Here is a 54,467-nt window from a genome sequence, read left to right as displayed (position 1 = left end):
GCCGCCCTGCTTTTCCGTCATGCCCATGCCGAGGGTCATGCCGCGCTTGGTCCACCACGGCGCGAAGGTGGGATCGTAGGCGCGCGTTTCGATCACCGGCATCGTCTTCGCCAGAATGTCCGGCTGCGAGGCCAGCGCCGCGACCGAGGCGCGCGTCATCGTGATCGGGCAGAGATGGCCGGTCTCGACCTGCGCGGCGATGTAGAACCTTGCCGCGCGCACCACCTCGGCCGCCCCGCCGGCCGGCCTGCCGTCGGCGCTCCAGGTCGAATTGTGCACGCCGGCATGCGCGGAGTGCGCCATCAGCTCGTGATAGGCCGGGTGAAACTCGACCTCGTCGCGGCGATTGCCCCTGGCATCGAACAGCCGCAGTTTCGGCGTGTTCTCGTTGGCAACGCGGCCGCGCTCCGCCATGGCGGCGGATCCCCAATGCTTGCCGAAATCCGACAGCTCAGCCGTTGCCGCCGCCCCGCCATTGGCGGCAACCGCCGCGGCGAGCGGCGCATCCACCGTGAACAGGTCGATATTTTCGAACGGCGGCGACTGGTTGAAGACGTCGTGGGTGGCAAACGGAGCCTGCGTCATGGTCTCCTCGGCAACTGGTCTGCACGCATGCGGCCTGGACAACCGGCCTCTTCCGGCCGGGATCACGGGCCAGCCGCGGCGCAATGGAATCGGAGGATCATAAGCCTGCGAGCCGACGCGGGGCAGCGAAAAGTACACGTCCGCTGGATGCTTCCATGCTTTAGATGCTTGCGCGCTTGGGCGCATGGCGGCCGAGCCAGCGGTCGACCCAGTCATTGACGCGGGTCCGGTTCGCCTCCTTCCTGGGAGCCTGGACAGGAAAAATGTCGCCGCTGCTCAATTGCCGGTTATCGGGATAGGCCGCCAACTGCAGGTTGGACTCATGCGCGGCGCCGTCCACCGGCGAGATGTAGGCAAACCGGATCTCGATCTTGTGCTTGATGTCGGCGCCCTGCCACTTCGGATGATGGCGTGCCAGCAGCTCGGTAAGCTCGCACGGCAACAGATCGAAGGTCGAGCTTCGCGCCCCCTCGGTCTTCTCCATGTAGCATTGTTCCTTGACGCTGCTGACGCGCGCATCGATCGGCCGGAAGTTCAACCGCTTGTCGAGCTCGCTATAGACATAGAAGCTCGCGACGGCGACAGCGATCATAGCGTAGAGGCCAAGGCGCATGGTTGTGCTTCCGTCCTGTCGAACAGCGTCGGTCAAATCGAACGCGTCTTGTCCGCCTTGGTCTTGGAGGCGAGGACAGGAAACACGTCCCCGGCGCGCAGCGGCTTGCCGTTGGGGAAATAGGACATCTGCAGGCTCGACTGGTGGGTGGCCCCGTCGACCGGCGAGACATAGACGACCTTCACCTCGATCTTGTGCTTCACGTCATAGCCCTGCCACTTCGGATGCTCCTTGCGCAGCAGCTCGGCAATCTCGCAGCGAGTCAGATCGGAGGTCGACGTCGTCTTGGTGATGACCCCGCGCTCGACCTTTTCCAGATAGCATTGCTCGCTGACGCCGCTGATGCGGGCATCGACGCGCTGATAATTCGCGCTCTTGTCGTGTCGATCGTAGATCAAGACTCCGGCGACGCCGACGACGACAATTGCAATGGCTGCGAAACGCATGCTGCATGCTCCCGTGTTGCCCGCACTTCATACGGCCACAATTAAGGAGTGTTGAAAGTGCGCTCGGCTACTTTTGCGATGGCAAGCGTCGTCTTGCGAAAATGTTTCGGATTTGAGGAAAATCCTGCACTAGAGCTTCGCGCCAACCGGCGTCCATTTCGCTCGAAAACGCGCTACCGCGCCCGGACGATCGGGAAGTCGTAAGCTGGCCGGCCTGCCCCCGGCAGCGAAAAGTGCCACCATTCCTTGGCATAGTTCGCGAACGCTTGCCGGGCCATCGCCGCGACCAGCATGGCGCGCCAGCGCCTCTGCGCAGGCGTGATCGAGCCCGTCGCGGTGTGGGCCTTCAGGTCGGAACAATCGTAACCGGTGCCCATGTCGACGCTGCCCTCCGGAGCGCGCGTGGCGGCTGGCGCGGTGCAGTCGGCATAGTCCCTGGCCGGATCGAACTTGCGCGAATTGTCGGCGCCAAGATCGACCAGCGTGAGATCGACCGCGGCCCCTGTCGAATGGCCCGAATGGGTGGCGATGTAGCCGAGGCGGAACAGGTCCGCCTTCGAAAAGGCCGGGTTGTAGCGCCGCTCGGCGGCGGTCTCGGTGTCGTTCTTCGACCATGCCACCATGTCGGCGACGGCGCGAGCCGGCCGGTAGCAATCGAACATCTTCAGCGACAGTCTTTGCCGGGCCAGTTCCTGTTGCACGGCCTTGAGCCTAAGCCCGACCTCCCGCTTCACCACGCATTCCGCCGCGCCATAGCCCGCGATCGGCCGCCCCATGAAATTGTTCGCGCCGGCGTAGCGGATGTCCTGGATGATGGTCGGATCGATGTCGCGAAGGAACGCGAAGTCGCCGGGCAAGTTCTGAGCGAAGGCAGGCGAGATCGCCCCCGGGATCAATGCGATGGCCATCCATGCGATCACGACAATTTTCACGAGGTCTCGCTCCGGCGTCACGGCCGGGTATAGCCCGTCAGGAGGACGGCGTCGCTGCCGCTCCGCCTGTGCCCCGCCATCCACGTCTTGTTCCGGAAACCCCCGCAAAAGCAAGGCGCGGATGTCCCGCGGCGAGCCCCGGCAGGACCGCCGGGAAGGCGGCGATATCTTACTCGGGGAAAACTCCCGCGAGCCCTCTTCGCGCTTGCCCCACCGGCCATCCGCGCCTATAGCTCTCGCTTTAATGACCCCATCATTGAAATCGACTTTTGTCCTCGGTCACCGGCATCTGCTGGGCATCGAGGGCCTTTCCGCTGACGACATCACGGGCCTGCTCGACCTCTCCGAGGAGTATGTCGAGCTCAACCGCCAGGTCGACAAGAAGCGCGCCAGCCTGCGCGGCCGTACCCAGGTCAATCTGTTCTTCGAGGCCTCGACCCGGACCCAATCCTCGTTCGAGATCGCCGGAAAACGCCTGGGCGCCGACGTCATGAACATGTCGGTGTCGTCGATGTCGACCCGCAAGGGCGAGACCCTGATGGACACCGCGGTGACGCTGAACGCGATGCACCCGGACATCCTGGTGGTGCGCCACCACGCCTCCGGCGCGGTCGAGCTCCTGGCGCGCAAGGTTGACGGTTCCGTGATCAATGCCGGCGACGGCAGCCACGAGCACCCGACCCAGGCGCTGCTCGACGCGCTGACGATCCGCCGCAACAAGGGCCGGCTCGAGGGGCTGACGATCGCGATCTGCGGCGACGTGCTGCATTCGCGGGTGGCGCGCTCCAACATCTTCCTGCTCAACACGATGGGCGCACGCGTCCGCGTGGTGGCCCCCTCCACCCTGCTGCCGCCCGGCATCGAGCGGATGGGCGTCGAGGTCGCGCGCGACATGCGCGAGGGGCTGAACGGCGCCGACATCGTGATGATGCTGCGGCTGCAGCGCGAGCGCATGAACGGCTCCTTCGTGCCGTCGTCGGGCGAGTATTTCCACTATTTCGGCCTCGACCAGAAGAAGCTCGGCTATGCCAAGCCGGATGCGCTGGTGATGCATCCGGGCCCGATGAACCGCGGTGTCGAGATCGACACCTTCGTCGCCGACGGCGCGCAGTCGCTGATCCGTGAACAAGTTGAAATGGGTGTGGCAGTGCGTATGGCGGTGCTGGAAGCGCTCGCCCGCAACCTGCCAAACGCGTGAGACCGATGCTGACCGACCGCCGCCCCATCCTGCTCGCCAACGCCCGCGTCATCGATCCGTCGCGCGATTTCGACGGTCCGGGCGATGTCCTGATCGCCGACGGCGTCATCCGTGACGCCAAGCGCGGCATCGGCGCCGCCGGCGTCCCCGAAGGCACAGACATCGTCAATTGCGCCGGCAAGATCGTGGCCCCCGGCCTGATCGATATGCGCGCCTTTGTCGGCGAGCCCGGCGCCAGCCACCGCGAGACTTTCGCCTCCGCCAGCCAGGCCGCCGCGGCCGGCGGCATCACCACCATCATCTGCCAGCCCGACACCTCGCCGGTGATCGACAATTCGGCGACCGTCGACTTCGTGCTGCGCCGGGCCCGCGACACCGCGATCGTCAACATCCATCCGATGGCGGCGCTGACCAAGGGCATGCAGGGCCAGGAGATGACCGAGATCGGCCTGCTCAAGGCCGCCGGCGCCGTCGCCTTCACCGACGGCGACCGCAGCGTCACCAACGCCCAGGTGATGCGGCGCGCGCTGACCTATGCCCGCGATTTCGACGCGCTGATCGTGCATCACACCGAGGATCCGAATCTGGTGGGCGAAGGCGTGATGAACGAGGGCGAATTCGCCACAAGGCTCGGCCTCGCCGGCATTCCCACCGCGGCCGAGTCGATCATGCTCGAACGCGACATGCGGCTCGCAGGCTTGACCGGCGGGCGCTATCACGCAGCCTCGCTGACCTCGATCGAGTCGCTGGAGATCCTCAAGCGCGCCCGCGACGCCGGCCACAATGTCTCGGCCTCGGTCTCGATCAATCACGTGACGCTGAACGAGAACGACATCGGCCCCTACCGCACCTTCCTCAAGCTGGCCCCGCCGCTGCGCACCGAGGAGGACCGCAAGGCGCTGGTCGCGGCGCTGGCCTCCGGGCTGATCGACGTCGTGATGAGCGACCACAATCCGCAGGACGTCGAGGTCAAGCGGCTGCCGTTCGCGGAAGCGGCGAGCGGCGCAGTCGGCCTGCAGACCATGCTGCCGGCGGCGCTGCGGCTGATCCACAATGGCGAGATGGACTTCAAGACGCTGATCCGGGCGATGTCGACACGGCCGGCGGAGCTGCTCGGCCTGCCCGGCGGCACGCTGCGCGCGGGCGCGCCGGCCGACGTCATCGTGATCGACGCCGACACGCCCTGGGTCCTCGACCGCGACGATCTCAAATCACTGTGCAAGAACACGCCGTTCGACGACGCCCGCTTCTCGGGCCGCGTGACGCGGACGATCGTCGGCGGACGGACCGTTTACGAGCACGTCTGAAACTGGGGTGGAACTTAGCGCGACGCGAGTTGCGACATCGCTTCCATCGTTGTGCCAACGACGATGGCCGCGACGTAAACGACAAAGAAAAACTGCTCCAGCCGCCTGCGAACAGAAGCCATGATAAGCTCCCTCATTACCAAGGCCATGGTGCGGATTTATGGTTAATATTTCATTGACGGCACTGCCCCGTTCGGGCCGGACCGCTCCAGGGAACCACTGCGATGTCTGCTGATGGGCTGCTGCCGCTCGCCTTCCTGATCGGCTACCTGCTGGGCTCGATCCCGTTCGGCATGGTGCTGACCAGGATGGCCGGCACGCAGGATCTGCGCACGGTCGGCTCGGGCAATATCGGCGCCACCAATGTGCTGCGCACCGGCCGCAAGGGCCTCGCCGCGGCGACGCTGCTCGGCGACATGTTGAAGGGCACCGTCGCCGTCATCATCGCCGGCACCATCGACGGCCCGAACGCGGCGATGCTGGCGGCGCTGGGGGCTTTCCTCGGCCACCTCTTCCCGGTCTGGCTCAAGTTTCGCGGCGGCAAGGGTGTCGCGACCTATCTCGGCGTGCTGCTCGGCCTGTTCTGGCCGGCGGCGCTGATCTTCGCCGTGATCTGGCTCGGCACCGCCTACACCACGCGCTACTCGTCGCTGTCGGCGCTGATCGCCGCGTTCGTGACGCCGCTGTTCCTGTGGTGGTTCGGCCATAACGCGCTCGCCTCGCTGTTCGCCGTGCTGACGCTGCTGCTGTTCTACATGCACCGCGAGAACATCCAGCGCCTGCAGGCCGGTACCGAGGGCAAGATCGGCGAGCGGAAGTGACGTATGTCATTCCGGGGCATCGCGCAGCGATGAACCTCAGGTGCGCAGTTGCGCACCGGGGAATCCAGAAGTTGTGGGCCGAGATTCCGGGTTCGATGCGGCGCATCGCCCCGGAATGACCAAGCCTACCGCTTCAGCGCGTCCTCGACAAAGCTCGCGGCCGCCAGCGCTTTGGCATCATTGCCAAAACCCGCGATCACGGTCACGCCGACCGGCAATCCGCCCTCGGCGGTCAGCGTCGGCACATTGACGCAGGGCACGCCCAACAAGGTCCAGAGCCGGTTGTAACGGGGATCGCCGGTCGACGCCAAACCCTCGGGTGCCGCGCCCGGTGCCGACAGCGTCACGAGCACGTCGACCTCGGTGAGAACAGCAGCCAGCGCCTGCCGTGCGCGCAGCGTGACGTCCATCGCCGCGTCGTATTCCGCCGGCGTGCCACCCTTGCTCTCGTCGAGCCGGCCGCGCAGCAGCGGCGGCATCGCATCGTAGTTCTGGCCGTATTCCCAGGCGAACGACTGATGCGCCTCGAACTCCTGCACCACCGGATGGATCCGCCACGCCTCCGCGACGACCTCAGGCATCGCGAGTTCGCGCACGGTCGCACCGGCCTGCTCCGCCGCACGCGCGGCCTTCTGCAACGCCTCCGCGCCGGAAGGTTCAGGCGCGCCGGCGAAGGCCTGCGTGACGACGCCGATGCGCGGCGCGGAAACCTTCGACGGCACCACCAGCTCGGGCCGCTTCGTCATCGCAGCGAGCCCCAGCGCGACGTCGCGCACGCCGGCGCCGAACAGCCCGACGGTATCGAGCGTCCAGGAGAAGCATTTCACGCCGACGGTCGGCAGCAGCCGGTAGCTCGGCTTGATCGCGGCGACGCCGCAGAACGAGGCCGGTCGGATCACCGAGCCGCCGGTCTGCGTGCCGAGCGCGAGCGGGATCATCCCGGCGGCGACCGCGGCGGCCGAGCCCGACGACGATCCGCCCGGCGTGTGCGCGTGATTGTGCGGATTGAGCGTTGCGGTCGGATCGTTCGCCGCGAATGCCGTTGTCGTGGTCTTGCCGATGATGGTGGCGCCGGCCTGCTTCAGCGCCATCACGACCGGCGCGTCGGCGCGCGGCTGATGCCCGCGATAGATCGCGGCACCCATCTCGGTCGGGAGGTCAGCGGTATCGATGATGTCCTTGATACCGACCGCAATCCCGCGCAGCGGTCCGGAAGTTTGCGCACGCGCCTTCTCGTCGAGGCGGACGAAGGCGCCGATGGTCTTGTCCTGCGCCGCGATGGCGTCCCGCGTCTGCGCAATGGCGACATCGGTGGACAATTCGCCGGAGGCGATGCGGCGTTGGAGATCGGCAAGCGAAATCATCGGCGGATTCCTGTTTCTTGACGGTTTTTGGCGGCTTCTTGCCCAGCGCTTTTAGCGCGTCGCGCGCGGCTGCGCCAATGTCGCAGTTGATCACAATCTCAGGTTGGGCGAAGCAGCGCCCCGCATGCATGACCGCTCGCCCAGCCCTACAAGACTCACCGACACCGAACGGCTCAACCGCCTGCGGCTGATCCGCTCCGACAATGTCGGCCCGCGCGGTATTATGGCGCAAACGCCACAAGGCAATCATAGTTTAAGGCAACCCATTGGCCACTGTGCCAATGGTAGCCATGGAAAAAACTCCGCAGAAGCCGCGCGAGCCGCCGACTTACTGCCCCAAGTGTAATGGGCCGCTCCGTCTCTATCTCAAGCTAGACGGTTTAGAGGGACCGCCCGTCAGCGTCTATCGGTGCAGCCGATGTCAGGAAGTTGTTTGGAACGACTAAATCTCCTCTAATACCACCTGTTCCAGTTCCAGCGCTGCAACGCATGCAAGAAAGAAGATCGCCGTAAACGAACCGCGCTTTAGCTTCATGGTGATCCCGGCTTCAGTTTCATCCTTGAGACCGTGCTTCTTCAGCCGCTTGACCAATTCGGCATAGGTCACGTCGGCTTTCTTCATTTCCGCCTTGAGGAAGGCGCTGGCGCGCTCTCCCCATTCCTTTTCCGCCTTGGGTAGGACCATGGCATCTCCTATCGATTCCGTGAGCTAACAAATACGATAGACCGGCCTTGACTTCCGGTCAAACCCTTCATATCCGTTAGCTATCACATTCGATAGGATGCGGCGATGCGCGGCAGACCGACGAAAGACCCTCACACCCGACCGGCCATCAACACCCTTGAACGGCTCCATATGGAGCTGGGCGGACAGATACTCGCCAACCGGCAACAGCATGACGCCTTGGCTGAGCAGATGCGGCACGTCGAGGCCGTCATCAAGATGCTGGACCCCAGCTACAACCTGGGCCGGATCGCTGTGAAGCGGCGGAAGCCAAACCCGTGGTTCAAGCGCGGCACCCTCTATAGGCGGGCGCTGGACGTGCTCAGGACGGCCACGGAGCCGATGACCACCACGGAGCTGGCGAAGGCGGTTCTAGCTGCCCATGGCGTACAGGACGCGACCGGCGACGACGTACAGGGCATCGCGCTGGGTATCCAGCACAGTCTCAAGAACCATGAAGGGAAAGCGGTTGAGCGGGTTGGCGAGGCCAGTCCGGCTAGGTGGCAATTGGCGGTTTCGTTCGCAGATGCGAAATAGATCGCCTTACTGAGTGACGCCCGGCCATAGTGACGCGATCTGCGAGCAGGCGCTTTCGACTTCCTTCAACCTTTGCTTGATGGACTTGATACCGGGATAAACTTTGCCGCTGGCAAGATCGATGACCATGCAGTGCGCTGGTTGTGGCGAGCCATCCTTCCACAAGTGGTCTTTGCAGAAGGCATTCATCATTGCGGAGACGAGATTCGCTTGCTCTTCGTCCATCGGTTCGGTCTTAGGAAAGTGAAGCTTGACGCCTCCGACCAAATCCTCCCCGGTTTTTGTTTTCGAGTGAAGCGTGACCTCGGGCCGCACGGAGATTTCAACCCCGTTGAGGATCAGATGCGAAGCCCTCTGCGCACCCAGTTTTGCGGATGCTCCACCCAAATCAATATCGTCCAGCAATCCGTTGAACGTCTCGATGGCGTCGATGTTTCCTGCAATTCGGCGCGTTTCATAGACGTTGCCCGCGACCTTTTGACTCAGGGCAGCAACAGAATTGTCTAGAATTGCAAAGTCTGTCATTTCACTCGAAAGAAACCGCGCGATGGCTTCACCGGCTTCGCGATAGTATGCAGTGACGTAAGGGGGCGGAAACTTCGCGGTCCTTAGAATTTGATTTTGGCGGGGTGCTCGGCTCGTGACATACTGCGCCAGTTTGTTGACAGAGATTCGTGGTTCGTCTCTTTGCTTCGCCATATAGCCCCCAAGGAGAAAATGAATGGACGAATTTTTTGCCTCAAAGCCCGCAACCAATGACAGCTACCTGTGCGTCGGGCCTCTTACCAAATCGGAAGCCGCCGACGTCGCAGAAGCGGGAATCGGTAACGGCCTAGGATACTACCTATACGTGTCTGCAATTGACAGTAGGCCGGGTGCCGTAGAAGTACTGGCTCGTCTGGGCGGAGAGGATGCGGCGCGTCGCCTTTGTGATCTGCTGGGCCTCCGGGCCTATTCGCCGGTGTAGCGGAGACTGCGCCGCTCAATCTTCGATATGGCGTTGCCAGTAGCCCGTAAAGTCCGTGGACCTGCCCCGCTTCAGCGCCAGCGCTGCGATGCGGTTCACTTGATCCCCATTCGAGACCCGGCGATTGTCTTCACGCCATGAGGACTCCTGCGCGTAGCGGAGCAAGTACGCGCCAGCGATATGGTGGTGAATGCCGATCTCCGCACGACGCAGGCGGCTGAAATACTCCTCAGCCTGATTGGTGCAAGCGCCGTCGAGGCTGTACGCCTCCTGATGGTTGATGCGGCGCATCTCGAAACGCTCATGCAGACCATCCCAAGAGGCGGCTTCGTCAGCATTAACGACCGTCCCCTTCGCGATCCGGGCCTTGATAAATGCGGCGGCTTGGCTCTCGGAGCCGAACACGGCCGGGACGGAGTTGCCGCCGCGCTCGCGCACGATCACGACGACCTTGCGCTTGCCGTTCTGGTTACGGGCGAACCGGCGGTCAATGCGATCTTCTTTGAGGTTGGCGGGCTTGATGTAGCCACCGAAATAGCCGCCATCGACCTCAGCAACCTTGCCTTCGCCGCCGACGACGCGACCCTTCATTTCCTCAGCCATCGCCTCACGGAGCTTATGCAGGAGGACGAAGGCGGACTTGTAGGACAGACCCAGGTCACGGCTGAGCGCCAGCGCTGACTTGCCCTTCACCTCGTTGCAGAACACGGCAATGGCCGCCAGATAGCCGCGCAGGGGCAACTTGTGGCTGGCGAACAGCGTGCCGCTGGTGATGGTGAAGTCCTTCTTGCAACCTTTGCAGCGGAAGCGCAGGGAGCCATTCGGACGACGGGCTTCGTAAGCCTCTACGGAGCCGCAGGAGGGGCACACAGGAGCGCCAGCGGTCGAAGCCCAACGGATGGCCTTGAAGGCCGTCTCGGCTTCCGCGTCAGACATGCGGAAGACCTGAGCTAGGCTCAGGCTCTTTGCCGCTTTGCTGAGGAGGAAGTGCTGGGTCACAACCGTTACCTAACGAATACGATAGGTAACGAATATGATAGGTCGAGGCCAAGGTCAAGAAATCTATCGTTTTCGTTAGGTCACGAATTCGTTAGAATGGTGCGGCTGTATTATGTTATTGATTGGCCCTGTCTATTTGTTGTCGCTCCCAGAATTTTTGGCGTAGGCGCTCGAGATGGCTGATGTATTTCGATGCAGCCTCACTTCGCTCTGAGTTTATTAGGGCATTGAGCCGGAGACATGCATTCCGAGCAATCATGTAGTGCCGCAAATCTAATGCGTCGATGTTGGGGCGACGATCCTCCGGTATGTTTCTAAGGTCCTCTTCTCCCATAATGTTGGCGTCCGCCAAAATCGCATTAACCTCTGACCGCCATTGAGTGTTTGAAAGAACGTTGCGGACCTCATTTCTGTAGGCAATTGCCTTTTCACTCTCGGCTTTCATGGTCGCGCGGTCCAGATCATCTATGTCCGAAAACGCTGGCACCGGCGGGACCGCATTGAAAAGGATTGAGAGTGCCAGCGACTCCATCAGCGTCTCCATTGTCGCTGGTAAGTCTCGGTCATTGCCGAGCAGCTTTTGATTATTGCGGATTAGATTGCGTTCGATGGCGGCGATCTTAGAGACCCCATCACGCAGTTCTCCTAAGGCCTTCTCCGTGGTGTGCATTTGCACAATCTGGTTGGCATTAAATTGCCTTACCTCATCAAGAGCATTCCGAACGTCGCTATCGTCATAGGGCGCTGCTAGCTGTTGCGGCGCAACAGGCAGAAGGTCAAATCTAGCTTGCAATGCTTCAACCGCTTGGTGCGCGCTCTCATCTCTGATGTGGCGCTTGGTTTTGCCTAGCCATCCTGAGCGAAGGCCAAAATCCAAAAATAGAAGAGAGAAGATTGCTGTCCCGGTAAGGTTCAGCACCATTCTATTTTCGGCAAGCCCGTTAGCCCATTCTCTTAACGCGGGCCATTTTTCTGCAATCCAAGGCCAGAAAAGAGCTAGAAGCAGAAAGCCGCCAGCAACTGCCCAAAGCGCCGTTAAAATCTTTTTGCGGCCGCTGTCCACCATGGTTACGGCCGCCAAGGCAAATGCAATCGCGGTACCCCACAGGATGCCGAAAATTGCCAGATCATCTCCCTGCATGAATGCGCCCTCCCTAGGTACGGTACCCTAGGGGCGGGAGATTCTGAATAGGTGCAACCGCCCCGGGTCATCGCGGCCCGCTTGTGGCGTTTGCGCCATAATACCGGGCCCGCGCACCTTTGCATCGCTGCTCCGCCATTTTGGCGATGCGGCGCACGCGCTGGAGCGCCTGCCCGACCTCGCGCGCCGCGGCGGCGCCTCCGGCCCCGGGCGGATCTGCAGCGAGGCCGACGCCGCCGCCGAGCTCGCGGCCTGCCGCAAATTCGGCATCGATCTCGTCGCGCCGGAGGAAGCGCATTATCCGGCGCGGCTTGCCACCATCGACGACGCGCCGCCGCTTCTTGCCGTGCGCGGCGCGCGCGAGGTCCTGATGCGGCCGATGATCGCGATCGTCGGCTCGCGCAACGCCTCCGGCGCCGGGCTGAAATTTGCAGGCACCCTTGCGCGCGATCTCGGTGACGCCGGCTTTGTCGTGATCTCGGGCCTCGCCCGCGGCATCGATCAGGCAGCGCACCGCGCCACCGTTGCCAGCGGCACGGTCGCCGTGCTGGCCGGCGGCCACGACAGGATCTACCCGCCGGAGCACGAGGATCTGCTGGCCGCCCTCCTCGAGCGCGGCGCGGCGATCTCGGAGATGCCGCTCGGCCACGTGCCGCGGGCGCGCGACTTTCCCCGTCGCAACCGTTTGATCTCGGGCGCCTCGCTCGGCGTCGTGATCGTCGAGGCCGCGCATCGCTCGGGCTCGCTGATCACTGCGCGGATGGCGGCCGAACAGGGCCGCGAGGTGTTCGCGGTGCCAGGCTCGCCGATCGATCCGCGCGCCGCCGGCGCCAACGATCTGATCAAGCAAGGCGCCACCTTGGTCACCGAAGCCGCCGACGTCATCAGCGCGGTGACGCCGATCATGGAGCGGCCGGTGATGCTTGGCGCGCGCGAGGACGACGAGCCGCTGGACTTTGCCACTGATAGCGGCGATCGCGCCCGCATCATCGACCTGCTCGGGCCGAGCCCGATCAGCATCGACGATCTGATCCGGATGGCCGACGTGTCGCCGGCCGTTGTCCGCGCCGTGCTGCTCGAGCTCGAGCTCGCCGGCAGGCTCGAACGCCACGGTGGCGGACTGGTGTCGATGATCTAGCACGGGCTTGCGCCGACCTCCCCGTCATTGCGAGGAGCGACAGCGACGAAGCAATCCATCTCCCCGCTCGCGGCGCGATGGATTGCTTCGCTTCGCTCGCAATGACGCGGATGGAACTGGGTGCTTAACCATCGCTGTTGCGCGCATCGAAGTCGTTTCGTGCGCCTTCGATCTCCGGCAGATGCGCGAACGCCCACTGGCCGAGCGCCTTCACGGGTGCCGCCAGTCCGCGGCCGAGATCCGTCAGCTCATAGTCGACCCGCGGCGGGATGGTCGGAAACACCGTACGCGTCACCAGGCCGTCGCGCTCCAGCCCGCGCAGCGTGAGCGTCAACATCCGCTGCGAGATGCCATTGATCATGCGCTTCAACTCGTTGAAGCGCTTCGGCCCGTCGATCAGCATCATGATCACGAACACGCTCCATTTGTCGCCGACCCGCGCCAGCACGGAGGCGACCGCGCGGCAATCGCTGTGGTCGGGGCTGGGCCGCGGCGGCGGAGCAGTCACATCGATGTTCTCGGGTCTCATTTCTGTGCTCGGGTTTCAAAAATGTGCGTTCTTGCGGAGATTTAGGGCGGTCACTCATATAGCGCCAGTTACAAACCTATACCAAAGGTGACCCCAGCCATGAAACTTCTGCACATCGATTCCTCGGTCCTCGGCCCCCACTCCGTCAGCCGCCAGGTCTCGGCCGCTGCCGTCGCGCGGCTGCGCCAGGCCAATCCGGGCCTCGTCGTCAGCTACCGCGACCTCAGCCAGACGCCGCTCGCCCACCTCTCCGGCCTGCACCTCGCCGCCAGCCAGGGCGCGGCGCCGGACCCGTCGGTACGCGACGACATCGCGACCGGCCAGGCGGTGCTGGACGAGTTCCTCGCCGCCGACATCGTCGTGATCGGCGCGCCCATGTACAATTTCACGATTCCGAGCCAGCTCAAGGCCTGGATCGACCGCATCCTGGTCGCGGGCAAGACGTTCAAGTATGGCGCCGGCGGCGTCGAGGGACTGGCCGGCAACAAGCGCGTCATCATCGCGATCTCGCGCGGCGGCTATTACGGCGCCGACACGCCGATGGCCGCGCTCGAGCACCTCGAGACCTACCTGCGCGGCGTGTTCGGCTTCATCGGCGTCAGGAATGTCGAGTTCATCCCCGCCGACGGCATCCAGGTCGGCCCAGAGCATCGCGAAAAGGCTGTTGCGGGCGCGCTGCAGGCCGCCGGTAGCCTGAACGCAGCCTGATGTGATTCAAAGCGCCTGCCGTCGCTTGGCGGCGGCAGGCCGTTCAGGTGGAGGAACTCAGAACCAGACGCCCTGAATGCCGAGGATGACGGCGACCAGCGAAATCAACAGGCCGATGCCGGAGAACAGCGCGACCGTCACGAACTGCGTCGTATCTGAACTTTCGGATGCGGGCGAAACCGGGATCGACGTCGAAATGCGGGCTGCTTTCGGCATGGCGGCACTCCAAATGATTCCGTGGTGAAAAATTCCCCGCCCAATCAGGAGTCCGGGCAGTACGCCAAAGGTTCAATGCGCGCGATGATAGTCGCAAGCGAAACCGGCCGGTATGAAACGCTTCACACCGGCCGTTCGTTACAATGAGAAACAAACCAGAGCGTTTTCGAGCGAAGTGGATATCGGTTCGCGTGAAGAAAACGCGTCAGAATAAAACCAGAGCCCCGTTCCGATTTAATCGAAACGGAAAGGCCCTATCCGCGATAGATCGGTGCGCCCGCCGGTGATGCCGTTGCACCGCCATCGATGAACAGCTCCTGCCCCTGCACATGCGCGGCGTCGTCCGACGCGAGAAACAACACGGTCTTCGAAATGTGATCGGGCTCGCCGATCCGCCCGAGCGGCGTGGTCTTGCCGATCCGCTGCTCGAAGATCTTCTCGGCCTCGGGCGTCGCGATCGCCGCGCCCCAGATCGGCGTACGCACGGCACCCGGCGCCACCACGTTGACGCGGATGTTGCGCGGCGAGAATTCTGACGCCATCACCCGCGCCATCGCGCGCACGCCGGCCTTGCTCGCGGCATAGGCCGAGTAGCCGGGATTGCCCAGCACGGAAATCACCGAGCCGTTGAGAATGATCGATGCGCCGTCGTTGAGATACGGCGCGACCGCCTGCACCGTGAAGAACACACCGGTGAGATTGGTCCGGATCACATTCTCGAATGCGGCCAGCGTGGTGCCGCCCACCGGCGTCTGGCCGGGAATGCCGGCGTTGGCGAACAGCACGTCATACTTGCCGAACTTCTCGGCGCCCTGCTTCACCGCGGCTTCCAGCGCCGCGACGTCGGTGGCATCGGCCGCCACCGCGAGCGCGTTCGGCCCGAGCTCCCTGGATGCCGCCGCAAGCGTCTCCTTGTTGCGCCCGGTGATGACGACCTTGGCGCCCTCCGCCACGAACAGCTTCGCTGTCGCGAGCCCGATGCCGCTGTTGCCGCCGGTGATCAACGCCGTCTTGTTCGCCAGTCTCATGTCCGCCTCCAGTTGGTTGCATTATTAAACTTCGTTGCTTAGCTAGGGCATACGGTTTAATATTGCAACCACACAAGGTCGTGATGGCCCAAATCCCTGGAGACGGTCGGTGAAACGAACCAGCCTTGCCGGCGACAGCTGTCCCGTCGCGCGCGCGCTCGACGTGTTCGGCGACTGGTGGTCGCTCCTGATCATCCGCGACGCCAGCCTCGGCCGGCGCCGCTTCGGCGAATTCCAGGCGAGCCTCGGGCTTGCCAAGAACATCCTTGCCACCCGGCTGCGCGCGCTGGTCGAGCGCGGCATCCTGAAGACGGTCCCCGCCTCCGACGGCAGCGCCTATCAGGAATATGTCCTGACGCCAAAGGGCCACGGCATCTTTCCGATCCTGGTCGCGCTGCGGCAATGGACCGAGGAATTCGACGAGCATCCGGACGAGATCGCGACCATCCTGGTCGACCGCGACAAGGGCAAGCCGGTGAAGAAGCTCGCGCTCTATTCGCAGGACGGACGCGTGCTTGGCGCGGCCGACACCGCGCTGAAGCCGCGGCCTGCAGCAAAGCGCGCGCGGCGCCTCGTCAGTGCGTAGGATCGGTGTTGCTGGTACGACACGACGGGCAACTCACCAAAAACTTGTCAATCCTCGCCCGCGAAAATATTTCGCTTTATCCGAATACGCCTCGCGTCGCGAGGATGCGGATGTATGACTCACATACGACGACCCATATTGGGTGTCGTCCCTGCGAAAGCAGGGACCCATAACCACAAATGCTGGTTGTTGAACGATGCTGAGACGACGAGTCCCATTCACAACACCCGCTGCGGCGTATGGGTCCCGGCCTTCGCCGGGACGACGGCGGTGGATGTGGCGCGAGCTAGCGTTCTTCCTTTCTCCAGGAAGCGTCGCAAATCACGCCTTCTGTTTCGCCGCGGCCCTCGATTCAAGCACGGCCGTCTCTGGAATACTGGATCACCTGCCTTCGCCTTCGCGGGTGATGACACCGCGCCGTTTGACATCATGAATCGAGAACCATCCCCACCGTCGTCCTGGCGAAAGCCCATAGGCGCTAAAATAGGATTTGCGCCTTGGATTCGCTTGTGATTCCAAGATGGAATGGCACACGAATCGCTTGTGAACAAAGATTGGGCGCGCGTTGTCGCCCGACTTGGCGGAGCCGAGGCTCTGAACATTAGCGCGCGCAAGACGAAGGCGTTTGTCCGTCCGCGGGAGATCAGCAATGCGGTCGACTTGCTGCGCCTGATCTTGGCTTATTGCCTTGGTGAGAAAGGGCTGCGGTTGACGGCGGCATGGGCCACGTCGGTTGGGCTTGTCGATATCTCCAACGTGGCTCTGTTGTATCGCTTACGTCAGTGCGGAGATTGGCTGGCAATCTTGGTCGAGCAGGCGCTTGCCGCCGCGGCGCCGAAGGCGAGCCGCGGTCGTCTGATCCGTATTGTTGACGCCACGACGGTCCCCAAGGCTGGGACGAGCGGCAGGAACAAGAACGCAGTGTGGCGTATCCATAGCGCGTTCGATCTTCCGCAGGAGCGCTTTGGTCACTTCGAACTGACCGATCAGCGAGCGGGCGAGACGCTGGATCGGATACCGGCGGTTGCCGGTGAGATCCGTCTTGCCGATCGCGCCTATCTGCAACCGGAGCGCATGGCGCATCTCGTCGATGCCGATGCGGACTTCGTGATCCGGGCCGGCTGGAAGAGCGCGCGCTGGCTCGATGCCGAAGGTAATCTTGTTGACCTCACTGCCGAACTGCGCAACGCCTCGGCGCGTGGCCTGATCGATCGGCCGATTTGGATAAAGCGCAAGTCAGGTGCGCCGCCGCTCGCAGTGCGTCTGGTTGCCGCGAAGAAGCCGGCGCAAGCTGCTGCGGCTGCGCGACGCAAGGCGCGCCGGACTGCACAAAAGGGAGGTCATCAGCTCTCCAGGCAAACACTTGACGCCGCAGATTGGGTGATCCTGGTGACCTCACTCAGGCCAGAGGACTTCACGACTGCAGATATCCTCGCCCTCTATCGGCTGCGATGGCGCATTGAGCTCGGCTTCAAGCGGCTGAAAAGCCTGATTGGCCTGAAGGGACCTCCCGGAACCGACGAGCGGTCCGCCAGACCCCATATCCTCGCTCATCTGCTGATCATTCTATTGCTCGAGCCGCTCGTCGACGAACTCGAAGACTCTCCCCGCTTGGCCGACGCCGCCTGACCCACCCAGTGACGTGGCGTCTGCTGCGCCAGCTCGTAGCTTCGCTACGGCAAGCGATCATTCCACAGCCCGCAATCGCTCTACTCTGCAGAGCCAGTCACGCTCTCCGGCGACATCTACGCGAGCCACCCAGACATAAGCGCCACTATCAGACTATGATCAAACTATCTTAGCGCCTATGGGCGAAAGCCAGGACCCATTACCCCAAATCTCAATTGATGCGCGACGTTGGGGCCACAATCTCGTTCATGGTGGTTATGGGTTCTGGCTTTCGCCAGGACGACGAATGGAGAGAGCTCCGCTCATAGGCGCCCTGCTTCCCGTAACGCCCCTCACGACAGCTTCCTCCGGCTGCGCGAGCGCAACTGCTCGTCGGCCTCCAGACGGGCCATCGCGAATAGGCGCTCGAGGACTTCGAATTTGTGGCGCTGGGCGAGTTTGGCGAGTTCGGTCGCCGCCGCTGCGATCAGGACCAGGGCGTCGTTCGGGCCGCCCTCCCCAGTCGTCTCGTCGCCCGCCGGTCGCCGCCGCCGGACGCCTTGCGCTTCCGGCCGCCCCCTGTGCTGCTCAAAAGGCCTAATCCGATTCCTACCCTATATATATAAAGAGATACGCCCTTTCCGGCCGCAACTCTAGGACGCATTTTGCAACCCCTGGGATAGAAACTCCACAGCTTGGCGCCTCCCTTCAATATCTGGCGATTTGACAGGGACCGCCCCAGCACCCATGTTCGCCCCGACACGGCGGGCCGCGAGTCTAGCGGAATCCGTCTTCAAGTTTTCCCGTAAGCTATTGGAATGACATGAATATCGTCATTGTGGAGTCGCCGGCCAAGGCCAAGACGATCAACAAATATCTGGGGTCCTCCTATGAGGTCCTGGCGTCGTTCGGCCATGTTCGCGACCTCCCGGCCAAGAATGGTTCCGTCGATCCCGACGCCAATTTCCAGATGATCTGGGAGGTCGATGCCAAGGCCGCGAGCCGGCTCAACGATATCGCCAAGGCGCTCAAGGGGGCCGACCGTCTGATCCTCGCAACCGACCCTGATCGCGAGGGCGAGGCGATCTCCTGGCACGTGCTGGAGGTGATGAAGGAGAAGCGCGCGCTGAAGGACCAGAAGGTCGAGCGCGTGGTGTTCAACGCCATCACCAAGCAGGCCGTCTCCGAGGCGATGAAGGCGCCGCGCCAGATCGATGGCGCGCTGGTCGACGCCTATATGGCGCGTCGTGCGCTGGACTATCTGGTCGGCTTCACCCTCTCCCCGGTGCTGTGGCGCAAGCTACCCGGCGCCCGCTCCGCCGGCCGTGTGCAGTCGGTCGCGCTGCGGCTGGTCTGCGACCGCGAGCTCGAGATCGAGAAGTTCGTGCCTAAGGAGTACTGGTCGCTGGTCGCGACGCTGCTGACGCCGCGCGGCGACGCTTTCGAGGCGCGGCTGGTCGGCGCCGACGGCAAGAAGATCGCACGGCTCGACATCGGCTCCGGCGCGGAAGCCGAGGATTTCAAGAAGGCGATCGAGGCCGCGCTGTTCAAGGTCGCGACCGTCGAGGCCAAGCCGGCGCGGCGCAATCCGCAGGCACCCTTCACCACCTCGACCCTGCAGCAGGAAGCGAGCCGCAAGCTCGGCTTCGCGCCGGCACACACCATGCGCATCGCGCAGCGGCTCTATGAGGGCATCGACATCGGCGGCGAGACCACCGGCCTCATCACCTATATGCGAACCGACGGCGTGCAGATCGCCCCCGAAGCGATCACGCAGGCGCGCAAGGTGATCGGCGAGGACTATGGCAACGCCTACGTGCCGGACGCCCCACGCCAGTACCAGGCCAAGGCCAAGAACGCGCAGGAAGCCCACGAAGCGATCCGCCCGACCGATCTGTCGCGTCGCCCGGCCACCATCGGCCGAAGACTCGATGCCGATCAGGCGCGGCTTTATGAATTGATCTGGAAGCGCACCATTGCGAGCCAGATGGAGTCGGCCGAACTCGAGCGCACCACCGTCGACATCGAGGCCAAGGCCGGCTCCCGCGTGCTGGAATTGCGCGCCTCCGGCCAGGTCATCAAGTTCGACGGCTTCCTCGCGCTCTATCAGGAAAGCCGCGACGACGAGGAGGACGAGGATTCGCGCCGCCTGCCCGCGATGAGCGAGGGCGAGGCGGTGAAGCGCCAGAGCCTCGCCGTCACCCAGCATTTCACCGAGCCGCCGCCGCGCTTCTCGGAAGCCTCGCTGGTGAAGCGGATGGAGGAGCTCGGCATCGGCCGCCCCTCGACCTACGCCTCGATCCTGCAGGTCCTGAAGGACCGCGGCTATGTCAAGCTCGAGAAGAAGCGGCTGCACGGCGAAGACAAGGGCCGCGTCGTGGTCGCGTTCCTGGAGAACTTCTTCTCGCGCTACGTCGAATATGACTTCACTGCCGATCTCGAGGAGCAGCTCGACCGCATCTCCAACAACGAGATCGCCTGGCAGCAGGTGCTGCAGGACTTCTGGCGCGGCTTCATCGGCGCGGTCAACGACATCAAGGACCTCCGGGTCGCCGAGGTGCTCGACGCGCTCGACGAGATGCTCGGCCCGCACATCTATCCGCCGCGCGCGGATGGCGGCGACGTCAGGCAATGCCCGACCTGCGGCACCGGCCGGCTCAACCTCAAGGCCGGCAAGTTCGGCGCCTTCGTCGGCTGCTCGAACTATCCGGAATGCCGCTACACCCGTCCGCTCGCGGCCGACAGCGCCGAGAGCGCCGACCGCGTGCTCGGCACCGATCCCGACACTGGCTTCGATGTCACGGTGAAGGCCGGCCGCTTCGGCCCCTACATCCAGCTCGGCGAGCAGAAGGATTACGCCGAGGGCGAGAAGCCGAAGCGCGCGGGCATTCCGAAGGGCACCTCGCCCGCCGATGTCGATCTCGAACTGGCGCTGAAGCTGTTGTCGCTGCCGCGCGAGATCGGGAAGCATCCGGAAACCGGACAGCCGATCACCGCCGGCCTCGGCCGGTTCGGGCCGTTCGTCAAGCACGAGAAGACCTATGCCAGCCTCGAGGCCGGCGACGAGGTCTTCGACATCGGGTTGAACCGCGCCGTCACGCTGATCGCGGAGAAGATCGCGAAGGGCCCGAGCGGCCGCCGTTTCGGCGCCGATCCCGGCAAGCCGCTCGGCGATCACCCGACGCTCGGCGCGGTCGCGCTGAAGAACGGCCGCTACGGTGCCTATGTCGCGGCCGGCGGCGTCAACGCGACGATCCCGAGCGACCGCGCGCCCGACCAGATCACGCTCGCCGAGGCGATCGCGCTGATCGACGAGCGCGCGGCCAAGGGCGGCGGCAAGAAGGCCAAGAAGGCGAAGGCGGAAAAGCCCGCCAAGGCCACGAAGGCCAAGGCAGCAAAGGCTGAAGATGCCGACGGTGACGCCGACGCCAAGCCCGCCAAGAAGGCTGCGTCGAAAAAAGCCGCGGCGAAGCCGAAGACGGATGCGACCAGCAAGGCGCGCGCGCCGGTCGCCTCCGGTGCCAAGACGTCGCCTGCAAAATCATCGGCACCAGCGAAAGCGCCCGCGAAGAAGAGCGCCGGCAAGGCACGAGGATAAGTGAAACGAAAACCCGACCATGGCTTTCCGGGCCGGGATGCCATCGTCGCCTTCATCCGCGCCAATCCAGGCAAGGTCGGCACCCGCGAGATCGCGCGCGAGTTCGGCCTGAAGAACGCCGACCGCGTCGAGCTGAAGCGGATCCTCCGCGAGCTCGCCGACGATGGCACGATTGCCAAGCGCGGCCGCAAGATCCACGAGCCGGCGGCGCTGCCGCCGACCCTGCTCGCCGACATCACCGGCCGCGACAGCGACGGCGAGCTGATCGCCACGCCCGCCGAGTGGGACTCGGACGAGAACGGCACCGCCCCGAAAATCCGTATCGAGACGCCGCGGCCGCCGAAGCCCGGCACCACCGCCGGCGTCGGCGACCGCGCGCTGCTGCGCGTCGAAGTCACGGACGAGCAAGACGGCACACCCTATCGCGGCCGCGTCATCAAGGTGATCGATCACGGGCGCACCCGGATCCTCGGCATCTTCCGTCGCAATCCCGATGGCGGCGGGCGCCTGATCCCGGTCGACAAGAAGCAGGCCGGCCGCGAGCTCAACATCGCCAAGGCCGACAGCGGCGGCGCCGAAGACGGCGATCTCATCAGCGTCGACCTGATCCGCACCCGCGGCTACGGCCTCGCCTCCGCCCGCGTCAAGGAGCGGCTCGGTTCGATCGCCAGTGAGAAGGCGATCAGCCTGATCGCGATCAACACCCACGATATCCCGCAGGTGTTCTCCACTTCTGCGCTGCGCGAAGCTGAAGACGCCAAGCCCGCAACCTTGCAGGGCCGCGAGGACTGGCGTGACGTGCCGCTCGTCACCATCGATCCGCCGGATGCCAAGGATCACGACGACGCGGTGCATGCGGAAGTCGATCCCGATCCGAACAACAAGGGCGGCTTCATCGTCCATGTCGCGATCGCCGACGTCGCCTTCTATGTGCGGCCCGGCTCGGCGCTCGACCGCGACGCGCTGCAGCGCGGCAACTCGGTGTATTTCCCTGATCGCGTCGTGCCGATGCTGCCCGAGCGCATCTCCAACGATCTCTGTTCGCTGGTGCCGGGCGAGCCGCGCGGCGCGCTCGCGGTGCGCATGGTGATCGGCGCCGACGGCCGCAAGCGCTCGCATACCTTCCACCGCGTGCTGATGCGCTCGGCCGCAAAGCTCCATTACGCGCAGGCACAGGCTGCGATCGACGGCAGGCCCGATGACACCACCGGCCCCATCCTCGATCCGATCCTGAAGCCGCTGTGGTCGGCCTACGAGCTGGTCAAGCTTGCACGCAACGAGCGCGACCCGCTCGATCTCGATCTGCCCGAGCGCAAGATCCTGCTGAAAGCCGACGGCACCGTCGATCGCGTGATCGTGCCGCAGCGGCTCGACGCGCACCGGCTGATCGAGGAGTTCATGATCCTCGCCAACGTCGCCGCGGCCGAGATGCTGGAGAAGAAGGCGCTGCCGCTGATCTACCGCGTGCACGACGAGCCAAGCCAGGAGAAGGTGCACAACCTGCAGGAATTCCTCAAGACGCTCGACCTGCCCTTCACCAAGCAGGGCGCGCTGCGTCCCACGCAATTCAACCGCGTGCTGGCGCAGGTTGCCGGCGAGGACTACGAGCCGCTGGTCAACGAGGTGGTGCTGCGTTCGCAGGCGCAGGCCGAATACTCCGCCGAGAACTACGGCCATTTCGGCTTGAACCTGCGTCGCTACGCGCACTTCACCTCGCCGATCCGCCGCTATGCCGATCTGATCGTGCATCGCGCGCTGATCCGCGCGCTCGGGCTTGGCGAAGGCGCGTTGCCGACCGATGAGACCGTGGAGACGCTCGCCGAGATCGCCGCGCAGATTTCCGTCACCGAGCGCCGCGCGATGAAGGCGGAGCGTGAGACCACCGACCGCCTGATCGCGCATTTCCTTGCCGATAAGGTCGGCGCCTCGTTCCAGGGCCGCATTTCCGGCGTGACGCGATCCGGCCTGTTCGTGAAGCTCGACGACACCGGCGCCGACGGTCTGATCCCGATCCGCACCATCGGCAGCGAATATTTCAATTACGACGAAACCCGCCACGCGCTGATCGGCACGCGCAGCAACACCATGTATCGGCTCGGCGACGTCGTCGATGTGCGTCTGGTGGAGGCCGCGCCGATAGCGGGCGCGCTGCGGTTTGAGTTATTATCCGATGGTCAGGCAATTCCGCGCGGCAGAAAACGCGACAGCGTAACGGCCGAGCGCCGTGCCGCCGGATTTGGCAATGGACCGAAAGGATCAGGCAAGAAGGCGCACAAGGAGCGGAAATCGCGCAAGAAGGATCGCAAGCCGGCGCAGCAGAAGTCCGGCAAATCGAAGCGAGGCAAGTCATGGATGTGACACCGCCGACGGTGGTCTGGACTCGCGAGGCGGCCGAGCCCGAGAAGCGCGACGTGTGGAGCGCGATGAAGCGCGGGTTCCGCAGCCGTTGTCCGCGCTGCGGAAAAGGCAGACTGTTCCGCAAGTTTCTCAAATGCGACGGCCATTGCCCGGTCTGCGACCTCGACTTCACGCCGCATCGCGCCGACGATCTGCCTGCCTATCTCGTCATCGTTATCGTCGGCCATATCGTGGTACCGATGGCGCTGTGGATCGAGACTAATTATTCGCCGCCGGTGTGGCTGCAACTTGCGATCTATCTGCCGTTCACGCTGTTCGCATCGCTGGCGCTGTTGCAGCCGGTGAAGGGAGCCGTGATCGGCTTGCAATGGGCCCTGCGCATGCATGGCTTTGACGAGAATCCCCCTAGCGACATCCCGCCGGTCTAGCTAAACCGGGCCGCAAGAAGAAATGAAAGGGATGAAATGACTGAAGCTGCCGCGCCCGCCGCTGTCGTCCACCAGGGCGAAAAAGAAGCCGACCATCATGCGTATTTCCGGCCGAAGGATGCGGCGACGCTGATCCTGATCGATCGCTCCGGCGCCAAGCCGAAGGTGCTGGTCGGCAAGCGTCACGACAAGGTCGTGTTCATGCCCGGCAAATTCGTTTTCCCCGGCGGCCGCGTCGACAAGGCCGACAACCGCGTGCCGGTCGCAGCGCCGATCACGCCGGAGCTCGAAGCCAATCTGTTGAAGGGCAGCCCGAAGATCACGCCCGGCCGCGCGCGTGCGCTTGCCAACGCCGCGATCCGCGAGGCCTGCGAAGAGACCGGGCTCTGCCTCGGCCGCAAGGTCGAGAAGCGGCACAAGCTCGACGGGCCCTGGGCACCGTTCGCCGACGCTGGTCTCTTGCCCGATCCATCCGGCCTGTTCCTGATCGCGCGCGCGATCACCCCGCCCGGCCGCGTCCGCCGCTTCGACACGCGCTTCTTCACTGCCGACGCGTCGACCATCGCGCATCGTGTCGAGGGCGTGGTGCATGCCGATGCCGAGCTGGTCGAGCTGGTCTGGGTCGAGATCGGCTCCGAGCCGCTCGCCGACGCGCATGCCATGACCAAGAACGTGCTCGCCGAGCTCGACCGCCGTCTCGCCACCGGCCCGCTCCGCCACGACGCGCCGGTGCCGTTCTTCCATTTCTACGGCGGCAAGATGCAGAAGGACGTGCTGGGGGTGTAGTATGATCCTCGTCATTCCGAGGCGATGCGCAGCATCGAACCCGGAATCCCGAGATTGCGGCGCGAGATTCCGGGTTCATCGCTGCGCGATGCCCCGGAATGACACTGTCGAGAGAGCGGCCAAAAACAAAATAATCTTCCCGATGGCGCGCCGCGAAACGCCTCCCTATCTGTTCCGCTAACGACATCAAGGACGGAACGGGGCAATGGCGAAGCGTCAACTCAAGCTCGGCGCGTTCATGCGGCCGATCAGCATTCACACCGGTGCCTGGCGCTATCCCGGGGCCTGGCCCGACGCCAATTTCAACTTCGACCACATCAAGACGCTGATCCGCAAGCTCGAGGCCGGCAAGTTCGACGCCTTCTTCATGGCCGACCATCTGGCCGTGCTGAACATGCCGATCAACGCGCTGAAGCGCAGCCACACCGTGACCTCGTTCGAGCCATTCACCCTGCTGTCGGCACTCGCCGCCGTCACCGAGAATATCGGCCTGATCGCGACCGGCTCGACCACTTTCGACGAGCCCTATCACGTCGCGCGGCGCTTCGCCTCGCTCGACCACATCTCCGGCGGCCGCGCCGGCTGGAATATCGTCACCACGTCCAATCCGGACGCGGCGCTGAATTTCGGGCTCGACGACCATATGGAGCACGCCGAGCGCTACAGGCGCGCCCGCGAGTTCTACGATGTCGTCACCGGCCTGTGGGATTCCTTCGCCGATGACGCGTTCGTGCGCGACGTCGAGTCCGGACTGTTCGTCGATCCCGACAAGATGCATGTGCTCAATCACAAGGGCAAATATCTCTCGGTCCGCGGTCCGCTGAACATCGCCCGCCCCGTGCAGGGCTGGCCTGTCATCGTGCAGGCCGGTGCTTCCGATGACGGCAGGCAGCTTGCGGCCGAGACCGCGGAAGCCGTGTTCACCGGCGGCGGCAGCCTGGCCGACGGACAGAAGCTCTATGCCGACATCAAGGGCCGCATGGAGAAGATCGGCCGCGATCCCGAGCATCTGAAGATCCTGCCCGGCGCCTTCGTCGTGGTCGGTGACAGCGTCGAGGAAGCAAAAGAGAAGCGCGCGCTGCTCGACAGCCGCGTGCATTACGACAGCGCGATCGCCTCGCTGTCGGTGATCCTCGGCACCGATGCATCCGGCTTCGATCCCGACGGACAGTTGCCGCCGATCCCCGAAACCAATGCAAGCAAAAGCGGCCGGCAGCGCCTCGTCGATGTCGCGGCGCGCGACAAGCTCACCGTGCGCCAGCTCGCGCAGCGCGTCGGCGGCTATGGCGGGCTCGCCTTCGTCGGCACGCCGCAGACCATCGCCGACCAGATGGAGGAATGGCTGACCGGCCGGGGCAGCGACGGCTTCAACATCATGTTCCCCTATCTGCCGCAGGGCCTGTTCGAGTTCGTCGACAAGGTGGTGCCGGAACTGCAAAAGCGCGGGATTTTCCGCACTGAGTACGAAGGTCGGACCCTGCGCGAGAATTTGGGCCTGCCGCGGCCGAAAAATCAGTTCTTCGAGGGGTAATAGGCCCGGAATCGGGGTGATCTTGGCTCAGAAATCCTTGACTTTGGGCTGTTTCTGGCTAGTTTCCGGGCCAAACGCGGGCCGATTTGGCCGGCTCCCGAATTCCCCCGATTTTCGAGGTTTTGCACATGGCCAAGGCGGTCACCATCAAGGTCAAGCTCGTGTCGACGGCCGACACCGGCTTCTATTACGTTGCCAAGAAGAATTCGCGCACCATGACCGACAAGCTGGTCAAGAAGAAGTACGACCCGGTCGCGCGCAAGCACGTCGAGTTCAAGGAAGCCAAGATCAAGTAAGATCGGCTGCTTCCGACGTTTCAAACGGGGCCCTCGCGGCCCCGTTTTTGCTTTCTAGGCTTGCGTCATCCCTCATGATTCCCGGAGCAGTCCCGGGCGCAGGGCTCAGATGATCGCAACCTTGGACGAGGGAAACGTCGGCGGTTACTCGGTCGCTTACGGCCGCGAGGACATCTACTTTCCGGTCTATGTCACGGCAGCCCTCGCCGCGATCTTCCTGACCGCGACCTGGATCACGGGCGCGATCTATTGGCTGGCGCCGGCAGCGGCAGCGGGCGGCTTCACCTATTACAACATCCCCCTGCTGGAGGCTGGTCGTCCGACGATCGGGGCCAACCAGTACGGCATCTTCATCCAGGCCTTCGGGCTGATCCGCTGGCGCGCCATCACGCGCATCGACCTCGTCGAGATCGCCGAGCGCGCGATGACGGTTCACGAGTTGCAGATCGCGCTTAACGGACCGCTCGGCAGCGCGCTGGTGGCCGATTGGCGCAAGCGGCCGGCCTACCGGCTGTTGATGCGCCTGCCGTGGCGCATGGACCATCGTGGCGTAGTCCGCGTCAATCTGGAGCCATTCGACCGGACGCCCGACGAGATCCACCGGACGTTCCTCAGGATGTGGCGTTACTACCGGAGCTAACCCTTGAACGCCTCGTCACGCAGATGCGCGTCTGCGATCTCTGCATCCGGATTGTGTGTGATCGTCATGAACCAAATGAGGCTGAAGAACAGCGACCACGCTGTGTTCCAATAGAACCAGTTCATCGGATCACCTCGAACAGCTTAGATCCGCGCCAGCGGGCGAAGATCGCCAGCTGCGCGGAATGCCGCCAAAGTCTACTGCACGACCTCGCCGTGCAGTGCCAAATCCAACCCTTCGCGCTCGATGTCCCGCGTCACGCGAAGCCCGACGAAGAGATTGATCACGAACAGGATGATCAGGCTCACCACGGCATCATACACGAAAACCGTCGCAACGCCGATGCATTGATTGAGGAACTGCCCGGGATTTCCTTCCAGAACACCTGCCGTTCCGCCATACTGCTCGACCGCGAACACCCCGGTCAGCAGCGCCCCGACGATGCCGCCAAGGGCATGGACACCGAAGCAGTCCAGCGCATCATCGTAGCTGAACATGCGCTTCAAGCCGGTGCATCCCCAGTAGCAGCAGACGCCGGCGGCGATGCCGATCGCGAAAGCGCCGACCGGCCCGACGAAGCCGGAGGCCGGCGTGATCGCGACGAGGCCCGCCACGGCACCCGAGCAGATGCCGACCACGGTCGGCTTGCCCTTCAACGCCCATTCCACCAGCATCCAGGTGAAGCCTGCCACAGCCGTTGCGATCTGGGTCACCAGCATGGCCATACCCGCCTGCATTCCGGCCGTGACGGCGGAGCCGGCATTGAAGCCGAACCAGCCGACCCACAGCAGCGAGGCGCCGATGAAGGTCAGCACCATGTTGTGCGCCGGTCCGGTCTCGCTACGCTTTCCGAGCATGATCGCGCACATCAGGCCGGCTACGCCGGCATTGATGTGCACAACGGTGCCGCCGGCGAAATCGAGAACCTTGACATACGCAGCGTCGTTACCCGCCGAGAAGATTCCGTCAGGGCCCCAGACCCAGTGCGCGATCGGCGCATAGACGAAGATCGCCCACAGCCCGATGAACCAGAGCATCGCGGAGAACTTCATCCGCTCGGCAAAAGCGCCGGCGATCAGCGCCGGCGTGATGATGGCGAACGTCATCTGGAAGCAGATGTAAACGGACTCGGGGATCGTCGCGGCGAGTGGATTGGGATTGCCGATGCCCCCCTTGCCGATGTCGCTCAGGATGTCCTTGAGGAACAGGCGATCGAGGCCGCCGATGAACGGCGTGCCGGCACGAAACGCCAGGCTGTAGGTGAGGACGGCAAACAGGATCGTGACCAGGCAGGTGACCGCGAAACTGGTCATCACGGTGTCGCCGACATTCTTCTTGCGCACCATGCCGCCATAGAACAGTCCGAGCCCCGGGATCGTCATCATCAGGACGAGCGCGACTGACGTGAGCATCCAGGCGGTGTCGCCGGAATTCGGCGTGCACTTCTCGAGAATCTTGCCGCCACAGGCCGGCGGCGCCGCCGCATCCTCGGCCAGCGCGAGCTCGCTGAACAGCAGGCAAAGGAACGCCACGCCCAACAAGGCAACCACGATTCTCACGAGCTTCTGGCGCGTATGTGTCGCAGACTCCATATCGACCTCCCATCACAAGAGAAATGCTGGCGTTCGGAATGGGCGCAGCGCGTTCGCAGCGTGAGCGCCGAAGGACAGCGCGCGTCCGGCTATCGGGATGTCTCGAAGTGCCGCGGTGCGGGTGGCCGGATGCAGCGAAGTCGCAGCGGCATCAGGCCCGACGCAGGGCACAAGGGCCTCCTGCTCGGCGGCGCGGCAAAGGCCGTGGTGCGCGGATGGCTGGAGAATGACGGCGACTAGCCCCATCGCGGCCAGCCCTTCCCAAAGTCCCCAGGCCGGAACCCTCAGCGAGGGTTTCCGGCACGATTTCTAGCCAAATTGAAACAAGATTCGTGCCACCACTGCGCGCCGCGTAACACTTTGAAAACGCTATCGCTTCGATCCGCGACCGGAACAGCATCGCGCTCCATTGCACGCTCTTGCGGCAAGTGGCCGGTCAAAAACTAGGCAGCATCTGGCGACTGCCCTCGCAAGGAGCAGCCGCCAGCTTCGCAGGGATTCTGCTAAGCGGCCTTCAGCAGCGGCGGCTGCGCCGGCCGGATCAGCGCGAAGGCGAGCTGGATGATGCCGCCGGCAAGGCCCAGCGCGACGCCGATGCGCCAGGCCATGGTGTAGGAGCCGAGCGAGTCGTAGATCAGCCCTCCTCCGTAAGCGCCGAGGAAGCTGCCGACCTGGTGGCTCATGAAGGCGAGGCCCTGGATCATCGCCTGCCAGCGCAAGCCGAACATCTCGGCCACCGCGCCCGCGACCAGCGGACCGACGCCCATCCAGAGGAAGCCCATGATGGCGCCGAACAGCAGCGTCGAGCCCGGCGTTGCCGGCAGCATGAAGTACCAGGCAAGCGCCAGCGAGCGCAGAATATAGATCGCGCCGAGCAGCGCCAGCTTGTTCCAGCGCTGGCCGGCCCAGCCGAAGAACAGCGAGCCGAGCACATTGAAGCCGCCGATCATGCCGAGCGTCTGCGCGCTCAGCATCGGATCGAGCCCGCAGATCGCGAGATACGACGGCAGATGCGTGGTGAGGAAGACGAGCTGCATGCCGCAGACCATGTAGGCGCAGGTCATCACCACGAAGGGTGCGTTGCCGAACGCGGTCTTCGCCGCCGTCGCCGCGGTGGCGTTGCCGATGTCGTCGCCAGCAGGCTTCGGCAGCGGAATCTTGTCGACGCGCCCGGCGTACAACGCCGCCGGGATCATGAAGATCGAGAGAATGACAAAGCCGGCAAGTCCGACGCGCCAACCGAAACCCTCATTGAGCATCTGGCCGATCGGCGCCGACAGCAGCGCGCCGAGCGAGCCCGCGGCGGAGACCATGCCGAGCACTGTCGAGCGTACCGTCTCCGGCACCGCGCGCGCCGAGACCGACATTGCGATCGCATTCGCGGTGCAGGCGAGCGAAAGGCCGATCAGGACACCGGCGCCGATCATGATGGCAACGAGCCCATGCGCCGTCGTCATCAGCACGAGGCCCGCGATGTAGGCCAGCGCGCCGACCAGCATGATCGGGCGGAAGCCGTAACGCACCGTCATCGCGCCGGCGACCGGCTGCAGAAAACCCCAGGCGAGGTTCTGCACCGCGAGCGCCAGCGTGAAGTGGGATATCGAGATGCCGATGTCGTGCGTCAGCGGCTGCATGAAGATGCCGAGGCTCTGCCGCAGCCCCATGCTCAGCGTGAGCATGATGGAGGCGCCGATCAGGATGGGAAGGGTGGGACGCAGGACCTGCAACAGGGGCATTGTTCTTGTTCTCCCATAACGGCACGGCACGCGTGCCATGGCCTGCGATTCATGCATGTTTTGGTTACACAGACCTGTGTACTTAGGCTATACAGGGGGCTGACTGTCAAGCGAAGAGGATCACGGCTGGCGCATGGCTTCCCCGCCTCCCAAACAGACCATGAAGGAGCGGATCCTCGAGACCGCCGACAAGCTCTTCTACCTGCAGGGCATTCGCGCCATCGGCGTCGACACCATCGCGGCCGAGATCGGCATCAGCAAGCGCACGCTCTACAACCACTTCCCGTCGAAGGACGCGCTGATAGAAGCCTATCTGCAACGCCGCTTCGTGCAGCCGCGTCCCTCCGACAAGCCGCCGGCCGAGCAGATTCTCGCAACCTTCGATTCGCTGGAGCGGCGCTTCTCGGCGAAGGACTTTCGCGGCTGCCCGTTCGTGAACGCGGTGGCCGAGCTCGGGCCGGAGGACGAGGATCGCACCTTCAGGAACATCGCAATCGCCTTCAAGGAAAGCCGCCGGCTCTGGTTTCGCGATCTGCTGCGGCGGCTCGGCGTCGCCGATGCCGAGGGACTTGCGACCCAGCTCACGCTGCTGGTCGATGGCTCGATCGCGCAGGATCTGGTGCGCGACGATCCGGCGATGGCGCGCGCGGCCAAGGAAGCCGCGCGCGTGTTGCTGGCAAATGCAGGCGTCAAGGTCGGCAGCCCCGCCCCCGCCGGCAAGAAACGCGCCGGATAAATCCGGTTGCGTGCGGAAGTCAGGTTTGGTTGTTAACACCGACCGCAGGCCACGGCATTCCCGGCTGGATATTCCGTCCGGCGAGATTGGCAGCGACCGCGCGAAGACCTGCTACTTAGAAGACTTGCGGCACAACAGGGGAAACGACCATGGAAGATCTGAAGGTGACGGCCACCGGCTATGATTTCGCGCCGGCGCGCGCGGCCATGCAGCGCTACATCGACAACGATCTCCTGTCCGGCATCTCCTGGACGGTTCTGGTCGGGCGCGACATCGCTGACACGGGCTGCGTCGGATGGGCCGACAAGGAAGCGCAGATTCCGCTGCGCACCGATCACATCTTCCGCGTCTTCTCCAACACCAAGCTGATCACCTCCTGCGCGGTGCTGCTGCTAGTCGAGGAAGGCCGCTTCCGGCTCGACGATCCGATCGAGACCTTCATCCCGCAACTCAGAAACCGCAAGGTGCTGCGGCCGGGCGCGACGTCGGTCGACGACACCGAGCCGGCGCAGCGGTCGATCACCATTCGCCATCTGCTGAGCCACTCAGCCGGCCTCAGCTACGGCCTGTTCGATCCGGGCACACCGATTTTCAAGGCCTACAACGAGCGCAAGATCCTCAATCCGATGACGACGCTCGCTGACATGGTCGACGGTCTGTCCGATCTGCCGCTGGTGTTCCATCCCGGCTCGTCATGGGAATATTCCGTTGCCATCGACGTGGTCGCACGGCTGGTCGAGGTGGTGAGCGGCCAGCCGTTCGACAAGTTCATCAAGGCCCGCATCCTCGATCCGCTCGGCATGGTCGACACCGGCTTCCATGTTCCGGAGAAGGATCACAACCGGCTCGTCGCCTATTACGCCGGCGCCGATCTGATGGACCCGATGAAGCCCGGGCTGACGCGCACCGACAACGCGCCCTATCCTGGCGCCTATCTGCGCCCGGTGCCGCGCTTCAATGGCGGTGGCGGCCTCGTCTCGACGCTGCATGACATGGTCGCGCTGATCCGCAGCCTGCTGCCCGGCGGACCGACGCTGCTGAAGCCGGAGACGATCGCGCAGGCGATGACCAACCAGCTCACACCGGGCCAATGGATCCGCTTCGCGATGATGGGCGAGCAACCCGGCAAGACCTATGGTCTTACCGGCGGACTGATCCTCAACCCCTCCCCGATCGATCATCCCGACGCCGCCGGCGAGCTCTATTGGGGCGGCGTCGCAGGCACGCAGTGGTGGATTTCGCCCAAAACGGGCATCGCCGGCGTGATGATGGCGCAGCGCCAGATGGCGTTCGTCCATCCGTTCTCGTTCGAGTTCAAGCGGATGGCCTATGACGCGGTGAAGCGCGGCCGCTAAGGGCACTTCGTAGCCCGGATGGAGCGCAGCGAAATCCGGGAAGCTGGTGCAAGCGGCGCGATACCCCGGATTGCGCTTCGCTGCATCCGGGCTACGAGATCGCGCTACGCTGCCGCAGACACCACGCGGTTACGGCCGTCGTGCTTGGCGCGATAGAGCGCGGTGTCGGCGCGCTTGAGCACATCGGTGACCTGCTCGCCCTTGCGCTCCAGCGTGGTGAGACCGATCGAGATCGTGACTGTGATCCGCTTGCCGCCCTTGTCGACGGTGAAGGGCTCGCCCGCGATCGAGCGGCGCAGCCGCTCGGCGACCATGCCGGCGACGTGCAGGTCGGTCTCGGGCATCACGATGACGAACTCCTCGCCGCCATAGCGGCAGGCGAGATCAATGCCGCGGATCGACTTGCGGATACGGACCGCGAATTCGCGCAGCACGTCGTCGCCGGCATCGTGGCCATAGGTGTCGTTGATCGCCTTGAAGTAGTCGATGTCGAGGATCATCAGCGCCAGCGGCTTGCCGCGGATCGAGGCCTGCTCCGCCAGCGTCGCGAGGTGGCTCTCCATGTAGCGCCGGTTGTTGAGACCGGTCAGCGCATCCGTGATCGCCATCTCGATCGAGTTCTGGACATTGTCGCGCAGATGATCGGTGTAGCGGCGGCGGCGGATCTGGGTGCGCGCGCGTGCCAGCAGTTCGTTCTTGTCGACCGGACGCAGCAGATAGTCGTTGACGCCGATCTCGAGCCCGCGCATCAGCCGCGTGTTGTTGTCGGCATCCGAGATGGCGAGGATCGGGACCTGGCGCGTGCGCTCCAGCGAGCGGGCCTGGCTGCACAGCCGCAGGCCGTCGTAATTGTCGAGGCTGAGCGACACGATCAGCAAGTCGTAATTGCCCTCGGCGGCGTGGAACAAGGCTTCCGACGGATTGATCTCGACGTCGACGGTATGCTCGGCCGAGAGGATCGGCGCCAGCTTCTCGTAGGACGACGGCCGGTCGTCGACCAGAAGAATGCGGCCGCCGGTTCCCTTGTCGGCGATCGCGCTGCGCTCGGGCGCCTGCATGCCGATCTCGAGCGAGGTGATGGCGCGCATGCGCAGCTCATCGGTCATCATCTTCAGCCGCGTCAGCGAGCGCACGCGCGCGATCAGCACGACGTCGGACACCGGCTTGGTCAGGAAGTCATCGGCGCCGGCTTCAAGGCCGCGCACGCGATCGGCCGGGCTGTCGAGCGCAGTGACGATGACGACCGGAATGAAATGGGTCGCCGGATTCGACTTCAGCCGGCGGCAGACCTCGAAGCCGTCCATGTCGGGCATCATGACGTCGAGCAGGATGATGTCGCATTCGGCGCGTGCGCAGATTTCCAGTGCCTCGGTCCCGTTGGAGGCAGTCAACACATCGAAATATTCGGCTGACAGACGGGCTTCCAACAACTTGACGTTCGCCGGAACGTCATCGACCACGAGGATACGCGCGGACATTGCACCACAACTCCCCTATCCGATAAAGCGTCGGACAGTCTCAATAAATTTGCCGACCGAGATCGGCTTGGACAAATAGGCTTCGCAGCCGCCCTCGCGGATGCGTTCTTCGTCGCCCTTCATGGCGAAGGCGGTGACCGCGACCACCGGAATTGCGCGCAGATCGGGATCGTCCTTGATCCAGCGCGTGACCTCCAGGCCGGAAACCTGGGGTAGCTGGATGTCCATCAGGATGAGGTCGGGGCGCAGCTTGCGGACAAGATCGAGCGCTTCGAAGCCATTGCTGGTGCCCGAAGTCTGATAGCCGTGCGCTTCCAACAGATCGCGAAAGAGCTTCATGTTGAGCTCATTGTCCTCCACGATCAGGACGGTTTTGGCCATCCCGTCCCTCCCAAACCCAGGAGACGGGCCCGGCTGCGGTACCTCACGCACCGCGCTCGGGGCGCGTCGAAAATGTGAATTCAAACTAGCGCCAGAATCGCTCTAACCCGTTAACCCGAAGTCCAACTTCCGCAGCGTGGTTTCCGTTGCTTGAACACATGCGGAAGACTCGGGCATGATGGGCCTCTCAATAGAGACCATAAGTTAACGGAAAGGCAAACCGGCGCGTTGAAAAAGCCTGTTCACAACCCCCGGGAAGTTGCTGAAATCGTTGCGATTCAGGCGCTCGGTTTCATTGCCGGCGATCCCGAGCGGCTGGGCCTGTTCCTGGCCGAAACCGGAATCGGTCCAGAGACGCTGCGGAACGCCGCGTCCGATCCTCAATTTCTTGCGAGCGTGCTCGATTTCGTGATGCGCGACGACGCCACCGTGAAGGCGTTTGCCAGGGCCTCGGAACTGCACCCGACCAATATCGCCGCCGCCCATCAGGCGCTGGGCGACCCGAAATGGGAGCGCGACGTGCCGTGACGACGGCAGCGGCAGCTTCCGACGGCCCCCTCCGTTTCTGCCGAGACTGCCTCGGCGACCTCGATATCAAGGTGAAGCGATGCAGCCATTGCGGCTCGCCGCGGCTGGTGCGTCATCGCGCCCTGCCCGCGCTGGCGCTGGCGCACATCGACTGCGACGCGTTCTATGCCACCGTCGAGAAGCGCGACAATCCCGAGATCGCCGACCGCCCGGTCATCATCGGCGGCGGCAAGCGCGGCGTCGTGTCGGCCGCCTGTTACATCGCCCGCACCTATGGCGTCCGCTCGGCGATGCCGATGTTCAAGGCGCTGGAACTCTGCCCGGATGCGACCGTAATTCCGCCGGACATGGCGAAGTATGTCCGGGTCGGGCGCGAGGTGCGGCAGGCGATGCAGGCGCTGACGCCGCTGGTCGAGCCGCTGTCGATCGACGAAGCCTTCCTCGATCTCGCCGGCACGCAGCGCGTCCACGGCATGATTCCGGCCAAGGTGCTCGCCAAATTCGCCCGCGATGTCGAGCGCGACATCGGCATCACGGTGTCGGTCGGCCTGTCCTGCAACAAGTTCCTCGCCAAGATCGCCTCCGACCTCGACAAGCCGAGGGGCTTTGCCGCGCTGGACCAGGACGAGGCGCGCGAGATGCTGGCCAGCAAACCGGTCGGGTTCATCTACGGCGTCGGTCCCGCGACGCAGGAGAAGTTGGTGCAGCGCGGCTTCCGCCTCGTTGCCGACCTGCAGCGCGCCGACGAGAACGAATTGATGAAGCAGTTCGCGAGCGAAGGCCGCCGGCTGTGGCGGCTCGCGCGCGGCATCGACGACCGGAGCGTGGTGGCCGATCGCGGCGCCAAGACGATCTCGAGCGAGACCACCTTCGAGACCGACATCCGCGACTTCGCAACGCTGGAAAGACTGCTCTGGAAACTGTCGGAGAAAGTCTCGGCGCGGCTGAAGACCAGCGAGCTCTCGGGGTGCACCATCACGCTGAAGCTGAAGACCGCGGACTTCCGCCAGCGTACCCGTTCGCAATCGATCCAGACCCCGACCCAGCTTGCCGCCAAGATCTTTGCGGTGTCGCGCGAGATGCTCGCGAAGGAAATTGACGGCACCGCCTTCCGCCTGATGGGCGCCGGCGTCAGCGCGCTGCGCCCGGGCGCACAGGCCAACGATTCCGACATGCTCGACCGCCGCTCGGCGCACGCCGAACGCGCGATGGACAATCTGCGCAAGAAATTCGGCAATGCCGCCGTGATCAGGGGCATTGCCTATGAGGGGCCGCAGAAGAGCGCGGAGGAGTAACCGGTCGTCATGGCCGGGCTTGACCCGGCCATCCATCAACGAGGACTCTTTGAAAAGCGATGGATGCGCGGGTCGAGCCCGCGCATGACGACTGCGCAGCCCTTCAATCCGTGACCGCAACCGCCTCGATCTCGATCAGCCATTCCGGCGCCGCGAGCGCGGTGACGCCGACCAGCGTAGAGGCCGGCGGCTGCATGCCCTCAAAGAACGCCGAACGTGCCTTGCCGATGATGGGACGGAGCTCCGGCTTGTAGCCGACGACGAAGGTCGTGATCTTGACGATATTGGAATAGCTGGCCCCGGCGGCCTTCAGCGCCATGCCGAGGTTCTGCATCACCTGCGTCGTCTGCGCGGCAAGATCGCCAGCGCCGACCACGCGGCCCTCCTCGTCGACCGACACCTGTCCCGAAATGTAGATCGTGCGCGCGCCGGAGGCGACGACGACGTGGGAGTAAGCCGGATTGTGATGCAGGCCGCTGGGGCGAAGATGGTCGAGCTTGCTCATGATGTGCCTCCCTGACACGCGTGTTTAGGGAAGCGTACTCGTGTCGGACGGCTACGGCCAGTGCGGTCTCGCGGGGGGCGCTTGCTCCGCTGTCGTCCCGGCGAAAGCCGGGACCCATAACCACCGAAGGTGATTGTTGTGCGACGCTGGGGCCACAGCCCCCTTCAACAACTCACCCCTGTGGTGATGGGTCCCGGGTCGCGCTTCGCTTGCCCGGGACGCCGCTGAGTGGGTGGCGATAGCCAGCCCTCACTTGCAGGGCTTGGAATCCCTGACGTCGAATTTGTCCAGCGCGCCCGAGATCACGAAATCGTTGTAGTCCAGTACCAGCGCGCGGGAGACGCCGTTCTCGTACAGCTCGAACGACATCGCGTAGACCGGCGTCTGCTCGCCGTCCTTCGCGCGCGCGTCGCTGTCGTAATAGCTCACCGTCACCGGCCAGCGCGTCATGGTCTTCATCGCATTGCTCGCCGTCGACGGATCGGGCGATGACGGCGCGCGGTCGCCTGCGATCGGCCGGCCGATCACGGTCAGCGTGTTGTAGATCTTCTCGCCGTTGTCGGAGCCGTCATAGACGGTCTGCTCGAGCACCGACTTGCCGTCGCGGGCGGCAGCGATGATGTGCTGGATCTGCTCGGTCGGGAACACGATCTTGCCGTCGATATTGAACGTCTTCTTCACCGGCTGGGTCAGCTTCACGGTGATATGATCGCCGACCCGCTCGGCGATGCCGTCGACCGGCGACGATTCGCTGTCGTTCATCCGCGTGTCGATCTTGAAGCGGTAGCTTTTGCCCGACGCGTCCTCCCAGGACGTGGAGCGAAGATCGGACAGCGTCACCTTGCCCTCGCCGCTGTCGAGCTCGGACACCTGGCGGAATTCGGAGGTATAGCCTTCGCAGGAGTTGCCGGAGAAATTGTAGAGGATGCGCCCGCGCGCATCGCTGACCGAGTTGGAGCCGCGCGACTTCACCAGGCTGAGGTCGTAGAGCGCCTGATGCGCGAGAAACGGCCCGCTTGCCGCAGCGACTGCGGACCCCTGAACCAGGCCGGATCCTGCGGCAACGGCGATCGCAAACACCAGGGCACGCGACGGAGTCCGGAACGGCAGGGTCATATGGTTTCCTCAAGGAGGCAGGGATTCGCCACAATAGTGACGGTGGTATTGCGCCGCAACTGGGGCAAGTCTGACAAAATGGCAATGTACGCAGCGAAAATGCCGTCATTTTCGGCAGCTTTCCGTGCGATTCGGCACCTCATGGCCGCGTTGTCCTCACCTTACCGTCGCTTGCAACCGGCGGCACGATGCGCGAAACAATCGAAACAAACTTGGCCCTGACCGCGTTTCAGGCTTCGTGCAATCCAATTGGGGGACCAAAAGATGGCGGGTACCGTCGAACAAAAACTGGCGTCACAGGGCATCACACTTCCGGAGCCGACCTCCCCGGTCGCAAACTATGTCCCCTTCGTCCGCAGCGGAAACCTGCTGTTCGTGTCGGGCCAGGTCTGCTTCAACGCCGAGGGCAAGCTGATCGCCAAGGGCAAGCTCGGCGCCGGCGTCACGCTCGAACAGGGCGCCGCTGCCGCGCGCGGCTGCGCAATCAACCTGCTGGCCCAGATCAAGGCCGCGCTCGGCGACCTCGATAAGGTCGTGCGCGTGGTGCGGCTCGGCGGCTTCATCAATTCGGCGCCCGACTTCTTCGACGGGCCGAAGGTACTGAACGGCGCTTCCGACCTGATGGTCGAAGCATTCGGCGACAAGGGCCGCCATGCCCGCACCACCGTCGGCGTCGCCTCGCTGCCCGCGGACGCCGCGGTCGAAGTCGAAGGCGTGTTCGAAGTCGCCTGATCGATGCGCGCTCCTGATTGGCTGACGAAACGGCCGGTCGCCCATCGCGGCCTGCATGATGCCGCGCGCGGTATCATCGAGAACATGCCGGCCGCGGCCACCGCCGCGGTCGCCGGCAACTTCGCCATCGAGTGCGATATCCAGCTCACCGCCGACGGCGAGGCCATGGTGCACCACGACGATGCGCTCGGCCGCCTCACCGAGGAGGCGGGCCTGCTGGCAACCAGGACCGCGGCCGAGCTGAAGGCCGTCAAGTTCAAGGACACCGCCGAGCAGATGATGACGCTCGGCGATCTCTGCGCGCTGGTCGCCGGCCGCGTGCCGCTGGTGGTCGAGGTGAAGAGCCATTTCGACGGCGACCGCAAGCTGGTGCGGCGGATGGCCGAGGTGCTGGCGTCGTATTCCGGCCCGGTGGTCGGCATGTCGTTCGATCCCGACCAGGTGCTGGCGCTGCGCGAGATCATGCCGAACCTGCCGCGCGGCATCACCGCCCAGCGCACCTATGACGACGGCCATTGGGACAAGCTGACGCCGGCGCAACGCGACAGCATGCTGTACCTGCGGCACGGCTTTACGACCGAGCCGCATTTCGTCGCCTATTGGGTCAACCAGCTGCCGGCGCCGGAGCCGTGGATCGCCCGCAACTTGTTCGGCTGTCCGCTGCTGGCCTGGACCGTGCGGACGGTGGAACAGCGCGAGCGCGCGGCGCGCTACGCCGACCAGATGATTTTCGAGGGGTTTGTGCCGGGAACCTGACATGTCCGAGACATGCCCTTGCAGTCTTGAACTCGTCGCTGCGACGCACGATGTTGGCGAGGGTTGGTCGTCATCGGCGATGGCGCAATGCGGGGCATGATCCGGAAGTGGAGCCAGCTGTTCCGGAAAGATCACGCTCAAACGAGGCACCGGTCTTCATTCTCGATGGCGTCTTCTGAAATCACCCTAGAGGCTGTAGCCGACATCGGCGGCATTCCGGCCGCCGAATGGGACGCCTGCGCCAATCCCAAGGCGGATGCGGACAGCATCCATCACCTCGACACGCTGGCCTCGCCCGGTTCCGCAAAGGATTGCCAGACCACCGCAAGTTCGAGCTATAACCCATTCGTTTCCCACGCCTTTTTTGCCGCCGCCGAAGCCTCCAAGTCGGCCTGCCCGCGGACCGGCTGGGGCCCGCGGCATCTGATCGCGAAGCTCGATGGCCGGATCGTCGGCGTCGTGCCCTGCTATCTGAAATCGCACTCGCAGGGCGAATACGTGTTCGATCGCGGCTGGGCCGAGGCCTACCACCGCGCCGGCGGCAGCTATTACCCGAAGCTTCAGGTGTCGGTCCCCTTCACGCCCGCGACCGGGCCGCGGCTGTTGATCCGCGACGGCGTCGACCGCGAGGTGATCGGCTCGGCGCTGGCGCGGGGCCTGCGGGCGCTCTGCAACGCCACCGAGGCGTCCTCCGTGCATGTGACGTTCGCCCGCGAGGACGAGGCCAGGTTCCTCGGCGCCCACGGTTTCCTGCAGCGGACCGACCAGCAGTTCCACTGGCACAATCAGGGCTACAAGACCTTCGACGACTTTCTCAGTTCGCTGAACTCCCGCCATCGCAAGGGCATCAAGCGCGAGCGCCGCGAGGCGGTCGCCGCCGGGATCACCATCCACTGGCTGACCGGCTCGGACATCACCGAGGACGCCTGGGATGCGTTCTTCGAGTTCTACATGGAGACCGGCTCGCGCAAATGGGGCCGGCCGTATCTGACCCGAGAATTCTTCTCGCTGATCGGCGAGACGATGAGCCGGGACGTGCTGCTGGTGATGGCCAAGCGCAACGGCCGCTGGATCGCCGGTGCGATCAACTTCATCGGCTCCGACGCGCTGTTCGGCCGCAACTGGGGCGCGATCGAGCACCACCCGTTCCTGCATTTCGAGGTCTGCTACTACCAGGCGATCGATTTCGCGGTTCAGCGCGGCCTCAAGGTGGTCGAGGCCGGCGCGCAGGGCGAGCACAAGCTGGCGCGCGGCTACCTGCCGCAGACCACCTATTCGGCGCATTTCATCGCCGACCCCGGACTGCGCCGGGCGATCGCCGATTACCTCAAGCGCGAGCGCGACTATGTCGCCGAGGTCGGCCGTGAGCTCGCCGAGGCCGGCCCGTTCCGCAAGACGGTCGACGACGACGCTTGACGTCTCCGCCGCCACCTAGGCAATAAAAGCAGCATCATCGAGGAGCCGCCACCATGCCCGCCGCCTACGACAGCAACAACATCTTCGCAAAGATCCTGCGCGGCGAGCTGCCCTGCTACAAGGTCTATGAAGACGAGCACGTGTTCGCCTTCCTCGACATCATGCCGCGCTCGCCGGGGCATACGCTCGTCATTCCGAAGGCCCCTGCCCGTAACATCCTCGACATCAAGCCCGACGACTACGCCCATGTCGCGCGCGCCTCGCACAAGATCGCCGCCGCCGCGATGAAGGCGTTCGAAGCCGACGGCATCACGGTGCAGCAATTCAACGAGCCCGCCGGTGGCCAGGTCGTATTCCATCTGCACATGCACGTCATGCCACGCAAGGACGGTGTCGCACTGCTGCCGCCTGCGAGCCACAAGGAAGATGGCAAGGTGCTGGAGGCGAGCGCGGCAAAGCTGAGCGCAGCGTTGAAGTAATCCCACCGCTGTCATTCCGGGGCGTGCGGAGCGCGAACCCGGAATCTCGAGATTCCGGGTTCGATGCTTCGCATCGCCCCGGAATGACGGTTGAGAGATTCTACTCCGTATCGAAGTCCCCGGCCTGCGGCGGGGCGAGCGGGGTGAACTCGCAACGGTCGGGCTTGACGTCGATCAGCGGCGTCTCGTCGAGGCAGTCGAGGCCGCGCACCAAAATGACGTTGCCCTCGACGCCGACCAGCTTGACGACCGAGGTGCCGATCGGATTGGGGCGCACCGGCGAGCGCAGCGAGAAAGTGCCGCGGGTGTTGCCGTTGTTCTTCGGGCTTTGCAGCACGATGTCGCGGCGCGACTGATGCAGCCAGTACAGCACCTCGAGATTTGAATAGAAATCGACGCCCTTGATCGCGGCGACCCAGGGCTCGAAAATCTCGAGCCGGCACACCGGGCCGTCATGCCGCCCCTGCCGCGGCGTCGCCAGCCGCGAGGTCCAGGGCGTGCGGATGCGGCCGATGAAGACGAGCCCGGCATCGCGCGCCGTCGGCATGTCGACGGCCACCTCGCCCTGGCGCAGTTCCATTTCACGTACCATGTGTCAATCCAGCGATATGTTCAGCGCCTTGACCACGCCCGCCCATCGCGCGCGATCGGTATTCACAAACTTGTCGATCTCGGCCTGGCTCTTCGCGCGCAGCGGCGGGAAACCGATCTTGAGCAGCGAAGCGCGGAACGCTTCGTCGTTCAAGGCCCGGTCGAGGCTCGCCTTGATCTTGTCGGCGATGTCGTCAGGCACCCTCGACGGCGCTGCGATACCATACCAGACGCTGACCGCATAATCGGGATAGCCGCTCTCGGCGATCGTCGGCAGATCGGGCAAATCGGGGATGCGCTCCGTCGAGCTGACGCCGAGCGGCCGCAGCAGGCCCGATTTGACCGGCGGCAGCGCGGTGCCGAGCGTGTCGAACATCAGCTGGATGTTGCCGGACAGCAGATCGGTCAGCGCGGGTCCTGCGCCCTTGTACGGCACGTGGGTCATCTCGACGCCGGCCATCTGCTTGAACATCTCGCCGGCGAGATGAACCGTGCCGCCGGTGCCCGCCGATCCGAAATTGAGTTTTCCGGGATTCTTCTTCGCGTAAGCGACGAACTCCGCGATCGTCCTCGCCGGCACCGACGGGTGCACCTCCATGATCATCGGCGCGTCCGTGATGACGGACAGCAGGTGAAAATCCCTGGCCGGATCGTAGGGCAGCTTCTTGTAGAGCATCGGATTGAGCACGAAGATCGAGGCGGCCGTCACGAACAGCGTGTAGCCGTCGGGATCGGAGCGCGCCACGGCCTCGGCGCCGATCGCGCCCTGCGCACCGGCCTTGTTCTCGACCACGACCACCTGCTTGAGATCGCGCCCGAGATATTCGCCGACGATGCGGCCGAGCACGTCGGTCGGCCCGCCCGCGGCATACGGCACCACGAGCTTGATCGGCCGCGTTGGATAATCCGCGGCACGCGCCGGCAGCGTCGCCGCCAGCAACGCCGTCAGAGCAACAATGATTAGCGATGATGCGCGCCGCTGCATGCCGTTTCCCCGTTGTCTTGTTCTTGGGGAGCGAGAGTAGCGGATAATGCGGACGCCGCAATCAGCCGAGCCAGTATTTGCCCGCGATCATGACGACTTCGCCTGCGATCACGCCGGCGAAGATCGATTTCCTCGCCAGCATGAACACGACAAAGCCGGCGGCGACGGCGCCGTAGCGCAGCCAGTCCGGCACGCTGGCGAGCGCGCCCGGCGGCTGCACCACGATCTGCGCGATGATACCGGCGAGGATCGCGGTGGCGACCGCCCTCACCCAGACCAAGAGCTCGGAGTTCTCGTCGATGCCGCCGCCGAACCACAGGCCGAGCATGCGCCAGATCTGGTTGGGGATGACGCCCGCGACGAACAGGATCGCGAGCGCGTGCCAGTCGCCGATGAAGGTACTCATGCGCGCGCCCCGACGATGCCCGCCCTCGCCCGGTGCACGGCATAGGCAATGGTGCCCGCGACGACCCCGCTGACCAGGATATCAACGCCGCTGTTCAGCATCGCCGCCAGCGGAAACAGCAATAGGCCGAGCGCCAGCGCGATGACGTCGGCGAGCTCGCGGCAGTTGCGCGCCGTGGAGAACAGGAAGGCGAGCGGCGTCAGCATCAGCATGCCGGCGGCCAGGAGCGGCGTGAGATTGGCCGCGAGCATGTACCCGATCGTGTTGGCGATCAGGCAGACGGTGACCAGCCCGCAGCCGAGCCCGTGGATGAAGGCGATCCGCCGGTTGCGCGGCACCTGCGGCAGGAAGCGGAAGCATTCGACCCACAGCGTGACGGCGGTGAGATGCGCCACCAGGATCAGATGCCGCCGCTTGGTCTGTTCGGTCCGCATCATCGGCAACACCGAGACCACCATCGGGAACAGGCGGATCGCGCTGACGGTGACCGCGATCGCCGATTGCAGCACGGTGGCGCCGGAGCCGAGTGTCGTGATCACGATGATCTGCGCAGGGCCAGCCCAGACGAACGCCGTGCTCGCCAGCGTCCAGCCCAGCGAGAAGCCGGAATCATGCGCCAGCGCGCCGATGCCGAGATAGGTCGCAAACAGCACCAGGGTCAGCACGGTCGCGCCGATCGACCGCGCGCCCCATAGGAAGGCGCGGAACGAGGTGTGCCATTGCGGAGAATCGAGCGGAGGAAGCGCCACGGGGAACCGGATGGTTTTGCAATCGCGGCGGCTTAGGGCGCTGACAACGCAGGGTCAAGCAAGAGACGGCACAGGGCGGGTATGCGCCTTGGTAGCCCGGATGAAGCGCCAGCGAAATCCGGGGCCGCTCTTGCAACCGGCGAGAGCTGTCCCGGATTGCGCTTCGCTTCATCCGGGCTACCGATCCACGCAATCACGCCCTGTTCTTCAGCACGAAGCACGCCCCGCCCGCCTTGCGGATGCGGTTGCACAGGCCGTCGGCCTCGGGGCGCGTGTCGGCGCCGATGCGCACCTGGTAGAAGGTCGCGCTGCCGCGGGTGCGAAGCCGTGAGCTCAGCAAACTCGGATCCTGATCGCCGATCACGTTGGCAAGGCGCTTGATGGCGCGGGCATACATCGCGAGCGCCTTGTCGCGGCTGAAGCCGGCGGCAAGCTGCACGCCCCAGACCTTGGCGGCCGACAGCGTGATGTGCTGCTCGAGCCCAGCGACGAACGGATTCGGCGCGCGCTTGAGCAGCGCCATCAGCTCGCGGCAGCTCGTGGTCGGCGCGCGCTGCGGCATCTTGCCGTTGCGCCCGGCAGCGGCCCAGTCGTCGACGCTGGAGCCGGTGATCGCGGAGACGTAATTGCGCGTCTCCTGCGGCATGTAGCCGGAGCCGGCGAGCCAATCCTGGATCCGGCGCGGGCCGGCATTGTAGGCCGCGGCCGCGAGGCCCAGATTGCCGAACTGGTTGCGCAGCTCACTGAGGAATTCGGCCGACTTCGGCAGCGCCTGCACCGGATTGAATGGATCGAGCAGCCCGCGCTCGTTCGCGGTGCCCGGCATGAATTGCGCGATGCCCTGCGCGCGCTGGCCGTTGCGGGTCATCGGACCAACCGCATCGGCCTGGAAGCGGCTCTCCTGCCAGATCACGCGCGCGAAGAATTCGAGCGGCAGATCGTTGGCCCGCGCCGCCGACTCGATCATCAGGCACATCGCCTCGCGGGTGTCGCTCTCGCGCGCATCGTCCGCGGGTTTGTCGGTCGCCGCCGCGGGCGTATCCGCCGGGGGCGCGGCAGGTTTCTCGGCCGATGGTGCGGCCTGCTCTCCCAGCGGTGGCGCAGGCGGCTCCGCCGGCGCGGCCGCGGGCTGCTCAGCGGGCTTGTCCGGGGGCGGCGCTGCCGGCTGCTCGGCGCCAGGCGGCGGCGCCGGGGCCGCGGCCGGAGCGTCCTCCGCGCCGACCCGGGCCGGCGGCACCAGCAGCACAAGCATGACCAATGCGGCGCAACGACCGGTTCGCATGGCAATTCTGTTCCCGTGCGGGCGCGGCTTGACACCGCAAGCTCGTGGTCTAGCTATGGACTGAAATGATGGCGCGCAAAAGGGAGCGCAAAATGGCCGCAGCATCCGACGATCAACTCGGCTTTGCCCCCGATGACGACGCCCCGATCGGCTATATGAAGCGAACCCGCGATTATTACGCGGCGATCGGCTACACCACCCCCTACCGCTGGGCGCATTACACCTCCGCCCCGTTCCAGCCCCTGAAGAAGCCGCTGAACCAGTCCCGGGTCGCCATCATCACGACCGCGGCGCCGTTCGATCCGGCACGGGGCGACCAGGGTCCCGGCGCGAAATACAACGGCGGGGCCAAGTTCTATGCGGTCTATGACGGCGACACGTCAAAGCAGCACGATCTGCGGATTTCGCACATCGCCTATGACCGCACCCACACCACGGCGACCGACAACGGCACCTGGTTCCCGCTGGCACAGCTGAAGCGCCTCGCCGCGGCCGGCACGATCGGCGACGTCGCGCCGCGCTTCTTCGGCGCCCCGACCAACCGCAGCCACCGCGTCACCATCGAGACCGACGCGCCCGAAATCCTCAAGCGTTGCCGTGACGACAAGGTCGACGCCGCGGTGCTGGTGCCGAACTGCCCGGTCTGCCACCAGACCGTCAGCCTGGTGGCGCGGCATCTCGAGGCCAACGGGATTTCCACGGTCGTGATGGGCTGCGCCAAGGATATCGTCGAGCATGCCGCGGTGCCGCGCTTCCTGTTCTCCGATTTCCCGCTCGGCAATTCCGCAGGCAAGCCGCAGGACGTCGCCTCGCAGGCGTTCACGCTGGAGCTGGCGCTGCGCGTGCTTGAGCAGGCGCCCGGTCCGCAGACCACCGTGCAGTCACCGCTGCGCTGGAGCGAGGATGCTTCCTGGAAGCGCGACTACAGCAACGCCGATGCGCTCAGCGCCGAGGAGCTGGCCCACCTGCGCCGCGAGTTCGACGCGCAGAAGGAAGTCGCCAAGGGCCTGCGCGAGCGCGTTGCGTAAGGTTCGGCGCTAGATACGAGCACTTTGCCAACTCAAGGTGTCGTCGCTCGGGCGACCTGTACGGCGGTGAGCATGCCGGTCCGTTCATGGCAGCCGAGATACTCGAAGAACTGCTCGTCGGCGCCTGCCACCGTGACCTCGTGATACAGCCTGAGCTTGGCGTTCGGCCCCAAGGTCGAGAGATACTTCATCGCCGCGCCAAAAATCCTGACATGGGTCGGGTGCGATTCCGCCCACCGCTCCAGCGCCGCGAGGCTCTTCCACCAGCTCTGGCCGTAGGATTTTTCGGTTGGCCTGCCCTCCGCATCGACAACGCGCATGTAGCGGTTGGCATAGCAGCCGATCGGCACGCCGTCGTCGCGCAGGAAATCCATGCCCTCACGCAACACCGGCTCGACATCGTCGAGATACATCTTGCGCTCCGATGCCTCGGTGTCGCTCCAGTCCTGTCCGGAGCGGATCAGGCAGAGATTGTCATGCGCGACCACACGGATGCGTGCGCCGTCGCGGATCACGCGCGGCTCGCCGCCCGGCGTCATCGCGTCGGTCTGCGACAGCGGGATACGGTCGCGCATACCGCCCCAATAGGCGTGCTCCTGCACCTCGCCGCTCATGCCGTCGGCAAGCACCGCGACGCCCTCCGGACGGCCGAGCGACGAGAACAGCGTCTCGTAGCGCGCAACATGCGGCCGCAGCACCTCGATGAAGCGGCCGACGCCCTCAGTGGCGCCGCCGCCGGTCCAGGCCTCGCGCGCGCCGTCGAACCAGGCGTCGAAGCGCCCGGCATCGTCCCAATAGGCGACCGAGACGACGTTGGTGAAGCCGGCCTGGTCGACATATTGCGCGCGGTCCCAATGCGTCGGGCCGTTCTCGCCGGCAAAGCGTTTTGCGATCGATGCCAGCGCCTCGTTCGCCGCCGCGCTCCGCTCACCGCGATATTGCACGCCGAAATAGGCCATGATCACGCGCGTGATCGCGGGCTTGTGGCGCGCAACGAAGGACGGATAAGGCGGCGCGTAATCGTCGGGCACACGCCGATGACGCGACCGGGCTGTCTGCAGATGAGAAGGAATGGCGGATTCCATGGCAGTCGCCTCCGGTTGGATGTCGCCCAAGGCATGATCCGGAAAAGTGCGAAGCGGTTTTCCGAAAAGATCATGCCCGTAGTCTGTTCAGCTCGCGGCCGCGTCGATCTCCTCAAGGCTGTCGAGCGGCAGCGCGAAATGCTCGACGCGCTTCGAAGGCTTCTTGTTCAGCAGCAGACGCGTGACATCGGGGCGCGAATAGTGCCCGGCCGGATCGGCGGCGTTCTTGGCGATCCCGATCGCGCCGAGATCGATATCGGCGAGCAGCAGGCCCTCCTGCTCGGGCGGCAGCTTCTCGGCGATCGCGCTGCCGTCCGGCCCGTAGATCGCGGCGTGTCCGCCGCCGACATGCAGCAGCGCGTGCTTGTCGTCGCGGTCGCACATCTCGTCGACCATCGCCTGCGAGACCGTGGCGCAGGGCGCCAGCACGAAGCATGAGCCCTCGACCGCATAGACCCGCGAGGCCGCGTTGTTGACCTCCCAGCCGAGCGCCGGCGCGAACGGATCGTACAGCGAGAAGCTCGGCCAGGCCGCGACATGGACCTGCTCGTTCTGGGCGTACATCGCGTATTTCGACAGCGGCTGCAGATGCTCCCAGCAGCACAGCGCGCCGAGCCGGCCGATGCCGGGACGGTCATGCACGGCAAGGTCGCTGCCGTCGCCCTCGCCATAGACGGTGCGCTCGGCATGGGTCGGCCGCAGCTTGCGCCGCTTCGCAATGGTCTCGCCGTCGGGCCCGATCAGCCATTGCGCGAGATAGAGGCTGCCGCCGTCGCGCTCGGACAGGCCGAGCACCGCGGTCATGCCGGCCTTCTTGACCGCGAGCCGAAGCTTCTCGGCCTGCGGGCTGTCGTAGCTCAGCGAGTTGTCGAAATAGCGCTGCACGAAACCGCGCCCGATCGCCCAGGCCGGCGAGTCCAGCCAGATGTACCAGGGATAGCCGGGGATGAACGCCTCGGGGAACGCGATCAGCTTCGCCCCTTTGGCGGCGGCCTCCTCGATCAGCGCGATGGACTTGGCGATGGAGGCGTCGAGGTCGAGCCAGGCTGGTGCGGCCTGCACCACCGCAACGCGGTATTTCGGATGTTCGATGCCCATGATGTCCTCCTCGCGGCCGACGCTTCCGGCCGGTTCGTGCTTGATCGGCCATGGCGGCCTCTGACATCATGCTGCCCCGGGACCGGGCACGCCGTTCGACCAGGACGGAAGGAAAATTCGACTGCGGAGGAGATTCCCCGGCCGTCCCCGGTATGAAGCTTGCTTTGTTTGCGTGGCCAGCGTTTGCACTCGTGAAGGGAGGAAATCATGCCGGCCCTGTTCACCACGGAAGACGCGCCCACCCATCGGCGCCTTGCGCTCTGGCAGGACATCGTCTGCGACGTGTTCGTGCAGCTCGACTGCAAGTCCGACCTCGGCACCGCCTTCCACGGCGCCATCACCAGCGCGCAGCTGGGCGCGGTGAAATGCTCGGTCGTCTCGTCGAGCCGGCAACGGGTGCTGCGTACCCCGTCGCGGATCGCTCGCGCCAGCGAGGATTTTGTTCTGTTCGCCCTCGGCCGGAGTGGCGCGGGCGCCGTGCTGCAGGACGGCCGCGAGACCGTGATCCAACCGGGCGAGTTCGCGTTCTACGACACCACCCGGCCCTATGAATTGCGCTTCAACGCCGACTTCACGCAAACCATCTTCCAGGTGCCGCGCGCCATGCTGCACCGGCGCTTCGCCGGCACCCAGGGCTTAACTGCGACCACGTTCACATCGGATCGTCCCGTGCAGCGGCTCGCCTGGCAGTTCATCGCGGGGCTCTCCGAGATCGCCGACAAGCTCGATCCTGACAACGCGATCCGCCTCGCCGACCAGGCCGCCGACCTGCTCGCGATGGCGATGAGCGAGCGGCTCGGCGGCGCCGCGCTGCCCGCCTCGACCCACCGCTCCGCGCTGCTCTACCGCCTGAAGGCGCATGTGCTCGCGCATCTGCCGAACGCCGAGCTCAACCTCACCGAGACCGCCGCAGCGCTCGGCATCTCGCCGCGCTACGTCAACAGCCTGCTGGCCGACGAGGACACCTCGTTCCAGCGCTTCGTGCTGGCGCAGCGGCTGGAGCGCTGCAAGCGCGACCTCGCCTCGCCGGCGCACGCGCATCGCCACATCGGCGAGATCGCATTCGCCTGGGGCTTTAACGATCTTTCGCATTTCGGCCGCGTGTTCCGCGACCATTACGGCCTGTCGCCGCGCGATTGGCGGCAAAGCCGGCTGCCGAACTAAAGCTTTTGAGGGAAGCCATAGGTCTCTTGCGGCGCAAAATAGCCGGGAATCCACGCCCTCACGGATGCAAATATTTACACTAACTGCAACGGGTTCCCCGGCGCCCTTCTTTTCGCTGGGGCGGACCGGTACAGTCGTGCCGTTCATTTGGAGGATTTCCCATGCAGGACCGGCGCCAGAACGTACGCGAGAAGGTGTTCTATGGTGCGGTTGCGGAGATCAATGGACGCGGCTCGACGATGGATTGCGTCGTCCGCAATATCAGCGAAGGCGGTGCCTGCGTTGAATTTAGCGATGCCGCGCACTTGCCCGAAGAGATGAATCTCAGCGTCGCACGCAAGGGCCGCTCGTTCCTGGCCCGCCTGATCTGGCGCCAGGCTAACAAGGTCGGCCTCGCCTTCCGGATCATGACCTCCGACACGCCGGTCAGCGATCTCGACGAGCGGGTCCGCCGCAGCGAGATCAAGAAGCGGCAGCTTCAGCGGCGCATCAATGAATTGCTCGGCCAGGGCTGAGCCGCCTCGGCTCGGAGCCCTCGTTCCAGTCGCGGCCGGCATCCGGCATTCGGGGTTGCAAAGGCCGGGCTAATCCAGCATGCGGTAACCCCCGCAACGCCGGAACCGAGAGCCACTCCACGACATGTCGTCCGCGATCATTGAGCATCCCGACGGGCTGCCGCAGCCGCAGCGCAATTGGGCCATTCTCACGATCGCGCTCGGCCTCGTGATGGCCGTCGTCGACGGCTCGATCGCCAACGTTGCGTTGCCGACCATTGCCCGGGATCTGAACGCTAGCCCCGCGTTCTCGATCTGGATCGTCAACGGCTATCAATTGGCGATCACGATCTCGCTGCTGCCGCTGGCCTCTCTCGGCGAAATCATCGGCTACCGCCGCGTCTATCTGGCGGGGCTGTTGCTGTTCACGCTGGCCTCGCTGTTCTGCGCGCTGTCGCACACCCTGCCGCTGCTGACGGTCGCCCGCATCCTGCAGGGGTTTGGCGCTGCAGGCATCCTCAGCGTCAACACCGCGCTGGTCCGCTTCATCTATCCGCATTCGCTGCTCGGCCGCGGCATCGGCGTCAACGCGCTGGTGGTCGCGATCTCGGCCGCGGTCGGCCCGACCATCGCCTCGTTCATCCTGGCGGTCGGGACCTGGCCGTATCTGTTCGCCATCAATGTCCCGCTCGGTATCGTCACGCTGGCGCTGGGCTGGCGCTTCCTGCCGCACACCAGGCCGGCGGTTCACGCCTTCGACTGGCAGAGCGCCGCGCTGAGCGCCATCGCGTTCGGGTTCGGCATCAGCGCGATCGACAGCGCCGGCCATGGCGGGTCGCTGTATCTCTGCGCATTGGAGTTCGCTGTCGCCGCGGTCGCCTCGCATTTGCTGTACCGGCGGCAGCAGCATCTGCCCTCGCCACTGCTGCCCGTCGACCTGCTGCGGATTCCGATCTTCGCACTCTCGATCGGCACCTCGATCGCCTCGTTCTGCGGCCAGATGCTGGCCTTTGTCGCGATGCCGTTCTATCTGGAAAACCATTTCGGATATTCGGCGGTTCAGATCGGCCTGTTGATCACGCCGTGGCCGATCGCGGTCGCGTTCGCGGCCCCGCTCGCGGGCTGGCTGGTGGAACGCTATCCGGCCGGCCTGCTCGGCGGCATCGGCCTGCTGCTGTTCGCGACGGGATTGGGCACGCTGGCCTTGATGCCGGCCAACGCGACGCCGATCGACGTGATCTGGCGCATGGCGCTCGCCGGCGCCGGCTTCGGCCTGTTCCAGACCCCGAATAACCGCACCATGATCGCCGCCGCTCCGCGCGAGCGCTCGGGCGGCGCCAGCGGCATGTTAGGGACCGCGCGCCTGCTCGGACAGACCATCGGCGCCGCTCTGGTGGCGCTGCTGCTGGCGCGCTATCCGGCTGACGGCACCCGGATCTCGCTGATGGTCGGCGTCGGCTTTGCCGTCGTGGGAGCTGCGCTCAGCACGCTCCGGCTGTCCTCCGCCGGCAGCCGCGGCGCCGACCGGGTGCGGGTCCAGGAGGGTCAGCGGCTGAAGGGCGAGTGAAGGCGCGGAGACGCGCCTCCCACCGCCAGAAACAAAAAGGCCGGCTGTTCAGCCGGCCTTTTCGTTTGGTTGTTCGCTCGCGCCTCAGACCTTGACCATCGGCCCCTTTGAGGCCGGCCCCTTGGTGCCGCCTCCGCCGCCGTTGGGACCGCCCTTCGGCGGCTTGCGCTTGCGCGGCGGCAGGTTCTCGGGCTTCGGCGTGACCGGGCCCTCGACATATTCGAAGCCGATCTTGTCCTTGGCAGTCGCCTCGTCCTTGACCAGGATGACGCGGACGTGTCCGCCGCCCTTGAGCTGACCGAACAGCACCTCATCCGCGAGCGGCTTCTTGATGTGTTCCTGGATGATGCGCGCCATCGGACGTGCGCCCATCTGCTCGTCATAGCCGTGCTCGATCAGCCAGGCCTTTGCAGGCTCGGACAGCTCGATCGTGACGTCGCGGTCGGCGAGTTGCGCCTCGAGTTGCAGCACGAACTTCTCGACCACCATGCCGATCACCTCGGCATTGAGGTGCGCGAAGGAGACGATCGCATCCAGCCGGTTGCGGAACTCCGGCGCGAACTGGCGATTGATCGCCTCGTGATCGTCGCCTTCCCGCTTCGAGCGGGTGAAGCCGAAGGCCTGCCGCGCAAGATCGGCCGCGCCGGCATTCGTGGTCATGATCAGGATCACGTTGCGGAAGTTGACCTGCTTGCCGTTGTGGTCGGTGAGCCGGCCATGATCCATGATCTGCAGCAGCACGTTGTAGAGATCCGGGTGCGCCTTCTCGATTTCGTCGAGCAGCACGACGCAATGCGGATGCTGGTCCACGCCATCGGTGAGCAGGCCGCCCTGGTCGAAACCGACATAGCCGGGAGGTGCGCCGATCAGGCGCGACACGGTGTGCCGCTCCATGTATTCGGACATGTCGAAGCGCAGCAGCTCGACACCGAGCGACGCCGCCAGTTGCTTCGCCACCTCGGTCTTGCCGACGCCGGTCGGACCCGAGAACAAATAGCTGCCGATCGGCTTCTCCGGCTCGCGCAGGCCGGCTCGCGCCAGCTTGATCGACGCCGCCAGCGACTCGATCGCCTTGTCCTGACCGAACACCGTGCGCTTCAAGGTCTGCTCGAGATGCTTCAGCACCTCGGCATCGTCCTTCGACACGCTCTTCGGCGGGATCCGCGCCATGGTCGCGATCGTGGTCTCGATCTCCTTGATGCCGATCGTCTTCTTGCGCTTGCTCTCGGCGACCAGCATCTGCGCCGCGCCGGACTCGTCGATCACGTCGATCGCCTTGTCGGGCAGCTTGCGGTCGTGGATGTAGCGCGACGACAGCTGCACCGCCGCCTCGATCGCCTCATTGGTGTATTTCAGCCGATGGTAATCCTCGAAATAGGGCTTCAGGCCCTTGAGGATCGCGATTGCGTCTTCCACCGTCGGCTCGTTGACGTCGATCTTCTGGAAGCGCCGCACCAGCGCGCGGTCCTTCTCGAAGTGCTGACGGTATTCCTTGTAGGTGGTCGAGCCCATGCAGCGGATCGTGCCCGAAGCCAGCGCGGGCTTCAGCAGATTGGACGCATCCATCGCGCCGCCGGAGGTGGCGCCGGCGCCGATCACGGTGTGGATCTCGTCGATGAACAGGATGGCGTTCGGATGCGCCTCCAGCTCCTTCAGGACCTGCTTGAGCCGCTCCTCGAAATCGCCACGGTAGCGGGTGCCCGCAAGCAGCGTGCCCATGTCGAGCGAGAACACGGTCGCGGCCGCCAGCACTTCCGGCACATCGCTGTCGACGATGCGCTTGGCGAGGCCTTCGGCAATCGCGGTCTTGCCGACGCCGGCTTCGCCGACGAACAGCGGGTTGTTCTTCTGGCGGCGGCACAGCACCTGGATCGCACGGTTGATCTCGGCATTGCGGCCGATCACCGGATCGATCTTGCCGTCGCGCGCCTTCTTGTTGAGGTTGACGCAGTAGGTCTCGAGCGCCTCGCCCTTCTTCTTGGCGTCCTCGTTGCCCTTGGCCTCGGTTTCCTCGTCGACGCCGCGCACCGGCCGCGCCTCGGACACGCCGGGCCGCTTGGCGATGCCGTGGCTGATGTAGTTGACGGCGTCGTAGCGCGTCATGTCCTGCTCCTGCAGGAAGTACGCGGCATGGCTCTCGCGCTCGGCGAAGATCGCGATCAGGACGTTGGCGCCGGTCACTTCCTCGCGACCGGACGACTGGACATGAATCACTGCGCGCTGGATCACGCGCTGGAACCCGGCGGTCGGCTTCGCGTCATCGGCGCCGTCAGTCACCAGGTTTTCGAATTCGGTCTCGAGATAATTAACGAGGCTGGTCCTGAGCTTGTCGAGATCGACGCTGCAGGCCCGCATCACAGCCGCCGCATCCGAGTCATCGATCAGCGACAGCAGCAGATGTTCGAGCGTCGCGTATTGATGGTGGCGCTCGTTTGCGATCGCCAACGCACGGTGCAGCGATTGTTCAAGGCTTTGGGAAAAAGTTGGCATTCGCGTCCTCTATGGCCCCCTGCCATCATGATCGCCATTACCGGGTCAGGCAATAACAACCTTCGTGATCGCCTTTGATATAGTTACGACGGATCGTGGCGAAAGACCGGTCCCGCGATGATGGTTTTCTTCTAAATTCGGGGCATCGGGGCGTCGCGCGGCGACGCCCGTGATCGTACGGGAACGCCGTTCACCACCATCAAAAACCGCGATGCAAGACCCGTTCCGCGCCTCGCGGCGGGTCAGTCGTTCCAGCGACCTATTTCTTTTCCATCACGCACTGCAGTGGATGCTGGTGCTTGCGCGCGAAGTCCATGACTTGCGTCACCTTGGTCTCGG

General features: G+C 64.7%; 56 protein-coding genes and 1 pseudogene (2 of these 57 only partly in view). 29 read left to right on the top strand and 28 right to left on the bottom strand.

The window, feature by feature from the left end; genetic code table 11:
* From ACVIYL_RS30195 to ACVIYL_RS30180, 4 genes are all read right to left on the bottom strand, one after another.
* Nucleotides 1-585, bottom strand: the 5' end (the start) of a protein-coding gene (locus ACVIYL_RS30195; RefSeq protein WP_253608369.1) for an acyl-CoA dehydrogenase family protein. It extends 1,059 nt beyond the left edge of the window; the window shows 585 of its 1,644 coding nt (coding positions 1-585); it begins with the start codon at nt 583-585; its stop codon lies off the left edge, out of view.
* A gap of 160 nt (nt 586-745) precedes the next feature.
* Nucleotides 746-1,198, bottom strand: coding sequence for a hypothetical protein (locus tag ACVIYL_RS30190; RefSeq protein ID WP_253608368.1), 453 nt, complete (start codon nt 1,196-1,198; stop codon nt 746-748).
* A 32-nt stretch (nt 1,199-1,230) separates the two neighbouring features.
* A complete protein-coding gene (locus ACVIYL_RS30185; RefSeq protein ID WP_092078151.1) occupies nt 1,231-1,644 on the bottom strand; it encodes a hypothetical protein in 414 nt (137 codons plus the stop codon).
* A 173-nt stretch (nt 1,645-1,817) separates the two neighbouring features.
* Entirely contained in the window at nt 1,818-2,552 is a 735-nt protein-coding gene (locus ACVIYL_RS30180) for a M15 family metallopeptidase (protein WP_253609995.1), read from the bottom strand.
* 268 nt (nt 2,553-2,820) lie between these two features.
* Between ACVIYL_RS30180 and ACVIYL_RS30175 the strand changes: the two genes are divergently transcribed.
* The 3 genes from ACVIYL_RS30175 to plsY all read left to right on the top strand — a co-directional run bounded on the left by ACVIYL_RS30175 (nt 2,821) and on the right by plsY (nt 5,902).
* Nucleotides 2,821-3,774, top strand: coding sequence for an aspartate carbamoyltransferase catalytic subunit (locus tag ACVIYL_RS30175; protein WP_026192854.1), 954 nt, complete (start codon nt 2,821-2,823; stop codon nt 3,772-3,774).
* Between the two features lie 5 nt (nt 3,775-3,779).
* On the top strand, nt 3,780-5,081 hold the full coding sequence (locus ACVIYL_RS30170) for a dihydroorotase (protein WP_141341912.1): 1,302 nt from the start codon (nt 3,780-3,782) through the stop codon (nt 5,079-5,081).
* A 224-nt stretch (nt 5,082-5,305) separates the two neighbouring features.
* Nucleotides 5,306-5,902 carry a glycerol-3-phosphate 1-O-acyltransferase PlsY gene (gene plsY, locus ACVIYL_RS30165; protein ID WP_076834465.1) on the top strand — a complete coding sequence of 199 codons (597 nt, stop codon included), beginning with the start codon at nt 5,306-5,308 and terminating at the stop codon, nt 5,900-5,902.
* A gap of 125 nt (nt 5,903-6,027) precedes the next feature.
* Here plsY and ACVIYL_RS30160 read toward each other — a convergent pair whose 3' ends face one another.
* The gene (locus ACVIYL_RS30160; protein WP_253608367.1) at nt 6,028-7,266 is read right to left on the bottom strand and encodes an amidase; all 1,239 of its coding nucleotides are present in this window, start codon (nt 7,264-7,266) and stop codon (nt 6,028-6,030) included.
* Between the two features lie 124 nt (nt 7,267-7,390).
* Between ACVIYL_RS30160 and ACVIYL_RS30155 the strand changes: the two genes are divergently transcribed.
* Nucleotides 7,391-7,612 (top strand): hypothetical protein, encoded by a 222-nt coding sequence (locus ACVIYL_RS30155; protein ID WP_456780433.1) that lies wholly within the window; start codon nt 7,391-7,393, stop codon nt 7,610-7,612.
* 96 nt (nt 7,613-7,708) lie between these two features.
* On the opposite strand, the gene ACVIYL_RS30150 is transcribed toward ACVIYL_RS30155, so the two are convergent.
* Nucleotides 7,709-7,951 carry a DUF6471 domain-containing protein gene (locus ACVIYL_RS30150; protein WP_253608365.1) on the bottom strand — a complete coding sequence of 81 codons (243 nt, stop codon included), beginning with the start codon at nt 7,949-7,951 and terminating at the stop codon, nt 7,709-7,711.
* 105 nt (nt 7,952-8,056) lie between these two features.
* Between ACVIYL_RS30150 and ACVIYL_RS30145 the strand changes: the two genes are divergently transcribed.
* Nucleotides 8,057-8,527, top strand: a complete 471-nt coding sequence (locus tag ACVIYL_RS30145; RefSeq protein ID WP_456780432.1) for a hypothetical protein — start codon at nt 8,057-8,059, stop codon at nt 8,525-8,527.
* A gap of 6 nt (nt 8,528-8,533) precedes the next feature.
* Here ACVIYL_RS30145 and ACVIYL_RS30140 read toward each other — a convergent pair whose 3' ends face one another.
* On the bottom strand, nt 8,534-9,226 hold the full coding sequence (locus tag ACVIYL_RS30140) for a hypothetical protein (RefSeq protein ID WP_456780431.1): 693 nt from the start codon (nt 9,224-9,226) through the stop codon (nt 8,534-8,536).
* 22 nt (nt 9,227-9,248) lie between these two features.
* Here ACVIYL_RS30140 and ACVIYL_RS30135 point away from each other — a divergent pair, with 22 nt between their 5' ends.
* On the top strand, nt 9,249-9,494 hold the full coding sequence (locus ACVIYL_RS30135; protein ID WP_456780430.1) for a hypothetical protein: 246 nt from the start codon (nt 9,249-9,251) through the stop codon (nt 9,492-9,494).
* Between the two features lie 15 nt (nt 9,495-9,509).
* On the opposite strand, the gene ACVIYL_RS30130 is transcribed toward ACVIYL_RS30135, so the two are convergent.
* Together ACVIYL_RS30130 and ACVIYL_RS30125 are read right to left on the bottom strand one after the other, a co-directional pair.
* Entirely contained in the window at nt 9,510-10,493 is a 984-nt protein-coding gene (locus ACVIYL_RS30130) for an IS1595 family transposase (RefSeq protein WP_456780429.1), read from the bottom strand.
* A 115-nt stretch (nt 10,494-10,608) separates the two neighbouring features.
* Nucleotides 10,609-11,634, bottom strand: a complete 1,026-nt coding sequence (locus ACVIYL_RS30125; protein ID WP_456780428.1) for a hypothetical protein — start codon at nt 11,632-11,634, stop codon at nt 10,609-10,611.
* A gap of 106 nt (nt 11,635-11,740) precedes the next feature.
* On the opposite strand from ACVIYL_RS30125, the pseudogene dprA reads away from it, so the two are divergent.
* Nucleotides 11,741-12,772: pseudogene (gene dprA / locus ACVIYL_RS30120) on the top strand (DNA-processing protein DprA); the annotation flags it as partial.
* A 124-nt stretch (nt 12,773-12,896) separates the two neighbouring features.
* Here the strand turns inward: dprA and ACVIYL_RS30115 are convergent.
* Complete coding sequence (locus ACVIYL_RS30115) at nt 12,897-13,301, bottom strand: winged helix-turn-helix transcriptional regulator (protein ID WP_253608360.1); 405 nt, start codon at nt 13,299-13,301, stop codon at nt 12,897-12,899.
* 99 nt (nt 13,302-13,400) lie between these two features.
* On the opposite strand from ACVIYL_RS30115, the gene ACVIYL_RS30110 reads away from it, so the two are divergent.
* Complete coding sequence (locus ACVIYL_RS30110; RefSeq protein ID WP_253608359.1) at nt 13,401-14,009, top strand: FMN-dependent NADH-azoreductase; 609 nt, start codon at nt 13,401-13,403, stop codon at nt 14,007-14,009.
* A 57-nt stretch (nt 14,010-14,066) separates the two neighbouring features.
* On the opposite strand, the gene ACVIYL_RS30105 is transcribed toward ACVIYL_RS30110, so the two are convergent.
* Both ACVIYL_RS30105 and ACVIYL_RS30100 read right to left on the bottom strand, forming a co-directional pair.
* Complete coding sequence (locus ACVIYL_RS30105) at nt 14,067-14,225, bottom strand: hypothetical protein (RefSeq protein WP_092078167.1); 159 nt, start codon at nt 14,223-14,225, stop codon at nt 14,067-14,069.
* Between the two features lie 254 nt (nt 14,226-14,479).
* A complete protein-coding gene (locus tag ACVIYL_RS30100) occupies nt 14,480-15,253 on the bottom strand; it encodes an SDR family NAD(P)-dependent oxidoreductase (protein WP_057020793.1) in 774 nt (257 codons plus the stop codon).
* A gap of 109 nt (nt 15,254-15,362) precedes the next feature.
* Between ACVIYL_RS30100 and ACVIYL_RS30095 the strand changes: the two genes are divergently transcribed.
* The 9 genes from ACVIYL_RS30095 (at nt 15,363) to ACVIYL_RS30055 (ending at nt 27,084) form a co-directional block, all read left to right on the top strand.
* Complete coding sequence (locus ACVIYL_RS30095; protein ID WP_253608358.1) at nt 15,363-15,839, top strand: winged helix-turn-helix transcriptional regulator; 477 nt, start codon at nt 15,363-15,365, stop codon at nt 15,837-15,839.
* A gap of 543 nt (nt 15,840-16,382) precedes the next feature.
* Complete coding sequence (locus ACVIYL_RS30090; protein ID WP_253604643.1) at nt 16,383-17,468, top strand: IS4 family transposase; 1,086 nt, start codon at nt 16,383-16,385, stop codon at nt 17,466-17,468.
* 802 nt (nt 17,469-18,270) lie between these two features.
* Nucleotides 18,271-21,045: a type I DNA topoisomerase gene (topA, locus tag ACVIYL_RS30085; protein ID WP_253608357.1), complete on the top strand. Its 2,775-nt coding sequence runs from the start codon at nt 18,271-18,273 to the stop codon at nt 21,043-21,045.
* Nucleotides 21,046-23,403: a ribonuclease R gene (gene rnr / locus ACVIYL_RS30080; protein WP_253608356.1), complete on the top strand. Its 2,358-nt coding sequence runs from the start codon at nt 21,046-21,048 to the stop codon at nt 23,401-23,403.
* Nucleotides 23,394-23,831, top strand: a complete 438-nt coding sequence (locus ACVIYL_RS30075) for a DUF983 domain-containing protein (RefSeq protein WP_253608355.1) — start codon at nt 23,394-23,396, stop codon at nt 23,829-23,831. Before rnr ends, ACVIYL_RS30075 begins: the two co-directional genes overlap by 10 nt.
* 36 nt (nt 23,832-23,867) lie before the next feature.
* Entirely contained in the window at nt 23,868-24,617 is a 750-nt protein-coding gene (locus ACVIYL_RS30070; protein WP_253608354.1) for an NUDIX hydrolase, read from the top strand.
* 205 nt (nt 24,618-24,822) lie between these two features.
* Entirely contained in the window at nt 24,823-26,148 is a 1,326-nt protein-coding gene (locus ACVIYL_RS30065) for an LLM class flavin-dependent oxidoreductase (RefSeq protein ID WP_076834480.1), read from the top strand.
* A gap of 128 nt (nt 26,149-26,276) precedes the next feature.
* Entirely contained in the window at nt 26,277-26,444 is a 168-nt protein-coding gene (gene rpmG / locus ACVIYL_RS30060) for a 50S ribosomal protein L33 (RefSeq protein ID WP_018271988.1), read from the top strand.
* Nucleotides 26,445-26,553: 109 nt separating this feature from the next.
* Entirely contained in the window at nt 26,554-27,084 is a 531-nt protein-coding gene (locus ACVIYL_RS30055) for a hypothetical protein (protein WP_076834482.1), read from the top strand.
* Here the strand turns inward: ACVIYL_RS30055 and ACVIYL_RS30050 are convergent.
* From ACVIYL_RS30050 to ACVIYL_RS30040, 3 genes are all read right to left on the bottom strand, one after another.
* Nucleotides 27,081-27,209, bottom strand: a complete 129-nt coding sequence (locus ACVIYL_RS30050; protein WP_256527872.1) for a hypothetical protein — start codon at nt 27,207-27,209, stop codon at nt 27,081-27,083. The two genes, ACVIYL_RS30055 and ACVIYL_RS30050, sit on opposite strands and share 4 nt — an antisense overlap.
* 72 nt (nt 27,210-27,281) lie before the next feature.
* Entirely contained in the window at nt 27,282-28,676 is a 1,395-nt protein-coding gene (locus ACVIYL_RS30045) for an ammonium transporter (RefSeq protein WP_456780427.1), read from the bottom strand.
* Nucleotides 28,677-29,179: 503 nt separating this feature from the next.
* Entirely contained in the window at nt 29,180-30,412 is a 1,233-nt protein-coding gene (locus ACVIYL_RS30040) for an MFS transporter (RefSeq protein ID WP_253608352.1), read from the bottom strand.
* A 133-nt stretch (nt 30,413-30,545) separates the two neighbouring features.
* Between ACVIYL_RS30040 and ACVIYL_RS30035 the strand changes: the two genes are divergently transcribed.
* Together ACVIYL_RS30035 and ACVIYL_RS30030 are read left to right on the top strand one after the other, a co-directional pair.
* Complete coding sequence (locus tag ACVIYL_RS30035; RefSeq protein ID WP_057020800.1) at nt 30,546-31,148, top strand: TetR/AcrR family transcriptional regulator; 603 nt, start codon at nt 30,546-30,548, stop codon at nt 31,146-31,148.
* A 149-nt stretch (nt 31,149-31,297) separates the two neighbouring features.
* Nucleotides 31,298-32,503, top strand: coding sequence for a serine hydrolase domain-containing protein (locus ACVIYL_RS30030; RefSeq protein WP_253608351.1), 1,206 nt, complete (start codon nt 31,298-31,300; stop codon nt 32,501-32,503).
* A 104-nt stretch (nt 32,504-32,607) separates the two neighbouring features.
* Here the strand turns inward: ACVIYL_RS30030 and ACVIYL_RS30025 are convergent, their stop codons facing one another.
* Together ACVIYL_RS30025 and ACVIYL_RS30020 are read right to left on the bottom strand one after the other, a co-directional pair.
* Complete coding sequence (locus ACVIYL_RS30025) at nt 32,608-33,981, bottom strand: PleD family two-component system response regulator (protein ID WP_028336389.1); 1,374 nt, start codon at nt 33,979-33,981, stop codon at nt 32,608-32,610.
* Nucleotides 33,982-33,996: 15 nt separating this feature from the next.
* Entirely contained in the window at nt 33,997-34,362 is a 366-nt protein-coding gene (locus ACVIYL_RS30020) for a response regulator (protein WP_028336390.1), read from the bottom strand.
* 228 nt (nt 34,363-34,590) lie between these two features.
* On the opposite strand from ACVIYL_RS30020, the gene ACVIYL_RS30015 reads away from it, so the two are divergent.
* Together ACVIYL_RS30015 and ACVIYL_RS30010 are read left to right on the top strand one after the other, a co-directional pair.
* Nucleotides 34,591-34,890 (top strand): DUF3572 domain-containing protein, encoded by a 300-nt coding sequence (locus tag ACVIYL_RS30015; RefSeq protein WP_253608350.1) that lies wholly within the window; start codon nt 34,591-34,593, stop codon nt 34,888-34,890.
* The gene (locus ACVIYL_RS30010; protein ID WP_253608349.1) at nt 34,869-36,185 is read left to right on the top strand and encodes a DNA polymerase IV; all 1,317 of its coding nucleotides are present in this window, start codon (nt 34,869-34,871) and stop codon (nt 36,183-36,185) included. Before ACVIYL_RS30015 ends, ACVIYL_RS30010 begins: the two co-directional genes overlap by 22 nt.
* A 103-nt stretch (nt 36,186-36,288) precedes the next feature.
* Here ACVIYL_RS30010 and ACVIYL_RS30005 read toward each other — a convergent pair whose 3' ends face one another.
* Nucleotides 36,289-36,690: a RidA family protein gene (locus ACVIYL_RS30005; protein WP_253608348.1), complete on the bottom strand. Its 402-nt coding sequence runs from the start codon at nt 36,688-36,690 to the stop codon at nt 36,289-36,291.
* 249 nt (nt 36,691-36,939) lie between these two features.
* Nucleotides 36,940-37,806, bottom strand: a complete 867-nt coding sequence (locus ACVIYL_RS30000; RefSeq protein ID WP_253608347.1) for a cell envelope integrity EipB family protein — start codon at nt 37,804-37,806, stop codon at nt 36,940-36,942.
* A 264-nt stretch (nt 37,807-38,070) separates the two neighbouring features.
* Here ACVIYL_RS30000 and ACVIYL_RS29995 point away from each other — a divergent pair, with 264 nt between their 5' ends.
* The 4 genes from ACVIYL_RS29995 (at nt 38,071) to ACVIYL_RS29980 (ending at nt 41,189) form a co-directional block, all read left to right on the top strand.
* A complete protein-coding gene (locus ACVIYL_RS29995) occupies nt 38,071-38,538 on the top strand; it encodes a RidA family protein (protein ID WP_016845428.1) in 468 nt (155 codons plus the stop codon).
* A 3-nt stretch (nt 38,539-38,541) separates the two neighbouring features.
* Nucleotides 38,542-39,294: a glycerophosphodiester phosphodiesterase gene (locus ACVIYL_RS29990; protein WP_253608346.1), complete on the top strand. Its 753-nt coding sequence runs from the start codon at nt 38,542-38,544 to the stop codon at nt 39,292-39,294.
* Nucleotides 39,295-39,459: 165 nt separating this feature from the next.
* Nucleotides 39,460-40,710, top strand: a complete 1,251-nt coding sequence (locus tag ACVIYL_RS29985) for a GNAT family N-acetyltransferase (protein WP_253608345.1) — start codon at nt 39,460-39,462, stop codon at nt 40,708-40,710.
* A 53-nt stretch (nt 40,711-40,763) separates the two neighbouring features.
* Nucleotides 40,764-41,189: an HIT family protein gene (locus tag ACVIYL_RS29980; RefSeq protein ID WP_168857445.1), complete on the top strand. Its 426-nt coding sequence runs from the start codon at nt 40,764-40,766 to the stop codon at nt 41,187-41,189.
* Nucleotides 41,190-41,289: 100 nt separating this feature from the next.
* Here ACVIYL_RS29980 and tsaA read toward each other — a convergent pair whose 3' ends face one another.
* The 5 genes from tsaA to ACVIYL_RS29955 all read right to left on the bottom strand — a co-directional run bounded on the left by tsaA (nt 41,290) and on the right by ACVIYL_RS29955 (nt 45,202).
* Entirely contained in the window at nt 41,290-41,781 is a 492-nt protein-coding gene (gene tsaA / locus ACVIYL_RS29975; RefSeq protein WP_253608344.1) for a tRNA (N6-threonylcarbamoyladenosine(37)-N6)-methyltransferase TrmO, read from the bottom strand.
* A gap of 3 nt (nt 41,782-41,784) precedes the next feature.
* A complete protein-coding gene (locus ACVIYL_RS29970) occupies nt 41,785-42,765 on the bottom strand; it encodes a Bug family tripartite tricarboxylate transporter substrate binding protein (RefSeq protein ID WP_253608343.1) in 981 nt (326 codons plus the stop codon).
* A 61-nt stretch (nt 42,766-42,826) separates the two neighbouring features.
* Entirely contained in the window at nt 42,827-43,171 is a 345-nt protein-coding gene (locus tag ACVIYL_RS29965) for an AzlD domain-containing protein (protein ID WP_092078229.1), read from the bottom strand.
* Nucleotides 43,168-43,920, bottom strand: a complete 753-nt coding sequence (locus ACVIYL_RS29960) for an AzlC family ABC transporter permease (protein ID WP_253608342.1) — start codon at nt 43,918-43,920, stop codon at nt 43,168-43,170. Before ACVIYL_RS29960 ends, ACVIYL_RS29965 begins: the two co-directional genes overlap by 4 nt.
* 193 nt (nt 43,921-44,113) lie before the next feature.
* Nucleotides 44,114-45,202, bottom strand: coding sequence for a lytic transglycosylase domain-containing protein (locus ACVIYL_RS29955; protein ID WP_253608341.1), 1,089 nt, complete (start codon nt 45,200-45,202; stop codon nt 44,114-44,116).
* Between the two features lie 92 nt (nt 45,203-45,294).
* On the opposite strand from ACVIYL_RS29955, the gene ACVIYL_RS29950 reads away from it, so the two are divergent.
* A complete protein-coding gene (locus tag ACVIYL_RS29950; protein WP_253608340.1) occupies nt 45,295-46,230 on the top strand; it encodes a glycine/sarcosine/betaine reductase selenoprotein B family protein in 936 nt (311 codons plus the stop codon).
* 32 nt (nt 46,231-46,262) lie between these two features.
* Here the strand turns inward: ACVIYL_RS29950 and ACVIYL_RS29945 are convergent, their stop codons facing one another.
* Nucleotides 46,263-47,315, bottom strand: coding sequence for a phenylacetaldoxime dehydratase family protein (locus ACVIYL_RS29945; RefSeq protein ID WP_253608339.1), 1,053 nt, complete (start codon nt 47,313-47,315; stop codon nt 46,263-46,265).
* Nucleotides 47,316-47,402: 87 nt separating this feature from the next.
* Entirely contained in the window at nt 47,403-48,413 is a 1,011-nt protein-coding gene (locus ACVIYL_RS29940) for a carbon-nitrogen hydrolase family protein (protein ID WP_253608338.1), read from the bottom strand.
* 207 nt (nt 48,414-48,620) lie between these two features.
* Between ACVIYL_RS29940 and ACVIYL_RS29935 the strand changes: the two genes are divergently transcribed.
* The 3 genes from ACVIYL_RS29935 to ACVIYL_RS29925 all read left to right on the top strand — a co-directional run bounded on the left by ACVIYL_RS29935 (nt 48,621) and on the right by ACVIYL_RS29925 (nt 51,638).
* Nucleotides 48,621-49,577: an AraC-like ligand-binding domain-containing protein gene (locus tag ACVIYL_RS29935; RefSeq protein ID WP_253608337.1), complete on the top strand. Its 957-nt coding sequence runs from the start codon at nt 48,621-48,623 to the stop codon at nt 49,575-49,577.
* Nucleotides 49,578-49,738: 161 nt separating this feature from the next.
* Entirely contained in the window at nt 49,739-50,092 is a 354-nt protein-coding gene (locus ACVIYL_RS29930) for a PilZ domain-containing protein (protein WP_229160680.1), read from the top strand.
* A 124-nt stretch (nt 50,093-50,216) separates the two neighbouring features.
* Nucleotides 50,217-51,638: an MFS transporter gene (locus ACVIYL_RS29925; protein ID WP_253608336.1), complete on the top strand. Its 1,422-nt coding sequence runs from the start codon at nt 50,217-50,219 to the stop codon at nt 51,636-51,638.
* Nucleotides 51,639-51,722: 84 nt separating this feature from the next.
* On the opposite strand, the gene clpA is transcribed toward ACVIYL_RS29925, so the two are convergent.
* Nucleotides 51,723-54,128 (bottom strand): ATP-dependent Clp protease ATP-binding subunit ClpA, encoded by a 2,406-nt coding sequence (gene clpA / locus ACVIYL_RS29920; RefSeq protein ID WP_253608335.1) that lies wholly within the window; start codon nt 54,126-54,128, stop codon nt 51,723-51,725.
* A gap of 259 nt (nt 54,129-54,387) precedes the next feature.
* Nucleotides 54,388-54,467: the end of an ATP-dependent Clp protease adapter ClpS gene (clpS, locus tag ACVIYL_RS29915; RefSeq protein ID WP_028336409.1), read on the bottom strand. It continues 253 nt past the right edge of the window; only the last 80 of its 333 coding nucleotides appear in the window; its start codon lies beyond the right edge, outside the window — the gene reads right to left on this strand; the stop codon is at nt 54,388-54,390.

This window comes from Bradyrhizobium sp. USDA 3315 (assembly GCF_054056795.1).
Note: the sequence above shows the minus strand (reverse complement) of the source record. Positions and strands in the feature narration are given on the sequence as shown.

What these genes read in the sequence shown, in the direction of transcription:
- ACVIYL_RS30125 (WP_456780428.1), bottom strand. Translation starts at nt 11,634, where the DNA reads ATGCAGGGAGATGATCTGGCAATTTTCGGCATCCTGTGGGGTACCGCG.
- ACVIYL_RS30000 (WP_253608347.1), bottom strand. Translation starts at nt 37,806, where the DNA reads ATGACCCTGCCGTTCCGGACTCCGTCGCGTGCCCTGGTGTTTGCGATC.
- ACVIYL_RS30150 (WP_253608365.1), bottom strand. Translation starts at nt 7,951, where the DNA reads ATGGTCCTACCCAAGGCGGAAAAGGAATGGGGAGAGCGCGCCAGCGCC.
- ACVIYL_RS30045 (WP_456780427.1), bottom strand. Translation starts at nt 28,676, where the DNA reads ATGGAGTCTGCGACACATACGCGCCAGAAGCTCGTGAGAATCGTGGTT.
- ACVIYL_RS30050 (WP_256527872.1), bottom strand. Translation starts at nt 27,209, where the DNA reads ATGAACTGGTTCTATTGGAACACAGCGTGGTCGCTGTTCTTCAGCCTC.
- topA (WP_253608357.1), top strand. Translation starts at nt 18,271, where the DNA reads ATGAATATCGTCATTGTGGAGTCGCCGGCCAAGGCCAAGACGATCAAC.
- ACVIYL_RS29935 (WP_253608337.1), top strand. Translation starts at nt 48,621, where the DNA reads ATGCCGGCCCTGTTCACCACGGAAGACGCGCCCACCCATCGGCGCCTT.
- ACVIYL_RS30065 (WP_076834480.1), top strand. Translation starts at nt 24,823, where the DNA reads ATGGCGAAGCGTCAACTCAAGCTCGGCGCGTTCATGCGGCCGATCAGC.
- ACVIYL_RS30030 (WP_253608351.1), top strand. Translation starts at nt 31,298, where the DNA reads ATGGAAGATCTGAAGGTGACGGCCACCGGCTATGATTTCGCGCCGGCG.
- ACVIYL_RS29955 (WP_253608341.1), bottom strand. Translation starts at nt 45,202, where the DNA reads ATGCGAACCGGTCGTTGCGCCGCATTGGTCATGCTTGTGCTGCTGGTG.
- ACVIYL_RS29985 (WP_253608345.1), top strand. Translation starts at nt 39,460, where the DNA reads ATGGCGTCTTCTGAAATCACCCTAGAGGCTGTAGCCGACATCGGCGGC.
- ACVIYL_RS29930 (WP_229160680.1), top strand. Translation starts at nt 49,739, where the DNA reads ATGCAGGACCGGCGCCAGAACGTACGCGAGAAGGTGTTCTATGGTGCG.
- ACVIYL_RS30025 (WP_028336389.1), bottom strand. Translation starts at nt 33,981, where the DNA reads ATGTCCGCGCGTATCCTCGTGGTCGATGACGTTCCGGCGAACGTCAAG.
- ACVIYL_RS29970 (WP_253608343.1), bottom strand. Translation starts at nt 42,765, where the DNA reads ATGCAGCGGCGCGCATCATCGCTAATCATTGTTGCTCTGACGGCGTTG.
- ACVIYL_RS30190 (WP_253608368.1), bottom strand. Translation starts at nt 1,198, where the DNA reads ATGCGCCTTGGCCTCTACGCTATGATCGCTGTCGCCGTCGCGAGCTTC.
- ACVIYL_RS30140 (WP_456780431.1), bottom strand. Translation starts at nt 9,226, where the DNA reads ATGGCGAAGCAAAGAGACGAACCACGAATCTCTGTCAACAAACTGGCG.
- ACVIYL_RS30135 (WP_456780430.1), top strand. Translation starts at nt 9,249, where the DNA reads ATGGACGAATTTTTTGCCTCAAAGCCCGCAACCAATGACAGCTACCTG.
- ACVIYL_RS30145 (WP_456780432.1), top strand. Translation starts at nt 8,057, where the DNA reads ATGCGCGGCAGACCGACGAAAGACCCTCACACCCGACCGGCCATCAAC.
- ACVIYL_RS30040 (WP_253608352.1), bottom strand. Translation starts at nt 30,412, where the DNA reads ATGCCCCTGTTGCAGGTCCTGCGTCCCACCCTTCCCATCCTGATCGGC.
- ACVIYL_RS30075 (WP_253608355.1), top strand. Translation starts at nt 23,394, where the DNA reads ATGGATGTGACACCGCCGACGGTGGTCTGGACTCGCGAGGCGGCCGAG.
- ACVIYL_RS30010 (WP_253608349.1), top strand. Translation starts at nt 34,869, where the DNA reads ATGGGAGCGCGACGTGCCGTGACGACGGCAGCGGCAGCTTCCGACGGC.
- clpA (WP_253608335.1), bottom strand. Translation starts at nt 54,128, where the DNA reads ATGCCAACTTTTTCCCAAAGCCTTGAACAATCGCTGCACCGTGCGTTG.
- ACVIYL_RS29925 (WP_253608336.1), top strand. Translation starts at nt 50,217, where the DNA reads ATGTCGTCCGCGATCATTGAGCATCCCGACGGGCTGCCGCAGCCGCAG.
- ACVIYL_RS29950 (WP_253608340.1), top strand. Translation starts at nt 45,295, where the DNA reads ATGGCCGCAGCATCCGACGATCAACTCGGCTTTGCCCCCGATGACGAC.
- ACVIYL_RS29945 (WP_253608339.1), bottom strand. Translation starts at nt 47,315, where the DNA reads ATGGAATCCGCCATTCCTTCTCATCTGCAGACAGCCCGGTCGCGTCAT.
- ACVIYL_RS30170 (WP_141341912.1), top strand. Translation starts at nt 3,780, where the DNA reads ATGCTGACCGACCGCCGCCCCATCCTGCTCGCCAACGCCCGCGTCATC.
- ACVIYL_RS29980 (WP_168857445.1), top strand. Translation starts at nt 40,764, where the DNA reads ATGCCCGCCGCCTACGACAGCAACAACATCTTCGCAAAGATCCTGCGC.
- ACVIYL_RS29965 (WP_092078229.1), bottom strand. Translation starts at nt 43,171, where the DNA reads ATGAGTACCTTCATCGGCGACTGGCACGCGCTCGCGATCCTGTTCGTC.
- ACVIYL_RS30160 (WP_253608367.1), bottom strand. Translation starts at nt 7,266, where the DNA reads ATGATTTCGCTTGCCGATCTCCAACGCCGCATCGCCTCCGGCGAATTG.
- ACVIYL_RS30105 (WP_092078167.1), bottom strand. Translation starts at nt 14,225, where the DNA reads ATGCCGAAAGCAGCCCGCATTTCGACGTCGATCCCGGTTTCGCCCGCA.
- ACVIYL_RS30185 (WP_092078151.1), bottom strand. Translation starts at nt 1,644, where the DNA reads ATGCGTTTCGCAGCCATTGCAATTGTCGTCGTCGGCGTCGCCGGAGTC.
- ACVIYL_RS30070 (WP_253608354.1), top strand. Translation starts at nt 23,868, where the DNA reads ATGACTGAAGCTGCCGCGCCCGCCGCTGTCGTCCACCAGGGCGAAAAA.
- rpmG (WP_018271988.1), top strand. Translation starts at nt 26,277, where the DNA reads ATGGCCAAGGCGGTCACCATCAAGGTCAAGCTCGTGTCGACGGCCGAC.
- ACVIYL_RS29995 (WP_016845428.1), top strand. Translation starts at nt 38,071, where the DNA reads ATGGCGGGTACCGTCGAACAAAAACTGGCGTCACAGGGCATCACACTT.
- ACVIYL_RS29940 (WP_253608338.1), bottom strand. Translation starts at nt 48,413, where the DNA reads ATGGGCATCGAACATCCGAAATACCGCGTTGCGGTGGTGCAGGCCGCA.
- ACVIYL_RS30055 (WP_076834482.1), top strand. Translation starts at nt 26,554, where the DNA reads ATGATCGCAACCTTGGACGAGGGAAACGTCGGCGGTTACTCGGTCGCT.
- ACVIYL_RS30035 (WP_057020800.1), top strand. Translation starts at nt 30,546, where the DNA reads ATGGCTTCCCCGCCTCCCAAACAGACCATGAAGGAGCGGATCCTCGAG.
- ACVIYL_RS30155 (WP_456780433.1), top strand. Translation starts at nt 7,391, where the DNA reads ATGCATGACCGCTCGCCCAGCCCTACAAGACTCACCGACACCGAACGG.
- ACVIYL_RS30180 (WP_253609995.1), bottom strand. Translation starts at nt 2,552, where the DNA reads ATGGCCATCGCATTGATCCCGGGGGCGATCTCGCCTGCCTTCGCTCAG.
- ACVIYL_RS29990 (WP_253608346.1), top strand. Translation starts at nt 38,542, where the DNA reads ATGCGCGCTCCTGATTGGCTGACGAAACGGCCGGTCGCCCATCGCGGC.
- ACVIYL_RS30005 (WP_253608348.1), bottom strand. Translation starts at nt 36,690, where the DNA reads ATGAGCAAGCTCGACCATCTTCGCCCCAGCGGCCTGCATCACAATCCG.
- plsY (WP_076834465.1), top strand. Translation starts at nt 5,306, where the DNA reads ATGTCTGCTGATGGGCTGCTGCCGCTCGCCTTCCTGATCGGCTACCTG.
- ACVIYL_RS30020 (WP_028336390.1), bottom strand. Translation starts at nt 34,362, where the DNA reads ATGGCCAAAACCGTCCTGATCGTGGAGGACAATGAGCTCAACATGAAG.
- ACVIYL_RS30115 (WP_253608360.1), bottom strand. Translation starts at nt 13,301, where the DNA reads ATGAGACCCGAGAACATCGATGTGACTGCTCCGCCGCCGCGGCCCAGC.
- ACVIYL_RS30110 (WP_253608359.1), top strand. Translation starts at nt 13,401, where the DNA reads ATGAAACTTCTGCACATCGATTCCTCGGTCCTCGGCCCCCACTCCGTC.
- tsaA (WP_253608344.1), bottom strand. Translation starts at nt 41,781, where the DNA reads ATGGTACGTGAAATGGAACTGCGCCAGGGCGAGGTGGCCGTCGACATG.
- ACVIYL_RS30100 (WP_057020793.1), bottom strand. Translation starts at nt 15,253, where the DNA reads ATGAGACTGGCGAACAAGACGGCGTTGATCACCGGCGGCAACAGCGGC.
- ACVIYL_RS30175 (WP_026192854.1), top strand. Translation starts at nt 2,821, where the DNA reads ATGACCCCATCATTGAAATCGACTTTTGTCCTCGGTCACCGGCATCTG.